This window comes from Streptomyces flavidovirens DSM 40150 (genome assembly GCF_000429085.1).
In the GTDB taxonomy this organism is placed as follows: Bacteria; Actinomycetota; Actinomycetes; order Streptomycetales; family Streptomycetaceae; genus Streptomyces; species Streptomyces flavidovirens.
In genome coordinates, this window is sequence record NZ_AUBE01000003.1 from 285,480 (window position 1) to 343,150 (window position 57,671).

The window sequence follows — 57,671 nt, forward strand, 5'->3', positions numbered from 1 at the left end:
GCCGATCGCGACGAGCAGCAGCTCGGCCTCGAACTCCTTGCCGTTGGCCAGGGTGACCTTGACGCCGTCGGCGGTGTACTCGGCCTTCTCGAAGAAGGCGCCGAGCGAGAAGTTGATGCCGCGCTTGCGGAACGCGCGCTCCAGCAGCTTCGAGCTGTTCTCGTCCTCGACCGGCACGAGGTGCTTCAGGCCCTCGACGATGGTGACGTCGGTGCCGAAGGACTTCCACGCGGACGCGAACTCGACGCCGATGACGCCGCCGCCCAGCACGATCGCGGACTTCGGGACACGGTCCAGCGTCAGCGCGTGGTCCGAGGAGATGATGCGGTCGCCGTCGATCTCCAGGCCCGGCAGCGACTTCGGCACGGAGCCGGTCGCCAGCAGGACGTGGCGGCCCTGGACGCGCTGGCCGTTGACGTCGACGGAGGTGGGGGAGGAGAGCTTGCCCTCGCCCTCGATGTACGTCACCTTGCGCGAGGCGACCAGGCCCTGCAACCCCTTGTACAGGCCGGCGATGACGTCGTCCTTGTACTTGTGGACGCCTGCCATGTCGACGCCGTCGAAGGTGGCCTTGATGCCGAACTGCTCGGATTCGCGTGCCTGGTCGGCGATCTCGCCGGCATGCAGCAGGGCCTTCGTCGGAATGCAGCCGTTGTGCAGGCAGGTGCCGCCGAGCTTGTTCTTCTCGATCAGGGCGACGTCCAGGCCCAGCTGCGCTCCGCGCAGTGCCGCGGCGTAACCGCCGCTACCACCGCCGAGGATCACTAGGTCGAAAACGGTGCTGGCGTCGTTCGCCACGTCACGTCCTCCATGCATGTGCGCCGGTCGCCGGTCTTCGACCGGGCGGCGGCTGGTGTTCGGCCGCTTTTATTCGGCCCTGTGGTGGGGGCCCTGTCCTGCCGAGAACCCATCTTCGCACTTGTTGACGGACGGCGGGACGCGGGGCCGGGGAACGAGACGGTCGGGGGAGCGCTCGTCTCGGTTTACTGGGGCGTACGGATGTACGGATTTCGTTGAAGGCGGAATCGAGCGTACGTATTCCTGCGGCCGTACGCGCGTGCGTACGGCCCCGGACGCGTGCCCGGGACCGTACGACCGTACCTACGACGAAATCGCGCGGATCAGCCGAGGTCGCCCGCGGCGGTGCGCTCGGCGAGCGCCACCAGGGTGCGGACCGCCGAGCCGGTGCCGCCCTTGGGGGTGTAGCCGAACGGGCCGCCGTCGTTGAAGGCGGGACCCGCGATGTCCAGGTGCGCCCAGGCGATGTCCTCGCCGACGAACTCCTGGAGGAACAGGCCGGCGACCAGGCCGCCGCCCATCCGCTCACCCATGTTGGCGATGTCGGCGGTGGGGGAGTCCATGCCCTTGCGCAGCTCGGCCGGCAGCGGCATCGGCCAGGACTGCTCGCCGGCCTCCTCCGCGATCTCGTGGATGGCGGTACGGAACGACTCGTCGTTGCCCATGATGCCGAAGGTACGGTTGCCCAGCGCCAGCACCATCGCGCCGGTCAGCGTCGCCACGTCGACGATCGCGTCCGGGCGCTCCTCGGAGGCGCGGGTCAGGGCGTCGGCCAGGACGAGGCGGCCCTCGGCGTCGGTGTTGAGCACCTCGACGGTCTTGCCGCTGTACATGCGCAGCACGTCACCGGGACGGACGGCGCCGCCGGACGGCATGTTCTCGGCGAGCGCCAGCCAGCCGGTGACGTTGACCCGCAGGCCGAGGCGGGCGGCGGTGATGACGGCGGCGAACACGGCGGCGGCGCCGGCCATGTCGCACTTCATCGTCTCGTTGTGGCCGGCCGGCTTCAGCGAGATGCCGCCCGAGTCGTACGTGATGCCCTTGCCGACGAAGGCCAGGGTCTTCTCCGCCTTGGGGTGCGTGTAGGCGAGCTTCACCAGGCGCGGACCGTGCTCCGAGCCCTGCCCGACGCCGAGGATGCCGCCGTAACCGCCCTTGGTGAGCGACTTCTCGTCGAGCACCTGCACCTTGAGGCCGTGCTCCTTGCCCGCGGCGGCGACCACGGCGGCGAAGGACTCGGGGTACAGGTCGTTCGGCGGCGTGTTGACCAGGTCGCGGGCGCGGTTGATCTCCTCGGTCAGCGCGAGGGCGCGCTCCGCGGCGGCCTTGAACGCCTTGTCGCGCGGCTTGCCGCCGAGCACGGCGATCTCGGCGAGCGGCTCCTTGACGCCGCTGCCGGACTTCTCGCCCTTCCCGTCCTTCTCGCCCCCCTGGTAAGCGGTGAAGGCGTACGCACCGAGCAGCGCACCCTCGGCGATGGCGGCGGCGTCCTCGACGGCCTCGACGGGCAGCGCGAAGCCGGCCTTCTTGAAGCCGTGCAGCGCGCGGGCGGCGGCACCGGCGGCGCGGCGCAGCGACTCGGCGCTGTACGCGTCGTCCTTGTCCAGGGCCGTGCCGAGACCGACAGCCAGTACGACAGGGGACTTGAGGCCCGACGGCGCGGGCAGCTTCGTCACCTCGCCCTCGCCGCCGGTGGCGCCGAGGGTCTCCAGGACGGAGGCGAGCTTTCCGTCGAACGCCTTGTCCACGGCCTCTGCGCCGGGTGCGACAACCGGGCCTTTGGCGCTCTTCGCCACGCCGACGACGATGGCGTCGGCGCGCAGCGCCGCCGCGCCGGAAGTGCTGAGAGTGAGAGCAGTCACGGTGGTGAAATCTCGCTTCCGTTGAGTTCTTCGGCCGATTGGGTGGGGCCGGCCGTGCCCGGCGCGCCCGTACCCGGTGGCCCGGCGGCCCGGCCGGATGCGCCGGGAATGAGCCTACGCGCGGTTGCCCCCTTCGCTCACGGCAGCGACCAGTTCACTCATCAGAGGTGTCCTTTTCGTGTTTACGGTGCGCGTGGTGAGGCCTGCGTCACACTCGTGGCAATAAGGCAAGTGACGGTCGCCTTGCTTTGCATGATTTCCACGGATCGCCCGCGCATTCTCCGCGGCTGGATCGTTCGAGGGGGAGGGTGCGCCATGGCGTACAGGACGCGTATGGGCAGAACCGGGGCCGCTCTCCTGGTGGCCGGTCTGCTCGTGGTGGCGGCGCCGCCCACGGGCGCGGGGGCGGCGACCGTGCCGCGCATCGACCTGAGGGTGCTCGTCGTCGACGACGGCGGCGACGCCGTGGACGCGGTCGAGTCGGAGCTGCGCGGCACCGGTGTCCCGTACACCGTGGTGCGGCTCGGCCGGCCGGACCGGCCGGTGATCGACGCGGCCTTCCTCGCCGACACGGTCGACGGGCGGCCGCGCGCCAAGTACCAGGGGGTCGTCCTGCCGAACGCGGACCCGTTCGGCGCGGGATCCGCCGAGGCGGACGCCCTCGCCGCGTACGAGAAGACCTTCGGCGTCCGCCAGGTCGACGCGTACACCTGGGCGCATCCCGGCGTCGGGCTCGACGACACGAGCGACGGCGGGTACGCCGGGCCGCTCGACGGCGTCGACGCGGCGGTGACCCCGGCCGGGAAGGCCGGTCCCTTCGGCTACCTGGACGGCCCCGTCGAGTTCGAGGACAACTCGCCGTCCGTCGGTGAGAGCTACGGGTACGCGGGCCGGCCCCGCGAGGGCTATACCAGCTACCTGGACATGCCGGTCGGCGCGGACGGCGGCCGGGCCAGCCTCATCGGCGAGTACGCCCACGACGGGCGCCGCGAACTGGTCGTCACCTTCGCCTACAACCGGCACCAGCGGCAGTTCCGGCTGCTCGCCCGCGGCATCGTCGAATGGCTCACCCAGGGCGTCCACCTCGGGCAGAGCCGCAACTACTTCTCCGTGCACGTCGACGACGTCTTCGCGCCCGACAGCCGCTGGGACACCCAACTCAACTGCACACCCGGCGACTTCGACTGCGGGGACGGCGAGGGCGCGGGCACCACGCCGATCCGGATGACGGCGCAGGACGCGCTGTACGCCGCCCAGTGGCAGCAGAGCGCCGGTTTCACCCTCGACATGGTCTACAACGGGGGCGCCGGCGAGGCGTGGAAGGCGCAGAACGGCGGCAGCGACCCGCTCACCACGCAGCTGCTGGCCGACCGGGCGGAGTACCGCTGGGTGAACCACACGTACACGCACCCCTTCCTCGGCTGTGTCCAGGACACCTCGACCGTGCCGTGGCAGTGCGCGAAGGACGCGGCGGGCAGCACGGTGTGGATGAGCCGCGCCGAGATCTCCGCCCAGATCAGGGACAACCACGACTGGGCGGTGGGCCGGGGCCTCACCGTCGACAGGGCCGAGCTGGTCACCGGCGAGCACTCCGGGCTGAAGACCCTGCCGCAGCAGCCGGCGGACAACCCCAACCTGGCCGGCGCGCTCGCCGACAACGGGGTGAAGTGGGTCGCGAGCGACAACTCCCGCGAACCGGAGCAGCGGGCCCTCGGCAGCGCGCTCACCGTGCCGCGCCACCCGATGAACGTGTACTACAACGTGGGCACCGCCGCCGAGATGACCGACGAGTACAACTGGATCTACACCAGCAGGGCCGACGGCGGCAGCGGCGTCTGCGAGACCAACCCCGGCTCGACCTGCCTCGACGAACCGCTGGACGCGGCCACCGGCTACGCGGCGTACATCGCACCGCAGGAGGCACGCACGGCTCTGGGTCACGTCATCGCCAACGACCCGCGCCCGCACTACGTCCACCAGTCCAACCTGGCCGAGGAGCGGCTCCTCTACCCCGTCCTGGACAAGGTGCTGGGCGACTACCGCTCCCTCTTCGCCGACAACACCCCGGTCGTCAACCCGCGTCACCGGGACGTCGGTTCGGAGCTCGCCCGCCGCGCCGCCTGGGACAAGGCCCTCGCGGACGGCAAGGTCACGGCGTACCGCGTCGGCACGACCGCCACCGTCGAGGCGCCGTCCGGGGTCGTGGCGCCCGTCACCGCGCCGGAGGGTACGCGCAAGCAACTCGTCCTGGGCACCAGCGAGTTCGGCACGCCCTACGCGGGTCGGCGCTCGGCCTGGACATCGCCTGAAGCGCTCCAGCAGGCGATCACACTCAGGCTTCCCGCCTGACCGGCGCGACCTGTCCGCCCTGTCCGCCTTTCCGCCCTTTCCGTTCTCCGGGCTGCCCGACCAGCAGCACCCGGTACCGCACTCGTCACTCGCCCTGGGGGGACACGCACATGAGCCGCGGGCTCCACGTCAGCATGCTCACCGAAGGTACCTATCCGCACGTACAGGGGGGCGTCAGCACCTGGTGCGACCAGCTCGTCCGCGGAATGCCGGACGTCGACTTCCACGTCGTCTCGCTCACCGGCAGCGGCCGCGAGCCCGTCACCTGGGAACTGCCGGCCAACGTCTACCGGCACACGACGGTCCCGCTGTGGGGAACGGACACGGACTTACGCGGCCCGCGACGTGGCCCGCGCCTCCTCGCCGGCCGGGACCGCCGCCGCTTTCTCGCGGCGTACGAACGCTTCCTGCTCGCCGTCCTCGACCCGGAGGCCGCCTGCGACTTCGGCCACGAGCTGTACGAACTCGCCGCACTCTCGCGTCAGGGGCGGCTGACCCCCGCCCTGCGCTCGGAGGCCGCCCTGCGGACCCTCACCGGCGTCTGGACCATGCGGCACCTGCCGACGGCCCGCGCCGAACCGACCCTCCACGACGCGCTCACCGCCACCGACCTGCTGGAACACCTGCTGCGGCCGCTGGCCGCCCGCGTGCCCGCCGACAGCGTCGCGCACGCCGTCAGCAGCGGCCTCGCCACCCTCCCCGCGCTCACCGCCAAGCACTTCGACGGTGCGCCCTTCCTGCTCACCGAGCACGGCATCTACCTGCGCGAGCGCTACCTCGGTTACCGCACGGCCGCCCAGCGCTGGCCGGTCAAGGCACTGCTGCTCGGCTTCTACCGCGAACTCAACTCGCTCGGCTACCGGGAGGCCGACCTGATCACGCCCTGCAACCAGTACAACCGCCGCTGGGAGGAGCGGGGCGGCGCACCGCCCGAGCGCATCCGCACCGTCTACAACGGCGTCGACCCGCACCTCTTCCCGTACGCCGGTCCCGAACCGGACGTCCCCACGCTCAGCTGGGCCGGCCGCATCGACCCGATCAAGGACCTGGAGACGCTCGTACGGGCCTACGCGCTCGCCCGCGCCCGGCTCCCGGAGCTCCGGCTGCGGCTCTTCGGCGGGGTGCCGGACGGCGGCGAGGAGTACCGCACGAAGCTGGAGAAGCTCGCGGCCGAGCTCGGCGTGAGTGACGGCATCACCTTCGAGGGACGCATCTCGGATGTGGCGCGCGCCTATGGGGCGGGGCACGTCGTGATGCTCTCCAGCATCAGCGAGGGCTTCCCCTTCAGCATCCTCGAAGCGATGTCCTGCGGGCGGACGACGGTGTCGACCGATGTGGGCGGCGTACGGGAAGCCGTCGGCGACACGGGCGTCGTCGTGCCGCCGCGCGAACCCGGGGCGATGGCACGGGCGGTACTCGACCTGATGGGCGACGACGCCCGGCGGGCCGAACTGGGGCGGCTCGCGCGGCAGCGGGTGATCGACCTGTTCACGCTGCGGCGCTCGGTGGAGGGCTTCCGCCGGATCTACCGCGAACTGGACGGCGTACCGGAGGCAGAGGGCCTGCACGCGGTCACCCTCCCCGCCGACTGGACGACCGAACTCAGGGACCCCTGGTGGAGTGACCTGTCGACACACGGGGCGGCGTGATGAGCGGCTCCCTGTGGATGGACGCGGGCACGGGCGCACGGCGGGACACGCTGCCCGGCGTACCGAGACAGCGGCCGGGCTGGGCGGCGGACCCCATCAACGAACTCAGCGACCGGCTCAGCGGGTTGACAGCCGCCGCCGTACACCCCGACGAGATCGCCGCGATTCTCGAATCCGACGGCATGACGGACGATCACATCCGGCTCACGTACGGTCGCGAAAACTCCTTCGCCCTCGCCGAGGACCTCTTCGCGCGCGTACCCAGGGCGTATCCGGAACCGGAACCGGAGGCGCCGTCGGGGTCCGGCGGCCGCTGGAGCATCGGGCTCGCCGCATGTCTGCTGCGCGGCCTGGTGTTCGCGCTGCCGGGACTCGCGTACGTCCTGGCGGCGCCGTTCCTGGCGGGCGCGGCGGAGGACGGGCGCGGCCTGCCCGCGGGGACCGGGGTCCTGCTCGCGGGCACGCTCACCGGCTGGGCGTGGAACCAGGCGCTGGCCCACCGCGCGTACACCTGGCTCGGCCGGGGCGACCGCCGGGCCGCGGCCCGCGCCCTGCTCACCGGCGCTCCGGCGGGCGCCCTGCTGGGCACGGCGGTCGCCGTAGCCGCCGCGGGGCCGCAGGAGGGCGGTGCGGCGTCGTTCGCCACGGCCCAGGCGCTGTACCAGGGCGCGGCGACGGCGCTGCTGGTGCTCGGCCGCGAGCGCCTGCTGCTGTACGCCCTGACCCCGATGACGGCGGGCGCCGTGCTGACCCTGCTGCATGACGTGCCGGGCGCGGGGCGGGTGGCGCTGCTGGCGGCCTCGGGAGTGGCGGTGCTGACGCTGGCGGCCCGCGAGGTGCTGCGGGCGGGGGGCTTCGTGTTCCCCTCCCGAAGTGGCAGTGCGCGCCTCCGTAACCGTCCGGCCACTTCAGCCCCTCCGCCGCTTGAGGAGCGGCCCGCGCCCGGCGCGGGCCCCCGGCCCTCCGCCCAGGGGGGCGCCGACGCGCCCGGCGCGCCGGCCGGGACCGCGAGGCGGCCGGGGACGCGGCCCGGTGCCGTCGCCGGGCCGTCGCTTCTGCGGTCCCTGCCGTACGGCGTCTTCGGGTTCGCGACCGGCGTGCTCGTCCTGCACGCCGTGCTCCACAACGCGCTCGCCGGAGGCGTCTCCGGGGTCGTCGCGGCCCCCGGCGCCGTCGCGCTCACCCTCAGCATGGGGCCCGCCGAGTGGCTCCTGTACCGGTTCCGGCGCGCGTGCGACGCCGCTCTGCGGGGGAACACCACACACCGCTCGTTCCGGCGCGCGGCCACCGTCAGCCTCGCCCAGTGCCTCAGCGGCTACCTCGCCGTACTGCTCGCCCTCCTCGCCGCGACGACCCTGCTGTGGCTCGGCGCACCCCTGCCCGACGCGAACCGCGCGACCGGACTGCTGCTCACCGGCGTCATGCTGTGGACAGGACTGCTGCTCCAGGCGTTCGGCGCGGTGGCCGTCGCGGCGGCCGTCTGCGGCGTCGCCGCGGCCCTCCAGACGGCGGCCCTGTTCACCGGCCCGGCCGTCGCCGGCGCGGCGGAGCTCGCGATCCCCGGCGTCGCGTCCGCCGTGCTGGCCGCCCTGGTCTGCGTACTGCTCGGTCGCGCGACAGCCCACCGTCATTGAGGATGCCCACGTGAAGAACCTGCTCGTGCCCTTCTACGAGCACCCCACCGAGCGCCCGGACGCCTGGGAGGCCGTCATCCGGGCGGCCCCCCGCCTGTTCGGTGTCGTACTCAACCCGGACAGCGGCTCCGGCGCCGCGCCCGACCCCGCCTTCGCCGCCGTGTCGTCGCGCCTGCGCGCGGCGGGCGTACGCGTCCTCGGGTACGCCGACACGGACTACGCGCGCCGCCCGCACGCCGCCGTGGTCCAGGACCTGCTCCGCCACCGCGACTGGTACGGCGCGGACGGCGCGTTCCTGGACCAGGTGACGGCGGGACCGGATGCGCTGCCCCACTACCGGCGTCTCGCCGTTGCCGCGCGCGCGGCGGGCGCGGCCACCCTGGTGCTCAACCACGGCGTCCACCCCCACCCCGGTTTCCTCGAACTCGCCGACGTCCTCGTCACGTTCGAGGGCACCTGGGACACCTACCGCCGTACCGTGGAGACCCCGCCCTGGACAGCGGCGTACGCGCCCGCCCGCTTCTGCCACCTCGTGTACGCCGCACCACCAGCGGCCGCGTTCACCGCCGGTATCGGCTGTGCCGTACCGGGCCAGGGGCCGCACCCGTGGGGGACCTTGCCGCACGCCCTGGAGGCGGCCCGGTGAGGCGCGGACGCGTACGGCTCCTCCTCCTGCTGCTTCCGCTGCTGCTGCTCGCGGGCTGTACGGGCGGCGGCGATCCCGTACCGGACGACCGGGAGCCGGAATCCTCGCGCTGGCAGCCGGAACCCGGTCTCGCCTGGCAGTGGCAGCTCAGCGGCAAGCTGGACCCGTCCGTCGACGTACCGGTGTACGACATCGACGGCTTCGATCACCCCGCCTCCGCCGTCGCCGACCTGCACCGCCGCGGCCGCAAGGTCATCTGCTACCTCTCGACCGGCGCGTGGGAGGAGTTCAGGCCGGACGCCGGTGAGTTCCCCGCGTCGGTACTGGGCCGGAGCAACGGCTGGAAGGGCGAGCGCTGGCTCGACATCCGCCGTACCGACGTCCTGGAGCCCCTGATGGGCCGCCGCATGGACCTGTGCCGCGACAAGGGCTTCGACGCGGTCGAGCCCGACAACATGGACGGCTACCGCAACCCCACCGGCTTCCCCCTGACCGCCGCCCACCAGCTCCGCTACAACCGCCTGATCGCCCGCCTCGCCCACGACCGCGGCCTGGCCGTCGGCCTCAAGAACGACCTCGGCCAAATCCCGGAACTGGTGAGCGACTTCGACTTCGCGGTCAATGAGCAGTGCGCCCAGTACGACGAGTGCGCGAAGCTCACGCCGTTCGTCCGGGCGGGCAAGGCGGTCTTCCACGTGGAGTACGACCTGCCGACGCACCGGTTCTGCGCCGAGTCGCGGCGGCTGAGGCTCAGCTCGATGCTGAAGAAGTACGACCTGGGCGTGTGGCGCGAGCCCTGCGCGTAACCGCCCGCGTCACCCCAGCACCAGAACCACCAGCGCGGCCGTCGCCGCGGTCTCCGCCACGCCGCCGAAGACGTCACCCGTGACCCCTCCGAAGCGACGCACGCAGTGGCGCAGCAGCACCTGCGCGGCGCCGAGCGCGGCCAGTACGGCGGCGGCGTGCCGCAGGGCGTCGTACGGGCCGAGGAGTGCGCCCGCGCCGCCCGCGCCGACGGCGGCCACCAGGCCCGCGACGGCGAACGCCGCCCCTGCCGGTACCGTCCCGGCGACCGCCGCGCCGAGCCCGTCGGGGCGCGCCGGCGGAACGCCCGTGCGCGAAGCGAGGGTCAGGGCGAGGCGGGCGGCGACGGCCGACACGGCGGCGCCGGCCGCGCCGTGCGCCCAGCCGGCGGCGTACAGCTCGCGGAGGGCGGCGACCTGGGCGAGCAGCACGAACAGCAGGGTGATGACACCGAACGGGCCGATGTCCGACTGCTTCATGATGCGCAGCGCCTCTTCAGCCGGTTTGCCGCTGCCCAGCCCGTCGGCGGTGTCGGCGAGACCGTCGAGGTGCAGGCCGCGCGTGAGGGCGGCGGGTACGGCGGCGCTCGCCACGGCGGCGAGCAGCGGCCCCGACCCCAGCAGCAGGAGTACGCCGCCGGCGGCCGCCGCGCACAGGCCCACCGCGAGCCCGGCGAGGGGAGCGCACAGCATCCCGGCGCGGGCCGCCTCGCGGTCCCACCGCGTCACGCGCACGGGAAACACGGTGAGGGTGCCGAAGGCGAAACGTATGCCGTCGCTGAGGAGAGAGGTCACGGCGCGCACGCTAGTCGCCCAAGACGGCCGGTAAGTTGCGCATAGCGCGCAAAAGTACACGGAGGGGACCGAGTGGCATGGGTCACTGGTGGTATCGCAACATCGTCGAGCCGGGAAAGCTCCCGCTGTTGCTGGCGCTGCTCTCCTTCGTTCTCTCGTTCCTGGTCACCCGCACCATCACCCGGCTGATCCGCGCTGGCCGCGGCCCCTTCAGGAACGTCTCGCCCGGCGGTCTGCACATCCACCACGTGGTCCCCGGCGTGATCCTCATGACGATCGGCGGCTTCGGGGCGGTGGCCAGCGGTGGGCACGGGGTCAGCTCCGCGATCTGCGCGGTGATCTTCGGGATCGGTGCGGGTCTTGTCCTCGACGAGTTCGCGCTGATCCTCCATCTCGACGACGTCTACTGGAGCGAACAGGGCCGGCAGAGCGTGGAGATCGTGGTCGTGACCGCGGCCCTGGCCGGACTGGTCCTCAGCGGGTCCGCCCCCTTCGGGGTCGACGAACTGACGCCCGAGGAAGCACAGAGCCGCGGACTGCTCATCCTCAATGTCTCCTTCAACTTCTTCCTGGCGCTGGTCGCGCTCAGCAAGGGCAAGGTCCTCACCGCACTCTTCGGCACGGTCGTGCCCCTGGTCGCGCTCGTCGGCGCGATCCGGCTCGCCAGGCCGGGCTCGCCCTGGGCCAAGCACTTCTACCGCCGGCGCCCGAGGGCCCGCGCCCGGGCGGCGCTGCGCCGCCGGCGCCACGACCGCCGCTGGTCGGGGCTCAGCCGCAGGTTTCAGGACCTGATCGGCGGGGCCCCCGACCGGACGCCGACGCGCGACGAGAAGTGAGCGAGTGCGCACAGCACCAGCACCGCGGCGATCGCCGCCAGGTGCTCCTTGCCCGCGAGGTTGGTCTTGACGCACACCTCGGCCACCATCGCCACGATCACCACAACCGCCGTCCAGTACGCGCCGTACCGCCGGCACACATAGACGGCGAGGCCGACGACCGCCGCCGAGGGGCCCGTGTCGACGACCTGCGCGTCGGACGCGGGCAGCCCGAGCGGGCTGTCGGGGCCCAGCGCGATGCCGACGCGCGCGTACAGCGTCCCGGCGAGCGTCGCGACGTACGCGATCGCCAGCGTGCGCAGCCGCCCGACGCAGATCTCGGCGATGCCGAACACCAGCAGGACCTGCGCGAGCGCGCCCCACACCGGCAGGTCGAGCGCGGGCACGAACAGCGACAGCGGGGTCCGCAGCAGCGCGGACCACAGCGGGTCCTCGGCGCGCACGAAGCCGATGTCCTGGACCGGGCCGTAACCCCAGGGCTGGTTCTGTACGGCGTGCAGGAGCGCCGTGAGGCAGACCGCCACGAGCGTCAGCGGAAGCGCCCGCCACCGCTGGGTGACGAGCGCGGTCCGTACGTCGGCGTACAGCCGGCCCCACTCGCGGCGCGCGAACGTGCGCACCGCCGCCGACGCCGTCCGCGTCGTCACCGCCACCGGCACCGTCACCGTCTCGTCTCCAGGTGCTGGCGGTGCATCCACCCGGGCAGACCGGGCGCTTCGAGGAAACCCTCGGCGCGGGCCGACGCGAGGCCGATGCGCAGCAGGTCGGAACTCTTTTCGAAGAGCATGAATCGGGGCTCCCAGATCGGCCGGTACTTGGCGTTGGCGCGGTACAGCGACTCGATCTGCCACCAGCGCGAGAAGAAGCTGAGCAGTGAACGCCACATCCTCAGTACCGGCCCCGCGCCGAGCTTCGAGCCACGTTCGAAGACCGACCTGAACATCGCGAAGTTCAGTGAGACCTGCGTGATCCCGATCTCTTCGGCGGACTGGAGCAGTTCGATGACCATGAACTCCATCAGGCCGTTCTCGCAGTCGCGGTCGCGCCGCATCAGGTCGAGGGAGAGCCCGTGCGGCCCCCACGGCACGAAGCTCAGTACGGCCCTCAGCTCCCCTTCCCCGTCGGTGCATTCGAGCATCACGCACTGCCCGTCCGCCGGGTCACCGAGCCGCCCGAGCGCCATCGAGAAGCCGCGCTCGGTCTCCCCGTCGCGCCAGTCGTCGGCCTTGCGCAGCAGCTCGGCCATCTCGTCGTCGGGGATGTCCTCGTGGCGGCGGATACGGACCGTGTAGCCGGCCCGCTTCACCCGGTTGTAGGCCTGGCGCACGGTGCGCATCGCGCGCCCCTCCAGCGTGAACTCGTCGATCTCGACGATCGCCTCGTCACCCAGCTCCAGCGCGTCCAGGCCGTGCCGGGCGTAGACCGTGCCGCCCTCCTCGCTCGCGCCCATCACGGCGGGGATCCAGCCGTGCTCGCGCGCCTCGGCCAGCCACGGCTCGATCGCGCCGGGCCAGGCCTCCGGGTCACCGATCGGATCACCGGACGCGAGCGATACGCCGCCGACGACCCGGTAGGTGACGGCGGCCTTGCCGGTGGGCGACCAGACGGCGCTCTTGTCGCGGCGCAGCGCGAAGTAGCCGAGGGAGTCGCGCTCGCCGAACTTGCCGAGGAGGGCCCGCAGTCCGGCCTCGTCCTCCTCGGTGATCGGGTCGACGGTCCGGCGCGAGCGGAAGGCGGCGTACAGCACGGCGAGGAGCAGCAGCGTGCTCATGACGTTGATGGTGACGTTGACCCAGCCCGGTGCGGCGATGCCCTGGAAGCGGGCGTCGTCGGGCGCCAGCGACACCAGCCGCATCACGCCGTAGTGCCAGCGGTCCAGGAACGAGGCCCGGTTGTCGTCGGGCGCGGTGTTGCTGACCGTGACGAGGAGGGCGGCGATCAGCGAGGTGACCAGCAGCCCGCCGACGGCCACGACAGCGGCCAGGGCGGGATTGGAGCGGTCACCCTTGGCGTAGAACTCGCACCGGCCGAGCAGCAGGGACAGGACGAAGGCGGCGGTCAGGGCCAGGGAGACCCAGTTCTGCCAGTACTGCCGTACCTCGGGGAAGAGCATCGCGAGGGCGAAGAGGAGGAGGAAGAGCCCGCCGAGTACGAAGTTGAGGATCCAGGCGGCGCGCTTGCGGCGGCGCATGGTGATCGCCAGGAAGAGCGTGAAGACTCCGGAGGCGAAGCCCGCCGTCAGCAGGTAGGGGGTGAAGAAGTCGTCGGTGTTGTGGCGCCGCAGATCCTGGCCGAGCGAAACCCACACGGCGCTCAGGAAGTTGATGAACGTGACGATGCGCAGATACCAGACCGCGAATGCCGCGCTGCGGCGCGAGCGGGGGGTGCTGCGGCGGTTGGTCGGGCTCGTCAGGCTCGTTCGGTTCGTTCCTTCGGTGGCCAAGCGGACTTCTCCCATGAAACGCGATGATATGGGGCATCGCGGTGCGGGAGGTGCGCGTGTGCGGCCGGTGGTCGCCGGCCGCCCACGCGGTCAGTCCGTCGCGTTTCCGGTCTCGACGACCGCCTTCTCGTCGTCGCCCCCGTCCGCGTCCGTCTTCCCGCCCTCGCCCTCGTTCTCGTCCGACGCCCGTTCGGGCAGCTCCGCCGCGAGGGCGGCGGCAGCCTGTACGAGGGGGAGTGCGAGCAGTGCCCCAGTTCCTTCCCCCACAGTGACGCCCTGATCGAGCAGAGGGTTGAGCGCCATCCGGTCCAGCGCCTTCGCCTGGCCCGGCTCACCGCTCACCTGGCCCGCGAGCCACCAGTCCGGCGCCCGGAAAGCGGCGCGCTGGCCCACCAGGGCGCACGCGGCGGACACGACACCGTCGAGGATCACCGGCGTATGCCGCACAGCGCACTGGAGGAGGAAACCGGTCGCGGCCGCGAGGTCGGCGCCGCCGACGGTCGCCAGCAGGTCAAGCTGGTCACCGAGTACGGGCCGCGCCCGGCGCAGCGCGTCGCGGATGGCGGCGCACTTGCGCATCCACGCCAGGTCGTCGATGCGGGCGCCGCCGCGGCCGGTGACCACGGAGGCGTCCGTGCCGCACAGGGCGGCGATCAGGGTGGCGGCGGCGGTGGTGCCGCCGACGCTCAGATCGCCGAGTACGACCACATCGGTCCCCGAGTCGGCCTCTTCGTCCGCGACCGCCATCCCAAGCCGGACGGCCTGCTCGGCCTCTTCCCGCGTGAGGGCGTCCTCGATGTCGATACGTCCGGAACCGCGGCGCACGCGATGACGCACGACGTCCTCGGGAAGCAGCTCCGGATCGCAGTCCAGCCCCGCGTCGACAATCCGTACGGACGCGCCCATGCGGCGGGCCAGCACGGCGACGGGGCTCTCGCCGTCCAGCACGGAGCGCACGAGCCGGTGGGCGCCACCGGCGGGCCGGGCGGAGACGCCCAGCTCGGCCACGCCGTGATCACCGGCGAAGAGAACGACACGGGGCCGCTCGATGGGCTTGACCCGTACGGACGCCTGCGCCGCCGACAGCCACTCACCCAGCTCGTCGAGCCGGCCGAGTGCGCCGGGCGGCACGATCAGCCGCTCCCGGCGCTCTTCGGCATCGCGCCGGACGCCGCCGTCGGGGCGTTCGATCAGGTCGGAGAAGTCGTCGAGGTTAAGCGAGCTCATTCGCCGAACAGTACCGGCACGCGAGCTGACGCCTCGTCAGGGGTGCGGGGGCCTCGCGGGGTCCCTGCGGGGTCCCTGCGGGGCTTCCCCCCACCCCGCCCCTTCCCGTTGTGACACGGTGGGACTTCGCCGCGTGAGGGGCGCTGCCCCATCCCCCGCTCCTCAAGCGCCGGAGAGGCTGGGTGGTGCCGGGGGTTGGCGACCGTCCGGCGTCCGCCACGGCTCCGCTCCCCAGGCGCCGAGGGGCTGGATGGTGCCCGCCGGGGCGACCGTCTGGGGTCGGGTCTGCCTCCCACGCGGCGGAGCCGCAACGTGTCGCAGCGGGAAGGGGCGGGCCGGGGAAAACAACCCACTCACCCACTCACCCGCGCAGCACCACCGCCTGCCCCGCCACCACCAGCAGCACCTGCTCGCACTCCCCGGCGAACGCCGCGTTCAGGCGCCCCAGCTCATCCCGGAAGCGGCGCCCGCTCGCCGTGGCCGGCACGACTCCCGAGCCGACCTCGTTGCTCACCGCCACCACCGTCCGCCGCGTCCCCCGCACCGCCGCCACCAGCTCCGCCACCCGTGCCTCCAGCGCCCGCCGCCCGCCCGCCGCCCACTTCGCGTCGTCCCACGCCCCGACCCGGTCCATCGCGTCGGTCAGCCACAGCGCCAGGCAGTCGATCAGCAGCGGCGGCCCTTCCGCCGCCAGCAGCGGAGCCAGCTCGCACGTCTCCTCGGTGCGCCACGCACCCGGCCTGCGCTCCCGGTGCAGACCCACCCGCTCGGCCCACTCGCTGTCGTCGTCACGGGTGCCGCTCGTCGCGACGTACACGACCTCGGGAAAGGTCTCCAGACGCCGCTCGGCCTCCACCGACTTGCCCGACCTCGCCCCGCCCAGCACCAGCGTCCGCCGCGGCACATCCGGTACCGCGTGGTACTCGCCGACGATCACGGTCGTCCCGTCCGGAACCGCCCGCGCGCCCGCCGCCGCGAGCCGCCGCTCCAGCTCGGGGCCCGGCGGCACGTCGTGATCGAGGTGTACGGCGATGACGTCCGTGGCCGCCCCGATGGCTCCCGCCGCCCGCAGCCGCGCCAGCGCGTCCGGCCGACCTGTGACGTCGGCGACCACCATCTCGTACGTACGGCCGCCCGTCGTCCCCCCGGCCGGTGCACCGCCCGGCGGCAGATACAGCAGCAGCTCGCCGTCCGGAGAGGTCACCTCGTACCCCGTACCGGGCGAGTCCATCGGGACGGCCCGCACCCGGTGCCCGCTGATCAGCGTCAGCTCCCGGCCGTCCGGCACCCGCCCCGCCGCCGGCAGCCCGGCCGGCAGCTCCATCGGCGGCCCGTCGTGCGGATGCGTCAGCAGCACCTGTCGTACGCCGGTGAGCGAGTGTCCCGCGCGGGCGGCGGCCAGCGCGGCCCCCGGCGTCAGATCGAGCAGCAGCGCGTCGTCCACGAGCAGCGCGGTCGCCGCCCGGGCGAGCCCGCCGCGGGCGGTGGCGCACGAGGCGCAGGGGCAGTCGGGGCGGGGCAGGCATGCCGGGGCCCCGGTGCCGAGGAGAGTCAGTTCCACGAGGAGATCCTCCCGCGTCCCCGCCGGTGCCGCGCGCCCGGCTACTCTGCGGGGCAGGCTGTGCTGAACGAAGGCACGGGTGGGACCCGGGAGGCGAACATGGCGTGGACGTGGCGGTTCGAGAAGGCCGACGGTACGGAGGTCCCGCCGGCGGTGGTGCCGGAGGAGTTCACCACGCAGGGCGACGCGGAGTCGTGGATCGGCGAGGTCTGGAAGGACCTGGTCGAGGGCGGCGCCGACCAGGTGCTGCTCTTCGACGACGGCACGAAGATCTACGGCCCGATGAGCCTGCACGCAGAAGAGGTCTGAGGGCCTGACGGCCTGAACGGCCTGAAGGCCCAAGCACGTACCCTCGGCCGCCGGACGAAAGCCGAAACGAGCCCGTCCAGCGGCCGAGGTCCGGGTCGGCCCGTCCGGCGGCCGAGGTCCGGGTCAGCCCGTCGCGCGGTCCGGGGTGCGGGGCAGCCTGTCCGGTGCTCCGCCCAGCTCCAGGGGCAGTCCGTCCAGCGGTCCATGCTCGGCTCAGCCTGCCCGGCATCCTGCCCAGCTCCGGGTCAGCGCGTCCGCCCAGCTCCGGGTCAGCCCGTCCGGCGGCCCGAGTCCGGATCGACCTGACCCGGCGCTCCGCCCCGCCCCAGGTCGATCCGCCCCACCGCCGCCCCCCCGCCGCCCAGCCCCTAGATCTCGCCCAGCGTGACCTCCGACGAGCGGGTCTCGTTGCCGCGTACGTAGGTCACCCGCACCCTGTCGCCCGGCCTGTGGGAGGCCAGTGCCTCCGCCAGCGAGGTGATCGTGGTGATCTCGGTGTCGTCGAGCGCGGTGATGATGTCCCCGGCCCGCAGCCCCGCCCGCGCCGCCGCGCCGTCCGGCTCGGCCGACACGACGGCGACACCCGACGGTTCGAAGTCGTCGCCCACGACCGTACGGCCCGTGATGTCCAGCGCCGCCCGCCCCGAGTCGGTGACCCTGCCGTCCCTGATGATCTGGTCGGCGATCGTCTTCACCGTCGAGGACGGGATCGCGAACCCGATCCCCGGCGCCGGGCCGCCGCCCATGTGGGGGTCGGTGGCCGCCAGCGTCGGGATGCCGATGACCTCGCTGTCGAGGTTGACCAGCGCCCCGCCGCTGTTGCCCGGATTGATCGCGGCCGAGGTCTGCACCATGTTCGCGATGGTCACGCCCGCACCGCCGCCCGAGCGCCCCCCGCTCACGGTCCTGCCGACCGCCGAGACGATGCCCTGCGTGACGCTGCTGGAGAGCCCCAGCGGGCTGCCCATCGCCAGGACGATCTGCCCCACCTCCACCCGTGAGGAGTCCGCGAACCTCGCCGGCCTCAGTCCGTCGCCGGGGACGCTGTCCAGCCTGATGACGGCGAGGTCCTGCTCCGGGTAGGCGGCGACGAGCCGCCCGCCGAGCGTCGCACCGCCCGTGGCCGCCGTGACCTTGAAGTCCCGCTCGCGGCCCACCACATGGGCGTTGGTGACCACGTGGCCCTGGTCGTCGTAGACGACACCCGAGCCCAGGCTCTCGGATGCGTCGATCTGGACGACCGACGGCAGTACGTCCTTGATCACCTGCTGGTAGTCGTTCTCCAGGTCCTGCCGCGCCACGGGCGCCCCCGCCTCCGCGGTGGCCCTCGGCGACGCGGACCCCGCCCCGGAGCCGGAACACCCGCTCGGGCAGGCCAGTACGACCGCACAGGCCGCGGCGGCCAGGGGCAGCCGGAGCCGACGCGGCACACGGCCGTGGTTACGTGATCCATCCATGCCAGGAGTGTCCCTTTTGGGGGAATCCGGTGCCCGTGGAGAAGGTCCATCGGGGGATGGCGTTCAGCAGTGGGACGGGGGGCGGTGGGACGTACTCAGCCCCGCGTGCCGCACAGATGCAGCAGCGCCGCGACCCGCCGGTAGGGGTCGGTCCGCCCCGCACGGTCCTCCAGGGCCAGAATCCGCTCCAGCTCCTCCGCGGGAAGCCGCGACGTCTCGTTGGCGGCGCCCTCGATGTTGTCGGTGAAGACCCGCACGCCGTACCAGGCGCGCAGCGGAGCGGCGATCCCGGCGAGGGTGGACGTCAGGGCGTCGAGACGGTCGGCGCGCACCCGCAGGCCGAGCCGGCTGGTGTACGCGGCCGAGTCGAAGGCGGCGAGCGCCCCGGCCCAGTCCCCAGCGAGTCCGGGCCGCATGGCCAGCGCGTCGGCGTTCCGCACCAGGAGGGACAGCAGGCCGCCGGGCGCCAGCATGCGGGCCAGGCCCGCCACCATCGCGTCGGGCTCCTCGACGTACATCAGCACTCCGTGGCACAGCACCACGTCGAAGCTGCCGGGCAGGAAGTGCACCCCGGTCTCCAGGCCGTCGCCCTCGACGAGGCGCACCCGCTCGCGGATTCCCTCGGGCTCCCCGGCGAGCGCCTCGCGCGCCGCGACCAGCATGTCGGGGTCCGACTCCAGGCCGGTCACCTTGTGACCGGCCCGCGCCAGGCGCAGGGCCTGCGTGCCCTGGCCCATGCCCACGTCGAGTACGGCGAGCCGCCGGCCCACCGGGAAGCGGGCCGATATCTGCTCGTCGAGCTGGCGGGCGACCAGTTCCTGGCGGACGGTGTCGCGCAGGGTGCCGACGCCCTTCAGCCAGTCGGCCGCCGCGCCCTCGAACCGGGCGATCCCCGTGATGTCGTCCGCGCTCAGGGTCGTTCCCCGCGCTTGACCTGGGGCTTCGGCAGGCGCAGGCGGCGCATCTGGAGCGTACGCATCAGACCGTAGGCAACGGCGCCGCGCTTCGGCTCGTTCGGGAAGCGCTCGTTCAGCTGCTTCTTGAGCCGGATGGTCAGGCCGATCGAGTCGACGACGATCATCACGATCACACCGAGCCACAGCAGCAGCGCGATGTTCTGGATGTTGCTGATGCGGATCATGCTCAGGACGAGGATCACCACCGCGAGCGGCAGGAAGAACTCGGCCACGCAGAAGCGGGAGTCGACGAAGTCGCGCACGAAGCGGCGGACAGGGCCCTTGTCGCGGGCGGGCAGGTAGCGCTCGTCTCCGCTCGCCAGTGCCTCCCGCTGCCTTGCCAGGTCCGCACGGCGGGCTTCGCGCTGACGCTTCATCGCCTCCTTGCGGTTCGACGGAGCCGCCGCCCCGTTGCGGCGCTGCGACTGGGCGACAGCGCGCTTCGGGGTGGGGCGGCCCTTCGGGGCCTGCGGGTCACGGGACGCTTTGGAGAGGTCCACCTGCACCTTGTCGGTGGGGGCCTTCTCTTCCTTGGAGGAACGGCTACGGAACACAAAGCCCAAGGGTACGGGGTACGGCGCATGGACCCCAGCCCGGAGGGGAACGATCCCGCAACGGTCGGTTTCTCCCGTTCTCCGGCCTTCACCTACTCCCTGGGCCGGAGCCCGGCGGACGGCAGTCGTCCTGGAGGAGGAGCGCATCAGCCCGCGAACAGTGCGGTAATGGATGCAGGGCCCGTAGTGTGGGTTCAAGTGCTGGAGCTGGTTCCGTAGTCCGTCAGAAGGGGGCGCGCGAAGCCCATGAGCGGTGTCATGAAGCGTATGGGGATGATCTTCCGCGCGAAGGCAAACAAGGCCCTTGACCGGGCCGAGGATCCGCGCGAGACCCTCGATTACTCGTACCAGAAACAGCTGGAGCTGCTTCAGAAGGTACGCCGCGGTGTCGCCGACGTGGCGACGTCGCGCAAGCGCCTGGAACTGCAGCTCAACCAGTTGCAGGGTCAGTCCTCCAAGCTGGAGGACCAGGGCCGCAAGGCGCTCGCGCTCGGCCGGGAGGACCTCGCCCGCGAGGCGCTGTCCCGCCGTGCCGCGTTGCAGCAGCAGGTCACCGACCTGGAGACGCAGCACCAGACGCTCCAGGGTGAGGAGGAGAAGCTGACGCTCGCCGCGCAGCGCCTCCAGGCCAAGGTCGACGCCTTCCGTACGAAGAAGGAGACCATCAAGGCCACCTACACGGCCGCGCAGGCGCAGACCCGGATCGGCGAGGCCTTCTCGGGCATCTCCGAGGAGATGGGCGACGTCGGCCTGGCGATCCAGCGGGCCGAGGACAAGACCGCGCAGCTACAGGCGCGGGCCGGCGCGATCGACGAGCTGCTGGCCTCCGGCGCCCTGGACGACCCGTCCGGGATGGCGAAGGACGACATCGCCGCCGAGCTGGACCGCATCTCCGGTGGTACAGATGTAGAGCTGGAGCTGCAGCGCATGAAGGCCGAGCTGGCGGGCGGCACGTCGGACCGGCAGCAGGCGCTCGAAGGCGGTGCGTCGCAGGACGGCACGCAGGCGCCGCAGGGTCAGCACAAGTTCGACAAGCAGTAGTCGCCAGACAGCAGGCCGCCGCACTCCGCGAAGGAGCACGTCGTGATCGTACGGATCATGGGGGAGGGCCAGGTGAAGGTGGCCGACAGCCACTTCACCGAACTCAACAAGCTCGACGACGAACTGCTCGCCGAAATGGAGAGCGGGGACGAGCCGGGCTTCCGGCGCACGCTCGGTGCGCTCCTCGAAGCGGTACGCCGCCTCGGGGAGCCGCTGGCCGACGCGTCCCTCGAACCCTCCGAGCTGATCCTCCCGGCCGAGGACGCGACGCTCGACGAGGTCCGGGAGATGCTCTCCGACGACGGCCTGATCCCGGCCGACCCCAGCGCCATCAGCCCCCCGGACTGACCTTCGGCGACTTTCGGCCCGTACGGCGTGTGAGGACCGGGGTCAGGGACGGGCGGGCCCCGGTGTCCGGCCCGGCGCCCCCACCGCACCGCACGCCGTACCGTTACGGCTTATGACTGCCCTCGGTACGGGATTCACCCGCTCCCGGTGCTGGCTCCACGCACACCCGCTCGCCATGGACGCCGCCCTGGCATGCGCCGTCCTGGTGACGATGGTGACCGGCTCCTTCGCCGACCCGCACGGCGGCACGGGCGGCCCGACCTTCGGCACCCGGACGCCGGGTGTGCTCAGCCTCGTCCTGATGACGCTCGCCTCCGGCGCCCTGGTCCTGCGCCGCCGCAGGCCCATGGCCGTCCTCGCCTTCACCGGCGTGGTGACGCTCGTCGAGCTCGTCGCCGGCGACCCGCCGAGCCCCGTCGCCATGAGCGCCGTCATCGCGCTCTACACCGTCGCGTCCCGCACCGACCGCCCCACCACCTGGCGCGTCGGGCTGCTGACGATGACCGGCCTGACCGCCGCCGCGATGTGCTTCGGCAGCGGCCCCTGGTACTCCCAGGAGAACCTCGGGATCTTCGCCTGGACCGGCATCGGGGCGACCGCCGGCGACGCGGTACGCAGCCGCCGCGCCTTCGTCGACGCCATCCGCGAACGCGCCGAACGCGCCGAGCGCACCCGTGAGGAAGAGGCCCGCCGCCGGGTCGCGGAAGAGCGGCTGCGCATCGCCCGCGACCTCCACGACGTCGTCGCCCACCACATCGCGCTCGTCAACGTCCAGGCGGGCGTCGCGGCCCACGTCATGGACAAGCGCCCCGACCAGGCCAAGGAAGCCCTCGCGCATGTACGGGAGGCCAGCCGCTCCGCGCTGAACGAACTGCGCGCCACCGTCGGCCTGCTCCGCCAGTCCGGCGACCCCGAGGCCCCCACCGAACCCGCCCCCGGCCTCGCCGTGCTCGACCAGCTCCTGGACACCTTCCGGCACGCGGGCCTCCCGGTGGAGGTGGCCAGGCCCGACAAGGGAGTGAGCGCGCCGCTGCCCGCCGCCGTCGACCTCGCGGCGTACCGGATCATCCAGGAAGCCCTGACCAACGTGCAAAAGCACGCGGGCCCCCACGCCAGGGCCGAGGTCAGCGTGGTCCGCGTCGGCTCGTCCGCCGAGGTCACCGTGATCGACAACGGCGGAGGGACGGCGAGCGCGGGGGACGGCCGCGAAGCCGGTGGCGGCGGCCACGGCCTCACCGGCATGCGGGAGCGTGTCACCGCCCTCGGCGGAACGCTGACCACCGGGCCCCGCTACGGCGGCGGTTTCCGCGTCCATGCGATCCTGCCATTCACGGAGCGTACGGGGGAGCGAACGGTGGAGAACGCATGACGACGGCCACGACCCGCATCAGGGTCCTGCTCGCCGACGACCAGGCACTGCTGCGCAGCGCGTTCCGGGTCCTCGTCGACTCCGAACCGGACATGGAGGTCGTCGGCGAGGCGGCGGACGGCGCCGAGGCCGTCGAACTCGCCCGCGCGCTGCGCGCCGACGTCGTCCTGATGGACATCCGCATGCCGGGTACGGACGGCCTCGCCGCCACCCGCATGATCAGCGAGGACCCGGAACTGTCCGCCGTACGCGTCGTGATGCTGACGACGTTCGAGGTCGACGAGTACGTCGTCCAGTCGCTGCGCGCCGGGGCCTCCGGCTTCCTCGGCAAGGGCGCGGAGCCGGACGAGCTGCTCAGCGCCATCCGCATCGCCGCGGCCGGCGAGGCGCTGCTCTCACCTGTGGCGACCAAGGGCCTGATCGCCAACTTCCTGGCGCAGGGCGGCACTTCGCAGGACGACGAGGCCGCGGCGGCCCGTACCGAGCGGCTTTCGGCGCTGACCGTGCGGGAGCGCGAGGTCCTCGTCCAGGTCGCGGGCGGCCACTCCAACGACGAGATCGCCGAGCAGCTCGTCGTCAGCCCGCTCACCGTCAAGACCCATGTGAACAGGGCGATGGCGAAGCTCGGCGCCCGCGACCGCGCGCAATTGGTGGTAATCGCCTACGAATCCGGCCTCGTACGGCCGAGGGTGGAGTGAGGGTGTAGCGGCGCCTACTCCAGCCGCGGTATGCGCCGCGTAAGAAAGGGACCTGGGACCGAGAGTTCGCCCTCTTCGCATGGCTGATCGTATAAGCGGGCCACCGTGCCCGCCTGCCTCGCACGCCACGGAAGAGAGACCACCCATGTCCTGGCTGTCCAGATTCAGCCTCGCTCAGCGGGCGCTGACCGGTCTGATGTCGATCATCGCGATCGTCTTCGGCGCCATCGCGATACCGCAGCTCAAGCAGCAACTGCTGCCGACCATCGAGTTCCCGATGGTGTCCGTGCTGGCGCCCTACCAGGGCGCGTCCCCCGACGTGGTCGAGAAGCAGGTCGTCGAACCGCTCGAAGGCACCATCAAGGCGGTCGACGGCATCACCGGCGTCACCTCCACGGCGAGCGAGGGCAACGCCGTGATCATGGCCCAGTTCGACTACGGCAACGACACGAAGCAGCTCGTCGCCGATGTCCAGCAGGCCGTGAACCGCTCCCGCGCCCAGCTCCCCGACGCCGTCGACCCGCAGGTCGTGGCCGGGTCGACCGACGACATACCCACCGTCCTGCTCGCCGTCACCTCGGGCCAGGACCAGCAGGCGCTCGCCGACCGGCTGGAGAACTCCGTCGTCCCCGTCCTGGAGGACGTCGACGGCGTCGGCCAGGTCACCATCGACGGTGTGCGCGACCTCCAGGTCGCCGTCACCCCCGGCGACAAGAAGCTCGCGGCGGCCTGAACGCCGCCGCGCTCGGCCAGGCCCTCCAGGCGGGCGGCGCCACCGTCCCGGCCGGTTCCTTCGCCGAGGACGGCAAGAGCCGCACGGTCCAGGTCGGCGGCGGCTACACGTCGCTGCGGCAGATCGAGGACCTGCGCGTCACCGCCACGCCCACCGGCCAGGGCAAGCCGCCGAAGCCCGTACGCCTCGGTGACGTCGCCACCGTCGAGGAGCAGCCCGCCACCGCGGTCTCCCTCACCCGCACCAACGGCAAGCCCAGCCTGTCCCTGGCCATCACCATGGACCAGGACGGCAGCGCCGTCGCCATCTCCGACGCGGTCAAGGACAAGCTCCCCGAGCTGCGCGACACCCTCGGCTCCGGCAGCGAGATCGCGGTCGTCTTCGACCAGGGCCCGGCCGTCTGACCACCGAGGGCGCCCTCGGCCTGGTCTTCGCCGTCATCGTCATCCTGGTCTTCCTCGCGTCGGTCCGCTCGACGCTCGTCACCGCCGTCTCCATCCCGCTGTCCGTCGTCCTCGCGCTGATCGTGCTGTGGACCCGCGACCTTTCCCTGAACGTCCTCACGCTCGGCGCGCTCACCATCGCGATCGGCCGCGTCGTCGACGACTCGATCGTGGTCCTGGAGAACATCAAGCGTCACCTGGCGTACGGCGAGGAGCGCCACTCGGCGATCGTCACCGCCGTCAAGGAGGTGGCCGGAGCGGTCACCGCCTCGACCCTGACGACCGTCGCCGTCTTCCTGCCGATCGGCCTGGTCGGCGGCATGGTGGGCCAGCTTTTCGGCTCGTTCTCCCTCACCGTCACCGCCGCCCTGCTCGCCTCGCTGCTGGTGTCCCTCACCGTGGTGCCGGTCTTCTCGTACTGGTTCCTGCGCGCGCCCAAGGGCTCCGAGGGCGTCGACCCGTCCGAGCTGCGCCGCAAGGCGGAGGAGAAGGAGGCGCGCAGCGCCCTCCAGCGCATGTACGTCCCGGTCCTGCGCTTCGCGACCCGCCGCCGCCTCATGAGCCTGGCCATCGCGGCCGTCGTCCTCATCGGTACGTTCGCCATGGCGCCGCTGCTGAAGACCAACTTCCTGGACGAGGGCGAGCAGGACACCCTGTCCGTCACCCAGGAGCTGAAGCCGGGCACCAGCCTGGAGGCCGCGAACCAGGCCGCCCTGAAGGTCGAGAAGGCGCTCGACTCCATCGACACGATCAAGGACTACCAGGTCACGGTCGGCTCCTCGGGCTTCGCCGCCGCGTTCGGCGGCGGTACGGGCGCCAACCAGGCGACGTACCAGCTCACCCTCAAGGACGCCTCCGAGTCCAAGGCCACCCAGGACCGGATCGACGAGGAGCTGGGCAAGCTCGACGGCATCGGTGACACCACGATCGGCGCGGGCGGCGGCTTCGGCAGCCAGGACCTGAGCGTGGTGGTCAAGGCCGGCGACGGCGACGTGCTGAAGAAGGCCTCCGAGCAGGTACGGGCCGCGGTCGCGAAGCTGGACGACGTCACCGACGTACAGAGCGACCTCGCCCAGAGCGTGCCGCGGATCTCCGTCACGGCCAACGACAAGGCGGCGGCCGCGGGCTTCAACCAGCAGACCCTCGGCGCCGCTGTCACCCAGGCGGTGCGCGGCACGACCTCCGGCAAGGCGATCCTCGACGACACCGAGCGCGACGTGGTTGTGAAGTCGGCCAGGCCGGCGACCACGCTGGACGAGCTGAAGAAGCTGAACCTCGGGCCGGTGAAGCTCGGCGACATCGCCGAGGTGAAGCTGGTCGCGGGTCCCGTCTCCAAGACCCGCATCGACGGCGCCCGCGCCGCGACGATCACGGCCAAGCCGTCCGCCGACAACACGGGCGCGGTGACCGCCGCGCTCCAGACGAAGATCACCGAGCTGAAGAAGGAGCTGCCGGCGGGCGCGAGCGTCGAGATCGGCGGCGTCTCCTCCGACCAGAACGAGGCGTTCGCCCAGCTCGGCCTGGCCATGCTGGCGGCCATCGCGATCGTCTTCATGCTGCTTGTGGCGACGTTCCGCTCGCTCGTCCAGCCGCTGATCCTGCTGGTCTCCATCCCGTTCGCGGCGACCGGCGCGATCGGCCTGCTGCTCGTCACCGGTACGCCCATGGGTGTCCCGGCGATGATCGGCATGCTGATGCTCATCGGCATCGTCGTCACCAACGCGATCGTGCTGATCGACCTGATCAACCAGTACCGCGCCCAGGGCCTGGGTGTCGTCGAGGCGGTCCTGGAGGGCGGGCGTCACCGGCTGCGGCCGATCCTGATGACGGCACTCGCGACGATCTTCGCGCTGCTGCCGATGGCGCTGGGCATCACGGGCGAGGGCGGCTTCATCTCGAAGCCGCTGGCGATCGTGGTGATCGGCGGTCTGATCACGTCGACGCTGCTGACGCTGCTGCTCGTACCGACGCTGTACGCGATGGTGGAGCTCCGCAAGGAGCGCCGCGCCAGGAAGAAGGCGGCCAGGCGTGCGGCGAAGGCGGGCGCCCGGGACCGGTCCGGCTCCGCGTCGGACGAGCCGGAGCCGGTGAAGGTCTGACCGGCGTACGACATCCCACGACAGCGAGCCCCGGCCCCTCCAGGGACCGGGGCTCGCCCCGTCTCACGCTTCGGGTACCTCGGGCGGCCCCTCCGGGATGGCGTGCACCTCGACCGGATCGTTACCGGGCTTGCCACCGGGGCCGGGACAGGCCGACGCCCGCGCGGCGATCTCCAGGGCCCGGTCCTCGTTCTTGACGTCGACCACCCAGTAGCCGGCCAGGATGCGCCCCGGCTCCGTGGGCCCGTCGGTCACCTTCGCCCGGCCGTCGTCGGTCGCCCGTACCGTCTTGACCATCGCGGGCCCGCCGAGACCACGGGCCTCCACCAGCTCGCCCGCCGCGCCGATCTCCTGGTTGAGCGCGTCCATGTGCGCGAACATCGCCAGCATGTCGTCCTTGGAGAACGACGACATCATCCCGTCCCACTCGTCGGCGGCCACGTTCATCTGGATCATGTACTGCATAGCTCTCACCCTTCCTCGCTTCCACCGTGGCAGGTGGGTGGAACGACCGCACCCCCTGACGCCGGGGCGTGAGGGGGTGCGGTGAGACGAGCGTGACCTGACCTACGGCAGAGCGAGCATCCGCTCCAGCGCGAGCTTCGCGAACTGCTCGGTCTCCCGCTCGACCTCGATGCGGTTGACCAGGTTGCCCTCGGCCAGCGACTCCAGCGCCCACACCAGGTGGGGCAGGTCGATGCGGTTCATGGTCGAGCAGAAGCAGACCGTCTTGTCGAGGAAGACGACCTCCTTGTCCTGCGCCGCGAACCGGTTGGCGAGCCGCTGCACCAGGTTCAGCTCGGTGCCGATGGCCCACTTGGAGCCGGCCGGGGCCGCCTCCAGCGTGTTGATGATGTACTCCGTCGAGCCGACGTAGTCCGCGGCCGCCACGACCTCGTGCTTGCACTCGGGGTGCACGAGGACGTTGACGCCCGGAATGCGCTCACGCACGTCGTTGACGGAATCGACCGAGAAGCGCCCGTGCACCGAGCAGTGCCCGCGCCACAGGATCATCTTCGCGTTCCGCAGTTCCTCGACGGTCAGGCCGCCGTTCGGCTTGTGCGGGTTGTACAGGACGCAGTCGTCCAGCGACATGCCCATGTCCCGCACGGCGGTGTTGCGCCCCAGGTGCTGATCGGGCAGAAAAAGAACCTTCTCGCCCTGCTCGAAGGCCCAGTCCAGCGCCCGCTTGGCGTTCGACGACGTACAGATCGTGCCGCCGTGCTTGCCGGTGAACGCCTTGATGTCGGCGGAGGAGTTCATGTACGAGACGGGCACGACCTGCTCGGCGATCCCGGCCTCGGTCAGCACGTCCCAGCACTCGGCGACCTGCTCGGCGGTGGCCATGTCGGCCATCGAGCAGCCCGCCGCCAGGTCGGGAAGTACCACCTTCTGGTCGTCCGACGTCAGAATGTCCGCGGACTCGGCCATGAAGTGCACGCCACAGAAGACGATGTACTCGGCCTCCGGCTTGGCGGCCGCGTCCTTGGCCAGCTTGAACGAGTCCCCGGTGACGTCGGCGAACTGGATGACCTCGTCACGCTGGTAGTGGTGACCGAGGATGAAGACCTTGTCCCCGAGCTTTTCCTTGGCAGCGCGGGCGCGCTCCACCAGGTCCGGGTCGGAGGGCGAGGGCAGGTCGCCGGGGCAGTCCACACCCCGCTCGCTCTTGGCGTCGGCCTCGCGGCCGAGCAGCAGCAGAGCGAGCGGCGAAGGCTGGACGTCCAGTGGCTGGGCGGTGGTCACGACACGCACCCTTTCTTGTCTGCGAACACGCTTTTCGTCGATTTGACGTTATCTATCATAACCGGTTCATGTCACTTTGACGATGCCGATGTCGTCGATGTGACGAATTGGGGTGCCACCACCGGCCCCGTGCCCGTACCGGACGGTGTGTGCGAGCATGAATGGGAAGACAAGCGCTCAGGCCCGGAATGAATCCGCGGCCGCGCCGGTTGCACACGTCGGCAAGCAGTCCGTACAACCCGGGAGAGATGTAGATGTCCGTTCAGGACGACAAGACCACCGTGAGCGACGGCATTCTCCTGTCCGACGCCGCCGCGGCCAAGGTCAAGGCCCTGCTGGACCAGGAAGGCCGGGAGGACCTGGCGCTGCGCGTCGCCGTTCAGCCCGGCGGCTGCTCCGGCCTGCGGTACCAGCTCTTCTTCGACGAGCGCTCGCTCGACGGCGACGTCGTCAAGGACTTCGACGGCGTCAAGGTCGTCACCGACCGCATGAGCGCCCCGTACCTGGGCGGTGCCTCCATCGACTTCGTCGACACCATCGAGAAGCAGGGCTTCACGATCGACAACCCGAACGCGACGGGTTCCTGCGCCTGCGGCGACTCGTTCAGCTAAGCCTGAAGCGCGTACGGAGAAGGCGGCGGCCCCGGAGCGGGGCCGCCGCCTTCTCCCGTTCTCCCGTGCTTCCCGGCCTATGTATGCGGCACGGTCTCGCCGCTGCGCGCGTCGACGACCTTCCGGCCGTCCAGCGGCTTGTCGAGCGTCACCGTCTCCTTCAGCTCCTTGGCGATCATGATGCAGGCCCGGTCGGGGTCCGGGTTGGTCTCGGTGATGCTCACCTTCACCGTCCCGTTCTCCTCGCTCGCCTTCGCGGCGTACTCGCTGCACACGCCGCCCCAGAAGTGCAGGGTGAGCTTCCGCCCGTCGGCGCTGTACGACTCGACCTGCCGCGGCTCTGCCGGGGTCTCGCCGCTCTCGGTCGGAGCCGGCGAGGCAGGGGGCTTGGCCAGGTAGTCGGGATCGACCGCCGGGTGCGTGATGGTGAACGGCTGCGCGCCGCCGCCCGGCTTCACCTCGAAGAGCCACGACGGTACGAGCGCCTGCCGCCCGTCGACGTACTGCGCGGCCAGCCCGAAGACGGCCCCGCCCACGGTCACAGGCTCCGGCGCGGCCGGCGGCTGCCCGCCGTTCGGCTCGCAGGGTGCTTCGGCCCTGCCGGCGTCGTCGCCCTTGTCGCCGTGCGGCACGGGGGTGGCGCAGCCGCCGATGCCGGTCTTGCCGGCGCCCTGCCCCGCCCTGTTCAGCTGCTTCAGCGCGTCCTGCGCGCTGATCACCGGATACTCGGCGCCCTTCGTCAGGCTCTTCAACTGCCCGCTGCCACCGACCGGTTCCCCGTCGGAACCGATCTGGATGCCGGTCGCCCAGCCGTACGTCGGCAGCCCGCCGACCTCCGGATCGGCGTTCACCACCCGTACCGCGCCCATCAGCTGGCGGGCGTCCAGCTTGGCGTCGTCCATGCCCAGCGCCTTCAGCACCGGCGCCGCGGCCTCCTTCGCGGCCTTCTCACTCACCGCGGAGCCTTCACCACCCGGCCGGTGGGAGGCGCCGGCGCACTTCTCACCCTTGGCGCAGTTGTCGCTGCCACCGGGGCCGTACTTCGCGAACGTCCAGGTGCCCGGCGCCTGCTTGTTGACCTGGAGCACAGGCCCCGAGCCGTCCTTGGTGCCGCCGGCCTTCCAGACCGTGCCCTCGGCGCGCGGTTCGCCCGGTACGCCGAGCGCCTCGGCCAGCCGCGCCACCTCGGCCTCGGTGACCGTCCCCGAGGCCCGGTACACGTGGGCGGAGCGGGGCCCCTGCGGCAGCTTTCCCTCCGCGCGGTAGATCACCCCGCCGTGCGGGTCCGGCTCGCCGGGCGCGATCCCCGGCGCGTCCCCACTCGTATGGCCGTCGAGGTTCAGCGGCGGCGGAGTGCCGCCACCCGCCGCGCCGCTCCCCGTACCGCTGCCGCCACCGCCCGAGGCGGTCGACGCCCAGTACGCGGCGCCGCCCCCGGCCAGCAGCACCGCTGCGGCCACTGAGGCGGCGACCAGCGGGGAACGCCGCCTGTGGACGCCGACCGCGTCCTCTTCCGGTCGCTCGGTGCTCACCGCATCGCTCCTTCGGCTGCTCTGCCGTCCTGTGCCGTATGTCGTATCCCCTTTACGGGGGACACCGGTGGGACGGGGCGGGGGAGCGCGCGGTTCCCCCCGAGCTTCCCCCGAATGCCTCAGGAGCCGGTCTCAGCCCCCGTATTCGGACATCCCGCCCACCAGCCGTGCCGAGGCGGGCGGCACGGTGACGCCGTGGATCAGCGAGGCCGGCACGGGAGCGGGCGCGGCCTCGGCGGGCACGGCCCAGTGCGGGACCATCCGGGCGCAGTCCCCGCGCAGCTCCTCCAGACCGCCGTCCTGCTCGGCACGGGCGGGCGACGTAACGCTGTGCTTCTGCATGCGAGCTGCTCCCGTAGCTCTGGGGGCCGCCACACCGCGGACCCGGGTGCTGGCACCGTAGGCAGCCCGGACGCCCGGAAAAAAGCCCTACTATCGGGTAGTTTTGCCGCTTAGTGCGAGAGGGCTACGACCGGGTAGCGTGGACTGTCCTCACCCACCGCCCGCAGGAGCGTCCTCGCCGTGCGTATCGCAGTCACCGGCTCCATCGCCACCGACCACCTCATGACCTTCCCCGGCCGCTTCGCCGACCAGCTGGTCGCGGACCAGCTGCACACGGTCTCCCTCTCCTTCCTGGTCGACAACCTCGACGTACGCCGGGGCGGTGTCGGTGCCAACATCTGCTTCGGCATGGGCCAGCTCGGCACGGCCCCGATCCTGGTCGGCGCCGCCGGCTCGGACTTCGACGAGTACCGCGCCTGGCTCGACCGGCACGGAGTGGACACCGGCTCGGTGCGCATCTCCGAGGTCCTGCACACCGCCCGCTTCGTGTGCACCACGGACGCCGACCACAACCAGATCGGCTCCTTCTACACGGGCGCGATGAGCGAGGCCCGCCAGATCGAACTCCAGGCGGTCGCCGAGCGGGTCGGCGGCCTCGACCTGGTGCTGATCGGCGCGGACGACCCCGAGGCGATGCTGCGCCACACGGAAGAGTGCAAGACCCGCTCCATCCCGTTCGCAGCGGACTTCTCGCAGCAGATCGCCCGGATGACGGGGGAGGACATCCGCACGCTGCTCGAAGGTGCGACGTACCTCTTCTCCAACGAGTACGAGAAGGGGCTCATCGAGTCCAAGACCGGCTGGACCGACGAGGAGATCCTCGGCAAGGTCGGGCACCGCGTCACGACCCTCGGCTCGCGCGGTGTGCGCATCGAGCGGGTCGGGGAGGAGCCGGTGGTCGTCGCCTGCCCGGAGGAGGACGGCAAGGTCGACCCGACCGGCGTCGGCGACGCGTTCCGTGCCGGGTTCCTGTCCGGGCTCGCCTGGGGCGTCGGCCTTGAGCGCGCCGCGCAGGTCGGGTGCATGCTGGCGACGCTCGTGATCGAGACGCTGGGCACCCAGGAGTACACCCTGCGCCGCGCCCACTTCATGGACCGCTTCACGAAGGCGTACGGCCACGAGGCAGCCGAAGAGGTCCGCGCGCACCTGGCGTGACCGGTGGGGGCGGGTGCGGCACGACTCCGCACCCGCCGCCGTATCAGCTCAGCCGCCGCACCACGTACGCCACGCCCCGCTCCGCCGGACGCTCGCCCACGTACTCCTGCCCCCGCATCCCGCACCACGCCGGAATGTCCAGCCGCGCGGCCTCGTCGTCCGACAGCACCGTCACCGTCCCGCCGACCGGCACATCGCCGATCACCTTGGCCAGCTCGATCACCGGGATCGGACACCGCTTGCCCAGCGAGTCCACGACGAGCGACGGCGTCTCCGACGGCTCGGCGGGGGAAGGCGCAGCCGGAGCGCCCAGCCGCTCCCGCACCGCCGCCACGGTCCCCGGCAGCACCTCCAGGAAGCGGTCCACGTCCTGCGCCGCCGTCCCCGGCGGGAGCGAGACCCGGACGTTGCCCTCCGTCAGCACCCCCATCGCCCGCAGCACATGGCTGGGCGTAAGCGTGCTGCTCGTGCAGGACGAACCGGACGATACGGAGAAACCCACCCGGTCCAGCTCGTGCAACAGCGTCTCCCCGTCGACGTACAGGCACGAGAAGGTGACCACGTGCGGCAGTCGCCGCACCGGATCGCCGACCACCTCCACATCCGGTACGGCCTCGGCCACCCCGGACCTGATCCGGTCCACCAGCGCCCGCAGCCGCCCCGCCTCGCCCGCCGCCTCCGCCCGTACGGCCCGCAGTGAGGCGGCCGCCGCCACGATCGCGGGCAGGTTCTCGAAACCGGCTGCCCGCCCGGACTCCCGCTCGTCGGCGGGCCCTTGCGCGGCGAACCGCACGCCCTTGCGGACCACCAGCAGCCCGACCCCCGCCGGTCCGCCCCATTTGTGCGCACTCGCGGTGAGCAGCGACCAGTCCCCTTCCACCGGCCCCCAGCCCAGCGACTGCGCCGCGTCCACCAGCAGGGGCACACCCACCGCCCGGCACTCCTGTGCGATTTCCGCCACCGGCTGCTCGGTGCCGACCTCGTGGTTGGCGGACTGCAGGCAGGCCAGGGCGGTGTCCTCGCGCAGTGCCCGCGCGTACGCTCCGGGGTCCACCCGGCCCGCCCGGTCCACCGCGACCTGCGTCGTCGTACCGCCCGCGGCCTCGTGCTCGGCGGCCGAGTGGAGCACCGAGGAGTGCTCGACGGCGGAGACGACCAGATGGCGTCCGACGCGCCGGCGCGCGGCGAGCGCGCCGGAGATACCGGTGTGGACCGCGCGGGTGCCGGAAGAGGTGAATACCAGCTCGTCGGGGCGGCAGCCCACGGCCTCCGCCGCCGCCTCCCGCGCCGCGTCGAGCAGCAGCCGGGCGCGCCGCCCCTCGCGGTAGAGGCGGGACGGGTCGGCCCACCCCTCGTCGAGCGAGGCGAGCAGGGCCTGCCGGGCGACGGGGTGCAGCGGGGCGGAGGAGGCGGCGTCGAAGTAGGGCACACCGCCACGCTAATCCCCGTCCCCGCCCGCCCGCGCCCCGCCACCAGGGAAGGGGCGACGGCAGCCGGGCGGACACCGGGCCGGATGGCCGGTCAGACGGTGGGCGGAGGCCGGGATTCCACCGGGAAGCCACCCCTTCGGGGAGGGGTGCGGCGCGTTGGGCACCCTCCCCGCGCGACCTCAAATAGCGTCCAGTAGGGTTTGGTCCGCATAAACATCCAAACCCCTGCCCGCGTCAGGGCCGGCGACCGACCAGCGAGACGGCCGCGACCCACCGCGCGGGCGAGACTCTCGGGAAGGCGCTACGTGAGTCCCAACGGCTCCGACCGCTCGTCGCGGCGCCCGATGCGGCGGAAGCTGCTCCAGGTGCTGACCGCGGGCGTGGTCCTGGCGACCGCCTCTGGTTGCTCGTACACATGGGAAGACTTCCCCCGCCTCGGGATGCCTACCCCGGTCACCGAAGAGGCTCCCATTATTCTGTCCCTCTGGCAGGGCTCGTGGGCGGCAGCGCTCGTCACGGGCGTCCTGGTGTGGGGACTGATCCTGTGGAGCGTCTTCTTCCACCGGCGTAGCCGCACCAAGGTCGAAGTACCTCCGCAGACCCGGTACAACATGCCCATCGAGGCGCTGTACACCGTGGTTCCGCTCATCATCGTCTCGGTCCTCTTCTACTTCACCGCGCGCGACGAGTCGAAGCTCCTCGCGCTCGAGGACAAGCCGGCCCACACCGTCAACGTGGTCGGCTTCCAGTGGAGCTGGGGCTTCAACTACGTGGAGAACGTGGACGGTGACGCCGCCACGGGCGTGAAGCTCCCCAAGGAGCTCGACGCCATCCCGGACATGTACACCAAGCAGTTCCCCGCAGGCGCCGAAGGCGTCTACGCGGTCGGCACTCCGGGTGAGCGGAACCCGCAGAACGGCAACCCGGGTCCGACCCTGTGGCTGCCGAAGGGCGAGAAGGTCCGCTTCGTCCTGACTTCGCGCGACGTCATCCACTCCTTCTGGGTGGTGCCGTTCCTGATGAAGCTGGACGTCATTCCGGGCCACACCAACGTCTTCGAGGTGACCCCCACGCGTGAGGGCACGTTCCGGGGCAAGTGTGCCGAGCTCTGCGGTGTCGACCACTCCCGGATGCTCTTCAACGTGAAGGTCGTCTCCCCGGAGCGGTACCAGCAGCACCTCAAGGAGCTGGCGGAGAAGGGCCAGACCGGCTACATCCCGTCCGGTATCGAGCAGACCGACCCGGCCAGGAATGCGGAGACGAACAAACTGTGAGCATCCTCAACGAACCCAAGGGTGCCGCGGCGGCAGACGGCTCGTACTACGAGAACCAACTGCCGGTACGGCGCAAGCAGCCGGGAAACGTCGTCATCAAGTGGCTGACCACCACTGACCACAAGACGATCGGCTCGCTCTACCTGATCACGTCGTTCGTGTTCTTCTGCGTCGGCGGCCTGATGGCGCTCTTCATGCGCGCCGAACTCGCCCGTCCCGGCACGCAGATCATGTCGAACGAGCAGTTCAACCAGGCGTTCACGATGCACGGCACGATCATGCTGCTGATGTTCGCGACGCCGCTGTTCGCCGGATTCGCCAACTGGATCATGCCGCTGCAGATCGGCGCGCCCGACGTGGCGTTCCCGCGGCTGAACATGTTCGCGTACTGGCTGTACCTCTTCGGCTCGATCATCGCGGTGGCCGGCTTCCTCACCCCCCAGGGTGCGGCGGACTTCGGCTGGTTCGCCTACGCCCCGCTGTCGGACGCCGTCCGCTCACCGGGTGTCGGCGCCGACATGTGGATCATGGGTCTGGCCTTCTCCGGCTTCGGCACGATCCTCGGCTCGGTCAACTTCATCACCACGATCATCTGCATGCGCGCACCCGGCATGACGATGTTCCGCATGCCGATCTTCACCTGGAACGTGCTGCTGACCGGTGTTCTGGTCCTGCTCGCCTTCCCGGTGCTCGCGGCGGCTCTCTTCGCGCTGGAGGCGGACCGTAAATTCGGTGCGCACATCTTCGACGCGGCCAACGGCGGATCGCTGCTGTGGCAGCACCTCTTCTGGTTCTTCGGACACCCAGAGGTGTACATCATCGCGCTGCCGTTCTTCGGAATCATTTCCGAGGTAATCCCGGTCTTCAGCCGCAAGCCGATGTTCGGTTACATCGGTCTTATCGGCGCGACGATCGCGATCGCCGGCCTTTCGGTCACCGTCTGGGCGCACCACATGTACGTCACGGGCGGCGTGCTGTTGCCGTTCTTCTCGTTCATGACCTTCCTGATCGCGGTACCGACCGGTGTGAAGTTCTTCAACTGGATCGGCACCATGTGGAAGGGCTCACTGTCCTTCGAGACCCCGATGCTCTGGGCCGTCGGCTTCCTGATCACCTTCACCTTCGGTGGTCTGACCGGCGTCATCCTGGCCTCGCCCCCGATGGACTTCCACGTCTCCGACTCGTACTTCGTCGTCGCGCACTTCCACTACGTCATCTTCGGCACCGTGGTCTTCGCGATGTTCTCCGGATTCCACTTCTGGTGGCCGAAGTTCACCGGCAAGATGCTGGACGAGCGCCTGGGCAAGATCACCTTCTGGACGCTGTTCGTGGGCTTCCACGGCACGTTCCTGGTGCAGCACTGGCTCGGCGCCGAGGGCATGCCGCGCCGGTACGCGGACTACCTCGCCGCCGACGGCTTCACCCTGCTGAACACGATCTCCACGATCGCCTCGTTCCTGCTGGGCCTGTCGATGCTTCCGTTCTTCTACAACGTCTGGAAGACCGCGAAGTACGGCAAGAAGATCGAGGTCGACGACCCGTGGGGTTACGGCCGTTCGCTGGAGTGGGCGACTTCCTGCCCGCCCCCGCGGCACAACTTCCTCACCCTGCCGCGGATCCGTTCCGAATCCCCGGCGTTCGACCTGCACCACCCTGAAATCGCCGCTCTCGAACAGCTCGAGAACCACGGACAGAAGGACACCGCGCTGTTCGGCGGCAAGGAGGTCGGCAAGTGAAGATCCAGGGCAGGATGTTCATCTGGTTGAGCATCTTCATCCTCGCCATGGCAATCGTCTATGGCGTGTGGTCGAAGGAGCCGGCCGGAACCACGGCGCTCTTCCTGGCCTTCGGCCTGAGCATCATGATCGGCTACTACCTGGCCTTCACGGCCAAGCGTGTCGACGCCATGGCTCAGGACAACAAAGAGGCCGATGTGGCGGACGAGGCCGGCGACGTCGGCTTCTTCTCGCCGCACAGCTGGCAGCCGCTCTCGCTCGCCCTCGGTGGCGCCTTCGCCTTCCTGGGCATCGCCATGGGCTGGTGGCTGGTGTTCTTCTCGGTGCCGTTGCTCCTGATCGGCCTCTTCGGCTGGGTCTTCGAGTACTACCGGGGCGAGAACCAGAACCAGTAGCGGCATTCGCGACACGCCCGAGGGGCCCGTTCACCTGCACATCAGGTGGGCGGGCCCCTCGTTTGGCATCTCCCGGCGCGCCGTACACGCGAAATGTTCCTAATGTGTGATCATGACCCATTCACCACGACTGCGGACGGTTCTGAGCTGCTCCCTGCTGATCGCGTCCATCGCGGCGGCCGGGACGGCGTGCGGCGGGTCCGGTGACGGCCATCCGCTCTCCGCGGCGCCGTACGACGCGGCGGACCAGGTCTCCTTCAACGCGGACACGGGCACGTCCAAGGTGGACCCCGAGAAGCCGCTGGAGATCACCGCCAGGAACAGGGACGGCCGGATCACCGACGTGACGGCCTCCGACGCCGCAGGGCGCTACCTGGCGGGCGAGCTCTCCGCCGACGGCTCACGCTGGCACAGCACCGCCCCACTGGCGGCAGGGGCGCGCTACACGGTCAAGGTCGCCACCGAGGACGAGGACGGCGCGCCCGGTGCGCGCACCCTCACCTTCGAGACGTCCGTCCCCCCGCGAAAGCGCCTGATGGTCACCTTCGGCCCCAAGGCGGGCAAGTACGGCGTCGGCCAGCCCGTCACCGCCGAACTCAGCGTCCCCGTCAAGGGCGCGGCGGCCAGAGCCGTCGTCGAGCGCGCCCTGAAGGTACGCTCCGAGCCCGCGGTGCAGGGGGCCTGGCACTGGGTGGACGACAAGAAGCTGCACTTCCGCCCGAAGGAGTACTGGCCCGCCAACGCCAGGATCACGGTGCGCAGCACCCTCGACGGCATCAAGGTGGCCGACCGGCTCTACGGCGGCCCCACGAAGCCGTTGCGGCTCACCACCGGAGACCGGCTGGAGGCCATCACGGACGCCGGCTCGCACCAGATGACGGTGCTGCGCAACGGCAAGGTGATCAACACCATTCCGGTGACCACGGGCAAACCGGGCTTCTCCACCCGCAACGGCGTCAAGGTCGTACTGGGCAAGGAGTACTTCGTACGGATGCGCGGTACGACCGTCGGTATCGCGGAGGGCTCGGCGGAGTCGTACGACCTGCCCGTCTACTACGCGACGCGGGTCACCTGGAGCGGCGAGTACGTCCATGCCGCGCCCTGGTCGGTCGGCTCGCAGGGCTCCGCCAACGTCAGCCACGGCTGCACCGGCATGAGCACGTCGAACGCCGAGTGGTTCTTCAAAACCGTCCGTGAGGGCGACATCGTCAAGGTCGTCAACAGCGCCGGCAACATGATGGACCCGTTCGGCAACGGCTTCGGAGACTGGAACGTCCCGTGGGACAAGTGGCGCAAGGGCAGCGCCCTGCTCACCGGCACCCGTGACGGCGGAAGCCCCGTGGACGCGGCCAGGCTGCGGCCGGAGGTCTGACGGGGCCCCGAGCCGGTGTCACGCCTCGACGGCGAGCCTGCGACGCAGCAGCGCCGCCAGGGCGTCCGCGAACTCCACCGGGTCCACCGGAAGGGTCACAGCGCTCTCGGCGCGGCTCCAGGTGGCCAGCCAGGAGTCCTGCGGGCGCCCGATCAGCAGCAGCACGGGCGGGCAGTTGAAGACCTCGTCCTTGATCTGCCGGCACACCCCCATGCCGCCCGCGGGCGCGGCCTCGCCGTCAAGCACACAGACATCGACACCGCCCTCGTTCAGCGCGGTGAGGACGGCCGGCAGCGTGGCGCACTCCAGGAACTCGACCGGCGGCACGTCCGCCGCAGGCCTGCGACCCGCCGCCAGCCGCACCTGTTCACGGGTGTGCGCGTTGTCGCTGTAGACCAGGACCGTGGCGGCCATTGTTCCTCCATGCATCGAGGAGCCCTCGAAGGCTCGGTGTTGGATCAGGAACCGATGCGCGGATGCTACTCCGTCCGACAGCCAGTCAGCAGGGGTTCGTATCTGCCTTCGAAGGTACTCCCGATGGGCCGTTCGGCTCAGGTCACAGGGCCTTCTCAGAGCATGGACACACCGAATGGCACCCCCGGGAGTGAGGGCGGGATAAGCGACCGACATAATGTCGGTCGTGGCGACAGCAACGACAGTAGACAAAGGGCTCGCGCACCCGTCGGTCAATCGACCGAACCTCACCAGCGTCGGAACCATCATCTGGTTGAGTTCCGAGCTGATGTTCTTCGCGGCCCTCTTCGCGATGTACTTCACCCTGCGATCGGTGACGGGTCCCGACTTCTGGAAGCAGCAGGCCGAACACCTGAACTTCCCGTTCTCGGCGACGAACACCACGATCCTGGTGCTCTCCTCCCTCACCTGCCAGCTCGGCGTCTTCGCCGCCGAGCGCGGGGACGTGAAGAAGCTCCGGGCGTGGTTCATCATCACGTTCGTGATGGGTGCGATCTTCATCGGAGGCCAGGTCCTCGAGTACACCGAGCTGGTGAAGGACGCGGGCCTCTCGCTCTCGTCCGACCCGTACGGCTCGGTGTTCTACCTGACGACCGGCTTCCACGGACTGCATGTGACGGGCGGACTCATCGCCTTCCTGCTGGTCCTCGGCCGCACCTACGCGGCCAAGAGATTCACCCACGAGCAGGCAACCGCCGCCATCGTCGTGTCCTACTACTGGCACTTCGTCGATGTCGTCTGGATCGGCCTCTTCGCCACGATCTACATGATCAAGTAGGTCGGGTCCGAAACCCGGCCCACATCCAGCACCATCGACGCAGAAGATCCTGACACCGGGGTAATCCGTGAAAAAGCTCTCCGCACGACGACGCCATCCGCTGGCGGCGGTCGTCGTCCTACTCCTCGCGCTGGCGGCCACCGGGGGGCTGTACGCCGCGTTCGCACCCGCGGGCAAGGCCCAGGCCGATGAAACCGCCCAGTCCCTCGCCATCGAGGAGGGCAAGAAGCTGTACGCCGTCGGCTGCTCAAGCTGCCACGGCACCGGCGGTCAGGGCGGCAGCGACGGCCCGTCCCTGGTGGGCGTCGGCTCTGCCGCAGTGGACTTCCAGGTCGGCACCGGACGTATGCCGGCCCAGCAGCCCGGCGCCCAGGTGCCGGAGAAGAAGAAGGTCTACTCGCAGGCCGAGATCGACCAGCTCGCCGCGTACGTCGCTTCCCTCGGAGCCGGCCCGATCACGCCGACCGAGGAGCAGTACAACCCTGAGGGTGCGGACATCGCCCGCGGTGGCGACCTGTTCCGTACCAACTGCGCCCAGTGCCACAACTTCACGGGTGAGGGCGGTGCCCTGACGAACGGCAAGTACGCCCCGAGCCTCGAAGACGTGAGCCCGAAGCACCTCTACGAGGCCATGCAGACCGGCCCGCAGAACATGCCGTCCTTCCCCGACACCACGCTGCCGGAGCAGCAGAAGAAGGACATCATCGCGTACGTCAAGACCGTGAACGGCGAGGAGACGGAGACTCCCGGCGGCTTCGCGCTGGGTGGCCTCGGCCCCGTCAGCGAGGGTCTGTTCGGCTGGATCTTCGGTCTGGGCTCGCTGATCGCTGTCGCCGTCTGGGTCGCGGCCCACACCGCTAAGGCCAAGAAGTCATGAGTAGCCAAGAGATTCCAGAGAAGAACCTGCCCAGTGAGCAGGACACCGCGCACGGCGCGGTAGCCGTGGCGGAAGACCCGTTCGCGGACCCGGGGCTGCCGCCCCACAAGCCGCGTATCCAGGACATCGACGAGCGGGCCGCCAAGCGCTCCGAGCGCACGGTCGCCCTCCTGTTCACGCTGTCCATGCTGTCCACGATCGGCTTCATCGCCTCCTTCGTGGCGTTCCCGGTCGACAAGATCGTGTACGTCTGGCCGATCGGGCACGTGAGCGCGCTGAACCTCTCGCTCGGTGTGACGCTCGGTCTCGCCCTCTTCTGCATCGGCGCGGGCGCGGTCCACTGGGCCCGCACCCTGATGTCCGACGTGGAGGTCGCCGACGAGCGGCACCCGATCGAGGCCGACCCGGTCGTCAAGGCCAAGGTCATGTCCGACTTCGCGGCCGGCGCCGAGGAGTCCGCGATCGGCCGCCGCAAGCTGATCCGCACCACGATGTTCGGCGCGCTGGCCATGGTGCCGCTCTCCGGTGTGGTGCTGCTGCGCGACCTGGGCCCGCTGCCCGAGAAGAAGCTGTTCCACACGGCGTGGGGCAGGGGCAAGCAGCTCATCAACATGAACACGAACGAGCCGCTGCGTCCCGAGGACGTCGCGGTGGGTTCGCTGACCTTCGCCAAGCCGGAAGGCCTGGAAGAGGACAACCACGAGTTCAACAACGAGATCGCCAAGGCCGCCCTGATGATCGTCCGGCTTCAGCCGCAGGACATCAAGGACAAGCGCGAACTCGACTGGTCCCACCAGGGCATCGTGGCGTTCTCGAAGATCTGCACCCACGTCGGCTGCCCGATCAGCCTGTACGAGCAGCAGACGCATCACGTGCTCTGCCCGTGCCACCAGTCCACTTTCGACCTCTCCGACGGTGCGCGCGTCATCTTCGGCCCGGCCGGCCACGCCCTCCCGCAGCTGCGGATCGGCGTGAATGACGAAGGATTCCTCGAAGCGCTCGGCGACTTCGAAGAGCCCGTCGGTCCTAGTTTCTGGGAGCGCGGATGAGCACCGTGACTGACGAAAAGCGCAAGGCGCCCGCGGGTGAGCGGGTAGCCGACTGGGCGGACGGCCGGCTGGGCATCTACAGCCTGGCCAAGGCCAACATGCGCAAGATCTTCCCGGACCACTGGTCCTTCATGCTGGGTGAGATCGCGCTCTACAGCTTCATCATCATCATCCTCACGGGTGTGTACCTGACGCTGTTCTTCCACCCGAGCATGAACGAGATCGTGTACCACGGCTCGTACGTGCCGATGCAGGGCATCCGGATGACGGAGGCCTACGCGTCGACCCTGGAGATCAGCTTCGACGTCCGTGGCGGTCTGCTCATCCGGCAGATCCACCACTGGGCCGCGCTGATCTTCCTCGCGGCGATGTTCGTGCACATGATGCGCGTGTTCTTCACGGGCGCGTTCCGCAAGCCGCGTGAGATCAACTGGCTGTTCGGCTTCCTGCTGTTCGTCCTGGGCATGTTCACCGGATTCACCGGCTACTCGCTCCCGGACGACCTGCTCTCCGGCACCGGTGTCCGCTTCACGCAGGGCGCGATCCTGGCGACGCCCGTCGTCGGCACGTACATCTCGTTCTTCCTGTTCGGCGGGGAGTTCCCCGGCCACGACATGGTGGCCCGGTTCTACTCGATCCACATCCTGCTGCTGCCGGGCATCATGCTCGGCCTCGTGGTGGCCCACCTGATCCTGGTCTTCTACCACAAGCACACGCAGTTCGCGGGTCCCGGCCGTACGAACAACAACGTCGTCGGCATGCCGCTGCTGCCGGTCTACATGGCCAAGGCCGGAGGCTTCTTCTTCCTGGTCTTCGGTGTCATCGCGGCCATCTCGGGTCTGTTCACGATCAACCCGGTCTGGGCGCTCGGCCCGTACCGTCCGGACCAGGTGTCCACCGGTGCCCAGCCCGACTGGTACATGGGCTTCGCCGAGGGACTGGTCCGTGTGATGCCGGGCTGGGAGATCACCTTCTGGGGCCACACGCTCGCCCTGGGTGTGTTCATCCCGCTGGTGGTCTTCGGTCTGGTGCTCGTGGCGCTGGCGGTCTACCCGTTCATCGAGGCGTGGGTCACCGGCGACAAGCGCGAGCACCACATCCTGGACCGGCCGCGCAACGCGCCGACCAGGACCGCGCTGGGCGTCGCCTGGGTCACCGGCTACGTGATCATGCTGCTCGGTGGCGGCAACGACATCTTCGCCACCCACTTCCACCTGTCGATCAACTCGATCACCTGGTTCGTCCGGATCTCCTACTTCGTGGGACCGGTCCTGGCGTTCATCATCACCAGGCGGATCTGCCTGGGCCTTCAGCGCCGCGACAAGGACAAGGTGCTGCACGGACGCGAGTCCGGCATCATCAAGCGCCTGCCGCACGGTGAGTTCGTCGAGGTCCACGAGCCGCTCAGCCAGCAGCAGCTGCACAGCCTCACGGCACACGAGCAGTACGCGCCGGCCGAGATCGGCCCGTCGGTCGACGAGAACGGTGTCGAGCGCAAGGTGACGCGCGGCCAGAAGCTCAGGGCCAAGCTGAGCAAGGGCTACTACGGCGAGGGGAGCCAGATCCCCAAGCCGACCGCCGACGAGTACAAGGAGATCACCAGCGGCCACGGCCACCACTGATCTCCGACCCACAAGGTCGCCACAGCAGGAGCCCCGTCCTTCCCCAAGCTCTCGACTTCGCTCGAGCAGGGGAGACCCCATTGTCGGGACGGGGCTCTTCGCTGTCCGCGCGGCTGGATAGGGTAGGAGCCATCCTTTACTGGCTGTGGACCCTGGAGCGGACCATGAACGTTGTGACCCCGGTCGGCGGCGACAGCGTGGCGGCCGGCTCCTGGCCGGGTGTCCTGACCGCCCTGCTGCGAGGCAAGGACCTCTCCGCCGACGACACGGCCTGGGCCATGGACCGCATCATGAGCGGCGAGGCGACCGACGCCCAGATCGCCGGCTTCGCGGTCGCGCTGCGCGCCAAGGGCGAGACGGTCGACGAGGTCACAGGTCTGGTGCGCTCGATGTACGCGCACGCCAACACCATCGAGGTGCCGGGCCGTACCGTCGACATCGTCGGTACGGGCGGCGACCTGGCCAAGACCGTCAACATCTCCACGATGTCGGCGATCGTCGTCGCGGGCACCGGCGCCAAGGTCGTCAAGCACGGCAACCGGGCCGCCTCGTCTGCGAGCGGCGCCTCCGACGTTCTGGAAAAGCTCGGCGTCAACCTGGAGTTGACACCGCGGCGTGTCGCCGAGGTGGCGGAGGAAGCGGGCATCACCTTCTGCTTCGCCGTGAAGTTCCACCCCGCCCTGCGGTACGCCGCGAAGGCACGCAAGGAGCTGGGCGCGCAGACGACGTTCAACATCCTCGGCCCGCTGACGAACCCGGCGCGGGTGAAGGCGCAAGCCGTCGGTGTCGCCGACGCCCGGATGGCCCCCATCGTGGCGGGTGTGCTCGCCGAACGGGGGAACTCGGCCCTGGTCTTCCGCGGCGACGACGGCCTCGACGAGCTGACGACGACGGCCACCTCGCGGGTGTGGACCGTACGGGACGGAGCGGTCACGGAGCAGGCCTTCGACCCGCGCGACGTGGGCCTGGAGATCGTGCCCGTCGAGGCGCTGCGCGGCGCGGACGCGTCGTACAACGCGGATGTCGCCCGGCGGCTCCTGGCCGGTGAGACCGGTCCCGTGCGGGACGCGGTGCTGCTCAACACGGCGGCGGCACTGGTCGCCCTCGATCCGACCGATGCGTCCCTGAACGAGCAGCTCGCGGCGGGGATCACGAAGGCCGCCGAGTCGATCGACTCGGGGGCGGCGCGGGCGGCGCTGGAGCGCTGGGTGGCGGCCAGCAACGGCTGAGCGCCGTGTGGTGTGACGCGAGGTGCAGTCCAGCCCCTTTGATCTCAAAGACTGGACTACGCCTTGCGTCGTCTTGATCGTGTGGCAAGATGCTTGGCAGGTCATGAGTGACAGCGTTTTGGCCCCGGCTTGCTGTCCGGCAACCCTCCGTCCGTGGCGGGGTGCCCCGGGTGAAGACCAGGTCGTGGACAGAAAAGTCCACGGCAAGCGCGGACCCCTCGAAGCCTTGGGGTCCTGGTTCTCAGGGAGCCTCTTGTGAGCAAGCGAATGCGATAGGGCCTTACGCCCCTTCTTCGCACACCCCTTTTTCTTTTCTCCTCCAGCGCTGCCGCGTATCCGCCTGTCCGCCTGTCTGCGTATGCGCGTATCCGTCGGCGCGGGGAATTCGCCTGCCTGTTTCGGGAGTTCGCCATGTCTGTTTCCACCGCTGCCGCCGACCAGACCGTTTGTAGTGACATTTCGGGGGCTCTGCCCGTTCTGGGCAGTGATGTCCTCGTGCCACTCGTGACCGGTGGCGAGGTCACCTACGCCGCCCTCGACTACGCGGCCAGCGCCCCGGCCCTCCAGCGTGTGTGGGACGACGTGGCGGCGTACGCCCCGTACTACGGCAGCGTGCACCGCGGCGCCGGTTACCTCTCGCAGCTCTCGACGGACCTCTTCGAGAACAGCCGCGCCACGGTCGCCGAGTTCCTCGGCTGCCGCGAGAGCGACCAGGTCGTCTTCACCCGGTCCACCACCGACTCGCTCAACCTGCTGGCCGCGGCCCTGCCCGCCGACTGCCAGGTGTTCGTCTTCGAGACCGAGCACCACGCCTCGCTGCTGCCCTGGCGCGACGCGAAGGTCAACTTCCTGAACGCGCCCAGGACTCCGGCGCAGGCCGTCGAGACCCTGGAGCGCGCCCTGGCCGACCGCGACCCCTACGGCCCGGCGCTCGTGTGCGTCACCGGCGCGTCGAACGTCACCGGTGAGCTGTGGCCGGTGAAGGAACTCGCCGCCGCCGCCCACGCCCACGGCGCGCGGATCGTGCTCGACGCGGCCCAGCTCGCGCCCCACCACCCGCTGGACGTCGCCGAACTGGACGTCGACTGGGTCGCCTTCTCCGGGCACAAGCTGTACGCCCCGTTCGGCTCCGGCGTGCTCGCGGGCCGCGCCGACTGGCTGCGGAGCGCCGAGCCGTACCTCGCGGGTGGCGGCGCCTCGCGCAAGGTCGCCCGCCGCGCCGACGGCGGCGTGGACGTCGAGTGGCACACCACGGCCGCCCGCCACGAGGCCGGTTCGCCCAACGTCATCGGCGTGTACGCGATCGCCTCCGCCTGCAAGGCGCTCACCGAGGCCGGCTTCGACACCCTGGTCGAGCGCGAGCAGCAGCTCGTGACGAAGGTCCTGGAGGGCCTGTCCGAGGTCGACGCGGTCCGCGTCCTCTCACTCTTCGGTGACGACGCGCCGCGGGTCGGCGTCATCTCCTTCGTCGTCGACGGCTGGAACAGCTCCCACTTCGCGGCCGCGCTCTCCGCCGAGTACGGAATCGGCGTACGGGACGGCCTGTTCTGCGCCCACCCGCTGGTCCGCACGCTGCTCGGCAGCGACCCGCAGGACCCGGGCGAGTGCGGTGCGCCGGAGACCGAGCCGGGTGAGCGTTCGCTGAACGCGATCCGCGTGAGCTTCGGCGCCGGTACACCCGACGAGCACGTGGACCGCTTCATCGGAGCCGTCAAGGAGCTCGTCAAGGACGGCGCGAAGTGGAACTACCGTACCGAGGAAGGCCGCTGCGTCCCGGCGGTCTGACCCGCTTGAGCCCCCAGCAGCACCATCCGCGGTGCCCGCTCGGTCGCGTCGGTGAGGAACACGCCGCCGCGGCCGAGCGCTTCGGCGAGCACCGGCCGGCCGGCGTTACGCGTCCAGGCCGATCGCGAAGGCCGCTTCCAGGTCGTGCTGGGAGTACGTACGGAACGCGACATGCGTGTCGGTGCCCTCGACGCCCGGGATCTTGCTGATCCGGCCGGGGATGATGTCCGCCAGGTCGTCGTGCCTGGCCACGCGGACCATGGCGATCAGGTCGTACGTCCCGGTGACCGAGAAGACCTCGCTGACGCTGTCCAGCGCGGCGATCGACTCGGCGATCTCGGGGATCCGGTCCACGCTGGTCTTGATGAGCACGATCGCGGTGATCACGGTTGGCTTTCTCCCTCGGTGGCCGGCGCTGCTGCTCTCACTCTAGCCGTACGCCGACTACGCCCCCAGGCGTAGAGGAAGCCCGCGCAGAACCCCGCCACGTGCGCGAGGTACGCCACCCCCGGGCCCGATCCCGCGCGCTGCGCCGCCACCCACTGCAGGGCGAACCAGAAGATCAGCACGATCCAGGCGGGGAAGCGCAGCGGCAGGAAGAAGAGGAAGGGGAACAGGCTCGTCACGCGCGCCCTGGGGAAGAGATAGAGGAAGGCCCCGAGCACCGCCGAGATCGCTCCCGACGCCCCCACCAGCGTCTGGTCCGAGTCGGCATGCACGACGGCGTACGTGACCAGAGCCAGGTAGCCGCAGCCCATATAGAACAGGGCGAACTGGACTCGGCCCATCCGTTCCTCCGCCATCGCCCCGAAGACGAACAGGAAGAGCATGTTGCCCAGCAGGTGGAGCCAGCTGCCGTGCACGAAGAGGGCGGTGAGCGGCGTGACGAGCGCGGACGGGGCGCCGCTCAGCAGCTCGCTCGGGATCACCCCCCAGCGCTCGAAATACGCGCTCTGCACGGCGAGGAGGATGTCGCCCGTGCCGTGGACCGGATTGAGCCCCGAGAGAGGACCGATGGCGAAGATCAGGCAGCAGAGCCCGATCGCGCCGTACGTCACCACGGGTCCCCGGACCGCTTCCCGCCAATTGATCATGACCAGATCATTCCGTAACGGGACCGGCCAGGACAGAGTGCCTCGCCGGACCCCGTCCCGCGCCGTGGACCGCCCGCCGCAGGGGGTACCCGTGAGGCCGTAGGGTTACGGGCAGTAGGCACGACGAAAGAGGACGCACGATGACGACGGTTCCCCTGCCGACTGCCGAGACCCGGTGGCGCTGCGCCCTGTGCGGCAATCTCACGCGTTTCGATGTGACCCGCTCGTCGAAGGTGATCGAGTACGTCCATCTCGACCTGGCCGGAGAGTCGAAGGTCGAGGAACGCGAGGTGGTCAGTGAGACCATCGAGTCCGTGCGCTGCCGCTGGTGCAACGCGGTGGACCAGATCGAACTGGTGGACAGGCCGGGCGCCGGCTCCTGAGAGGACCGGCCCGAAAAGGGTAGTGGGGTGACGGATTGTGGAGCATGCAAGCGGCGCTGAACCGGCCGGGCCGGCCGGGGACGCCGCCGAGGTGCTCGACCGCCCCCTGCCCGAAGGCGTACGGTACAAGGTCGTCGCGCTGGTCTCGGACGCCTTCGGCGGGCTCACCGTCGCGGAACTTCCCTCCCAGCTGAGGCAGTACGCCCGCTTCACGCCGACCCGGCGCGCCAAGTTCGCGGGCAACGCGATGGCCGCGGCGCTGGAGGGTGACGCGCTGTTCCGCCAGCGCATCGGCGAGCGGCTGCGCGAGGCGCAGCCGGAGCTCGCCCGCGCCCTGGAGTCGGGATCGCCGCCGGCCGCCGCCGATCCCGTCGACGTGGCGGCGGCGGCGTACGTCCTGCGTCCCGCCGGCTGGGTCAAGCTGGTGGCCGCCGCGGGCGAGGAGGCCCTGCGGGCGGACGCCGAGCGCGCCGACGAGGCCGCCCAGCGCGAGCTGGAACGGTTGCGCGCGGAGCTGGCGCAGGCGCGCGAGCAGACGAAGAGCGAGACCGAACGGCTGCGCACCGAGCTGGAGGCCGCCCGCAAGGAGGCCGACGTACTCAGCCGCAAACTGCGCAGCGCGCTGAGCGACGTCAAGCGCGGCGAGGCGGCCCTGCGGCGTACGAACGCCGAGACCGAGACGCTCAAGTCCGATGCCGCCGCCCGGGTCACCGCCGCCGAGAGCGAGGCACGGCGGCTGCGGGCCCGGCTCGGTGAGGCGGAGGCGTCCGCCGAGGCGAGCCGCCGGGCGGTGCGCGAGGGCCGCAGCATAGAGGACATGCGCGTGCGGCTGCTGCTCGACACGGTGCTGGACGCCGCCCAGGGGCTGCGCCGGGAACTGGCTCTGCCGCCCGCTTCCGTGCATCCCGCCGACACGGTCGACGCCGTCGAGCCGGGACGTATGACACCCAAGGACATCGCCGCCAGGGCGCTCTCCGAGACCGACCCGGCGCTGCTCGACCAGCTCCTTGAACTGCCGCAGTGCCATCTGGTCGTGGACGGCTACAACGTCACCAAGACCGGCTATCCGCAGATGCCGCTCGACAAGCAGCGGCTGCGGCTCCTCGGCGGCCTCTCGATGCTCGCGGCGCAGACGGGCGCCGAGGTGACGTGCGTCTTCGACGGGGCGGAACTGGTGGCGCCGGTGCTCCTCGCGCCGCCGCGCGGCGTGCGGGTCCTGTTCAGCAAGCCGGGAGTGACGGCGGACGAGCTCATCAGGCAGCTCGTACGGGCGGAACCGCCGGGGCGGCCCGTGGTGGTGGCCTCCACCGACCGCGAAGTGGCCGACGGGGTCGCGAAATCGGGCGCCAGGCCGGTCGCGTCCGCCTTGTTGCTGAAGCGGCTTTCGCGCGTCTAATAACTTCTCGGCGTAATGCCCGAATTGGGGAAACGTACGGTCAAGTGGCCGTTACTACCTGTGTGATGTAAGTAAAGATTGTGACCACAGGGAGAGTTTTTACACCTGAGGATTTGAACTGATCACAAGAAGGTCACTAAGGTCTGCCCTCGAACCTTCGAACGGTTGATTGCCCATCCGGGGTGTCAGCGAAGGTACCGCCGAGTCCATGCAATTCGGTCCATTTCCGCGGGGGAGCCGAAGCGTGGAGCCGGGGATCACGTCCCCGACCCCGGTAGGCGGCTCGAGGAAGAAGGAGCTCGCCTTCGTGGCGTCCCACCGTCGTCCCAAGCAGCCGAGCCGCACTCGTGTGACCGTGCTCACCGCGACCGCAGCCGCAGCCGTCGCGCTCACGTCCCAGACCGCTCAGGCCGACCCCAAGCCGACCAAGAGCGAGGTCAAGGCCAAGGTCGACAAGCTCTACCACGAGGCCGAAGCCGCGACGGAGAAGTACAACCAGTCCAAGGAGCGGCAGGACAAGCTCAAGGAAGAGGTCGACAACCTCCAGGACAAGGTCGCCCGCGGCCAGGAGGACCTCAACGACCTGCGTGGCGAGCTCGGTTCGGTGGCCAGCGCGCAGTACCGCTCCGGCGGCATCGACCCCTCCGTGCAGCTCTTCCTGTCCGCCGACCCGGACGACTACCTCGACAAGGCCGGCGCGATCGACCAGTTGAGCGCCAAGCAGGCCGAGTCGCTCCAGAAGATCCAGGCGAAGCAGCGCACCCTCGCCCAGCAGCGTGCCGAGGCGACGGACAAGCTCGCCGACCTCGAGGACGTACGCCAGGAACTCGGCGACAAGAAGAAGAAGTTCCAGGGCAAGCTCGCCGAGGCCCAGCGGCTCCTGAACACGCTGACCGCCGCCGAGCGTGAAGAGCTGCGGGAGAAGGAGCAGCGCGCCAGCCGCGCCTCCAGCGAGCGCGTGGAACTCGGCAAGGAGGCCCCGGCCTCCCAGCGTGGCGCCGCCGCGCTGAGCGCCGCGGCCACCCAGATCGGCAAGCCGTACATCTCCGGTGCGACCGGGCCCAACGCGTACGACTGCTCCGGGCTGACCCAGTGGGCGTACGGCCAGGCCGGCGTCTCCATCACCCGGACCACCTTCACGCAGCACAACGACGGCACGAAGCTCTACAGCAAGAGCCAGCTCAAGCCGGGCGACCTGGTGTTCTTCAACAACCTGGCGCACGTCGGGCTTTACGCCGGCAACAACCAGATCCTGCACGCCCCGAAGCCCGGTACGAACGTGCGCTACGAGTCCATGGACTACATGGGCACCTTCCAGTTCGGTGTGCGTATCTGACGAACGCCAATCCCAACGGCCGTTGCCGACACCGCCCATTCGGGCGAATTCTGGCGACTCCCGCTGACTGTCCGCCCCGCCGGTGACCTGGTCTCCGGCGGGGCGTCACTGTCTGTGCCCCCGTGTCCGCCCGGACGAGGTCTTTGGCCGCTGTGTGATCGCACCGCTACTGTCTGCTCGCGCAGCTCCCGGTCCATCGGTCCGCCCGCCCGGGCGGCAGGGGGCTGCACGCAGTGGAAGGAGTGCGGCTTCCTGTGGCGACCCACCGGCGTTCCTCACAGTCCGGCCTCACGCAGAGCGCCCGGGTCACGGTTCTGTCCGCTGCCGCGGCGACGGCGGCGGCAGCGCTCGTCGCGTCCCCGGCGAGCGCCGACCCCCACGACACGTCGTCCGCGGCCTCCGCCTCGGCCGCTTCACCGGCCACCGTCACGACCACCCGGGCGCGGGTCGACCGGCTCTTCGAGCAGGCCGAGCAGGCGACGGAGAGGTTCAACAAGGCCGACGAGCTCGCGGACCGGCTGCGCGAAGAGGTCGGCCAGGCCCAGGACATGGCCGCGCGCGGCCAGGAGCGCATCAACCACATGCGCGGTGCGCTCGGTGCGGTGGCGGGCGCCCAGTACCGGTCGGGCGGCCTGGACCCCGCCCTCGCCCTGCTGCTGTCCTCGAACCCCGACAGCTATCTCGCCAAGGCCGCGGCGCTCGACCGCATCGGCGCCCGTCAGGCGAGCGCCCTGCACGAACTGCGGGCCGCGCAGCGCAAGCTGGACCAGCAGCGCGCGGAGGCTTCCGTCAAGCTCGGCGAGCTGGAGCGCAGCCGGGCCGCCGTCGCCCGCCACAAGCGCACCGTCGAGCGCAAGCTCGCGGAGGCGCGGGAGCTGCTGAACTCGCTGCCGAAGGAGGAGCGTGAGGAGTTCGCCGGCCGGTCCTCGCGTTCCGGCGGGCGCGGTGAGACGCCGCCGCCCGCGCTGGGCGGGGCACCGGCCTCCTCGCGCGCGTCGGCGGCCGTGCTGGCGGCGCAGCGGGCGGTGGGGAAGCCGTACATCTGGGGCGCCAACGGCCCTTCGGGTTTCGACTGTTCGGGCCTCACCCAGTGGTCGTACGCACAGGCGGGCGTCTCCCTCCCGCGTACGTCGCAGGAGCAGCGGTACGCCGGACGGCAGGTCTCCCTGGAGCAGGCGCAGCCGGGGGACCTCGTGACGTACCGCGACGACGCCAGCCACGTCGGGATGTACGTGGGCAACGGCCAGGTGGTGCACGCGCCCTACCCGGGGGCCCCGGTGCGCTACGACCCGGTCGGCATGATGCCGGTCGCGTCGGTGACCCGGGTCTGACCAGCGTCTGACCTGGGCCTGACCCGGGTCAGACCCGGTGCGCCGCCTTGCCCGTACGATCGGCAGGATGGCAGGCAGGCGGCGCGGGGCTGGGTGGAAGCGGTGGACGGGGCCCGTCCTCGCCCTGCTTCTCTTGTCCGCGTGCACGACGCCGCGGGAACCCGCGGACACCGCTGCCCGCGACATCCGGCGGATGCTGGACAGCAGGGCGGCGGCCGTCGTCTCCGGCGACGAGGCGGCGTACCTGGCGTCGCTCGACCCGTCGGCGACGCGACTGCGGGCGGCGGAGCGCAGGGAGTTCGCGAACCTCGCCGACGTGCCGCTGCGCTCCTGGGAGTACCGGCTGACCGGCCTCGACCGTACGGGCGCGGGGCGCGCCACCGCGTCGGTCGAGCTGCGGTACCGGATCGCGGGTTACGACGAGGCGCCCATGAAGGTGAGGACGGCCGAGCGGCTGGACCTGACGCGCCGGGACGGGCGCTGGTACGTCGCCGCCGAGCGGGCGGAGCGCGGCGGCGAGGGCCGGCTCTGGGACCAGGGCAAGGTCACGGCCGTACGCGGCGCACGCAGCCTGGTCCTCGGCGTCGGCCAGGACGCGAAGCGGCTGCGCGGCATGGCGGACGCCGCCGACCGTGCGGTGCCGGCTGCCGGGCGGGCCTGGCCCGGACCATGGCCTCGCCGGCTGCTGATCCTGGTGCCGTCCTCGCTCGACGGCATGGGGGCGCTGCTGGGAGCTCCCGCGGACGGTTACCGGGGCATCGCGGCGGTCACGACGGCGAAAACGGGCGGTTCGGGCGCGGCGCCGGCGGACCGGGTGATCATCAACCCCGAGGCGTACGCGCTGCTCGGCGACTTCGGGCAGCAGTTCGTGCTCACCCACGAGTCCACGCATGTCGCCACCCGCGCCCACACCTCTGCCGCCACCCCGATGTGGCTCTCGGAGGGCTTCGCGGACTGGGCGGCGTACCGGGGGACGGGCCGCACGGCGGACCGGACGGCCCCTGAGCTCCAGCGATCCGTACGGGCGGGTGACCTGCCCGCGGCCCTCCCGGCCGACAAGGACTTCGGCTTCGCGGGGGACGCGGCGGCGCTGGCGCGCGCGTACGAGGGCGGATGGCTGGCGTGCGCGCTGATCGCGGAGGAGTGGGGCGAGGAGAAGCTGCGGGCCTTCTACCGTGCGGTGGGCGGGCAGGGGCGGCGGGCGGGCGCGGTGGAGAAGGCGATGCGGGACGTGCTGGACACGACGCCGGAGGACTTCACGGTGAGGTGGCGGGAGTACGCGCGCCAGCGACTGGCGTGACGCGCATCTCGCGGCTCCGCCGCGGGTCGGCCCCAGACCCCGGCCCTCAAGCACCGGGCGGGGCTGATCTTTCGGGGGTGGACGGCGTGCGGGGATGGGGCCGGGGCCTCGGTTTTCGAGCGCCGGACGGGGTGGATTTGTGGTGTGCGGCGAGCTCTGAGCTCAGCTGCGATATCCAGTTCGTCCGGGGGTCTGGGGGCTGCCCCCCCCCGCACGCGGCGGAGCCGCAAGTGTCACAGCGGGAAGGGGCGGCGTGGCGGAAGGCTCCGCAGGAAACGGCAGGCGGTGCGCCACGACGGCAGCGGCTTCGGCTCCTGGCTCGCCCCCGCCACTGCGCCGGGGCGACGCGGCGGGGCAGGGGAGAAGCTCCGTAGGGCACAGCGGGGGGCGCGTGCCTACGGCGCCAGGGCACAGCGGGGGCGCGTGCCCTACGGCGCCAGTTGCTTCGGCTTCTCGGCAGCGCCCGCCCGCTGCGCCGGCAGCGCGCCCGCGTCGTCGCCGCGCGGGCCGGCCACCGTGTCCTGCCACAGCCGGCGGCAGGCGGTCAGCGTCGCCGCCACCAGCAGCCCGTTGCGCACCACCAGCAGCAGCACGCCGAGCCCGTCGCTCCGCACGACGTGCGAGAACCACACCGGGAACTCCAGGAACGTGACCCCGGTCGCGGCCAGCACCAGCAGCGCGGGCCGCACCATCCGGCTGCTCCGGAAGACCAGGCAGACGGCGCCCAGGCCGACCAGCCACACCAGGTACTGCGGGCTGATCACCCGGCTCGTCGTGGTGAACAGCAGGACCGCGGCGAAGGCCGCGTCACACGGCGTTGACGCCCGGAACCCGCCTGCCCGCACCCGCCACACCAGCAGCCACCCGAAGGCGAGCGCCGTCAGCCCCATCGCCGCCGTGCTGACCAGCGGCACGTACGGGCCGACGAACTCCACCGAGCCGTAGTTCAGCAGCACCTCGCCCCGCCAGCCGAAGTGCCGGGCCACATGGAACACAAGAGCGCCGAGCGACTCGACCTCGGTGCCCCGGTCGCGCTGGAAGGTGAGGAACGCGAGCGCCCCCGGCATCGTGGCGCAGAACACCACCACCAGCCCACCCCCGGCCACGGCCGCCGCCGTCCACGCGGCGCGGGTCCGGCGCCCGCGCATCGTGCCGACGAGCAGCAGCACCGGCCACACCTTCAGGAGCGCTCCGAAGCCGGCGAGCGCCCCCAGGACACGCGGACGGCGCGCCCCCGCCAGCAGGGCCGCGACAGCGACCCCGGTGACCATCACGTCGTAGCGCGCGTACGCCGTCGGGCCCAGCAGCGGCACACCCGCCACCCACACCCACGCGCCCGCGAGCCGCTTGCCGGGGCGCTGTCCGGCGTACAGCAGCAGGCCGGTGACCAGCGCGTCCGCCAGGCACGCCAGGACGAAGAAGGCCGTCGCGTAGCCCAGGAACGGCAGCAGAGCGGGGGAGAGGACCGCGAGGGCGGCCGCGGGCGGGTACTGCCAGGTGATGTCGTCCAGCGGGAAGGTGCCGGTCCGCAGGATCTCGTACCAGCCCTGGTAGATCACCGAGACGTCGCTCGTGACGTCGGGGCCGGGCACGGACAGCACCTTGAAGACGCACAGCAGCAGCACGGTCCTGGTGAGCACCCACACCGCGATGGGCTTTGTGCTGGCTGCGCCCGTCATGACCGCCTCGTCCGTTTCCTGCAGGGCTGAGGGAGACATGATGCAGGGCCCCGGCCGCGCGAGCCAAGGAGCTGGGCCGTTCGGTACTGTCGGCGGCGATGCACAAGACCTTGATCGTGACCAATGACTTTCCGCCCCGCCCCGGCGGCATCCAGGCGTTCCTGCACAACATGGCGCTGCGCCTGGACCCCGAGCAGCTCGTCGTCTACGCCTCCACCTGGAAGCGCGGCAGCGAGGGCGCGGAGGCGACCGCCGCCTTCGACGCCGAGCAGCCGTTCACCGTCGTACGCGACCGGACGACGATGCTGCTGCCGACGCCGCGCGTCACCCGGCAGGCGGCCGGGCTGCTGCGCGAACACGGCTGTACGTCCGTGTGGTTCGGGGCGGCCGCGCCGCTCGCGCTGATGGCTCCCGCACTGCGCAAGGCGGGCGCGAATCGGATCGTCGCCACCACGCACGGCCACGAGGCGGGCTGGGCCCAGCTTCCCGCCTCCCGGCAACTGCTGCGCAGGATCGGCGAGGGTACGGACACGATCACCTATCTCGGTGAGTACACGCGCTCCCGGATCGCGGCCGCCCTCACGCCGCAGGCCGCCGCGCGCATGGTCCAGCTGCCGCCGGGCGTCGACGAGAAGACCTTCCACCCGGCCTCCGGCGGCGACGCCGTGCGCGAGCGGCTGGGGCTCACCGACCGGCCTGTGGTGGTGTGCGTGTCCCGCCTGGTGCCCCGCAAGGGCCAGGACACGCTGATCCTCGCGATGCCCCGCATCCTGCGCGAGGTGCCCGACGCGGTGCTGCTCGTCGTCGGGGGCGGACCGTACGCCGGGGAGCTGAAGAAGCTGGCCGCCGAGACCGGCGTCACGGACTCGGTGCGCTTCACCGGGCCCGTGCCGTGGGAGGAGCTGCCGGCGCACTTCGGCGCGGGTGACGTCTTCGCGATGCCGTGCCGTACGCGCCGGGGCGGGCTCGATGTCGAAGGGCTCGGCATCGTCTACCTGGAGGCGTCGGCGACCGGACTGCCCGTGGTCGCGGGCGACTCGGGCGGGGCGCCCGACGCCGTACTCGACGGGGAGACCGGCTGGGTGGTGCGCGGTGGGCCCGCGGCGGTCGCCGCCGACGAGTCGGCAGACCGGATCGTCACGCTGCTGCGTGACCCGGAGCTGCGGCGGCGAATGGGGGAGCGGGGCCGGGAGTGGGTCGAGGAGAGGTGGCGCTGGGACTTGCTGGCGGAGAAACTCAAAACGCTGCTGTGACGTCGGCGGGGCGGCGCCCAGCTGGCGCTACCGCCGGCGTGGCCACTGACGACGGGGCCTGAGGGGACCGCATCGCCGCCGTCAAGGCCCTGCGGCACCCTGACGGCCGGCATCGGCGCGGGCGCTCACGTCGCCTCCCTCGGCCGACAGGGCAGAGCGGCACTGCGGCCCTGGGGCAGTGGGGCAGTGGGGCACTGGGGTGCCGTGAGGCCGGCGCGCCGCTCCGCCCGACTCACCAGCCGTCCGAACCGCCGTCATCGCGCATCCGCCCGCGGTGGCAGCAGCCTCGCCGTAGTGGCGGGCCTCCTCGCGGCGTTCGCCGTCGAGTGCGCCGCCGCGTGACGCGGCCGCGCCGCCACCGCGCGCGGTGCGCGATGACGGCGGCTTTGCGGGCTCCGGTCCGGCTGGCCGCCGCCGCGTGCGGTGCGTGATGACGGCGGCTTGCGGGGCTCCGGCCTGGCTGGCCGCCACCGCGCGCGGTGCGCGATGACGGCGGGGCCGAGCACCGGTCCGGCTGGCCCCGCCGCGCGGTGGGCGATGACGGCGGCTTTGCGGGCTCCGGTGCGGCTGGCTCCCGCCGCGCGCGGTGCGCGATGACCGCGGCCCTGCGGGCTCCGGTCCGGCCGGCGGACCACCGCACGCCATGACCGTCCGTCAGCCCCGGTAAATCGCCTCGATCTCGTCGGCGAAGTCCTTCGCCACCACATTGCGCTTCAGCTTGAGCGAGGGCGTGATGTGACCCGCCTCCTCGGTGAACTGCGTCGGCAGCACCCGGAACTTCCGCACCGATTCCGCCTTCGACACCGCGGCGTTCCCGTCGTTCACCGCCTGCTGGACGACCGCGAGCAGCTCCGCGTCCTCGCGCAGCGAGGCCGCGGTCGAACCGGCCGGCTTGCCGTTCTCGGCGGACCAGCGGCCGAGGAAATCCTCGTCCAGAGTGACGAGCGCGCCGACGAACGGCCGCCCGTCGCCCACCACCATGCACTCCGCGATCAGCGCATGCGCGCGGATGCGGTCCTCGATGACGGCCGGGGCCACGTTCTTGCCGCCCGCCGTGACGATGATCTCCTTCTTGCGGCCGGTGATCGCGAGGTAGCCGTCCTCGTCGAGCGTGCCGATGTCACCGGTGTGGAACCAGCCGTCGGTCAGCGCGTCGGCGGTGGCCGTCTCGTTCTTCCAGTACCCCGAGAAGAGATGCTCGCCGTGCAGCAGCACCTCACCGTCGTCCGCGATCCGCACGACCGACCCCGGCAGCGGCTGGCCGACCGTACCGATCTTCTGCCGGTCCCACGGGTTGAACGCGGTGGCCGCGCACGACTCCGTCAGGCCGTACCCCTCAAGCACCGTGAAGCCGATGCCGCGGAAGAAGTGGCCGAGGCGCTCGCCCAGCGGGGCGCCGCCGGAGATCGCGTGCTCGCCGCGGCCGCCGAGCACCGCGCGCAGCTTGCTGTAGACCAGCTTGTCGAAGAGCTTGTGCTTCAGCCTCAGGCCGAAGGACGGGCCCTGCGGGGTGCCCATCGCGCGGCTGTAGGCGATGGCGGTGTCCGCGGCCTTGTCGAAGATCTTGCCCTTGCCGTCCGCCTGCGCCTTGGCGCGCGCCGAGTTGTACACCTTCTCGAAGACACGCGGCACGCCGAGGATCAGCGTCGGCCGGAAGGCGGCGAGCTCGTCGGTGAGGTTCTTGATGTCCGGTACGCAGCCGAGCTTGATCGGCGCCATGACCGACGCCACCTCGACCAGCCGGCCGAAGACGTGTGCGGCCGGCAGGAAGAGCAGCACCGAGCACTCGCCGGTACGGAACAGCGGCTTCAGGCGCTCGACGACATTGCCGCACTCCGCGAAGAAGCTGCGGTGCGTCAGCACACAGCCCTTGGGGCGGCCG

The 57,671-nt window shown here is 71.0% G+C and carries 49 protein-coding genes, 1 pseudogene and 1 riboswitch (2 of these 51 cut by a window edge); of the genes and pseudogenes, 30 read left to right on the plus strand and 20 right to left on the minus strand.

All coding sequences use genetic code 11. The annotated features are described in order from the left end of the window. Positions 1–798: the 5' portion of a dihydrolipoyl dehydrogenase gene (gene lpdA / locus G412_RS0106535; protein ID WP_028811365.1), read on the minus strand. The gene continues 591 nt to the left of window position 1, outside the view; 798 of the gene's 1,389 nt are visible here — the first part of the coding sequence; the start codon lies at positions 796–798; its stop codon lies beyond the left edge, outside the window. A gap of 323 nt (positions 799–1,121) precedes the next feature. Beyond that, positions 1,122–2,660 (minus strand): leucyl aminopeptidase, encoded by a 1,539-nt coding sequence (locus tag G412_RS0106540; protein WP_028811366.1) that lies wholly within the window; start codon positions 2,658–2,660, stop codon positions 1,122–1,124. A gap of 315 nt (positions 2,661–2,975) precedes the next feature. Here G412_RS0106540 and G412_RS0106545 point away from each other — a divergent pair, with 315 nt between their 5' ends. The 5 genes from G412_RS0106545 to G412_RS0106565 all read left to right on the plus strand — a co-directional run bounded on the left by G412_RS0106545 (position 2,976) and on the right by G412_RS0106565 (position 9,744). Then, positions 2,976–5,009: a hypothetical protein gene (locus G412_RS0106545; RefSeq protein ID WP_051338177.1), complete on the plus strand. Its 2,034-nt coding sequence runs from the start codon at positions 2,976–2,978 to the stop codon at positions 5,007–5,009. Positions 5,010–5,119: 110 nt separating this feature from the next. Next, positions 5,120–6,658, plus strand: a complete 1,539-nt coding sequence (pelF, locus tag G412_RS0106550) for a GT4 family glycosyltransferase PelF (RefSeq protein ID WP_028811368.1) — start codon at positions 5,120–5,122, stop codon at positions 6,656–6,658. Then, complete coding sequence (locus G412_RS0106555; protein ID WP_028811369.1) at positions 6,658–8,292, plus strand: hypothetical protein; 1,635 nt, start codon at positions 6,658–6,660, stop codon at positions 8,290–8,292. Before pelF ends, G412_RS0106555 begins: the two co-directional genes overlap by 1 nt. 10 nt (positions 8,293–8,302) lie before the next feature. Beyond that, positions 8,303–8,938 carry a spherulation-specific family 4 protein gene (locus G412_RS0106560; RefSeq protein ID WP_037647896.1) on the plus strand — a complete coding sequence of 212 codons (636 nt, stop codon included), beginning with the start codon at positions 8,303–8,305 and terminating at the stop codon, positions 8,936–8,938. Next, complete coding sequence (locus G412_RS0106565; RefSeq protein ID WP_028811370.1) at positions 8,935–9,744, plus strand: endo alpha-1,4 polygalactosaminidase; 810 nt, start codon at positions 8,935–8,937, stop codon at positions 9,742–9,744. Before G412_RS0106560 ends, G412_RS0106565 begins: the two co-directional genes overlap by 4 nt. A gap of 9 nt (positions 9,745–9,753) precedes the next feature. Here the strand turns inward: G412_RS0106565 and G412_RS0106570 are convergent, their stop codons facing one another. Further along, positions 9,754–10,536 (minus strand): adenosylcobinamide-GDP ribazoletransferase, encoded by a 783-nt coding sequence (locus G412_RS0106570; protein ID WP_028811371.1) that lies wholly within the window; start codon positions 10,534–10,536, stop codon positions 9,754–9,756. Between the two features lie 77 nt (positions 10,537–10,613). Between G412_RS0106570 and G412_RS0106575 the strand changes: the two genes are divergently transcribed. Continuing rightward, complete coding sequence (locus G412_RS0106575) at positions 10,614–11,372, plus strand: hypothetical protein (protein ID WP_028811372.1); 759 nt, start codon at positions 10,614–10,616, stop codon at positions 11,370–11,372. Here the strand turns inward: G412_RS0106575 and G412_RS40440 are convergent. The 4 genes from G412_RS40440 to G412_RS0106595 all read right to left on the minus strand — a co-directional run bounded on the left by G412_RS40440 (position 11,318) and on the right by G412_RS0106595 (position 16,603). Further along, positions 11,318–12,037, minus strand: a complete 720-nt coding sequence (locus G412_RS40440; RefSeq protein ID WP_244282868.1) for a hypothetical protein — start codon at positions 12,035–12,037, stop codon at positions 11,318–11,320. The two genes, G412_RS0106575 and G412_RS40440, sit on opposite strands and share 55 nt — an antisense overlap. After that, the gene (locus G412_RS0106585; protein WP_078606828.1) at positions 12,034–13,830 is read right to left on the minus strand and encodes a phosphatidylglycerol lysyltransferase domain-containing protein; all 1,797 of its coding nucleotides are present in this window, start codon (positions 13,828–13,830) and stop codon (positions 12,034–12,036) included. The genes G412_RS40440 and G412_RS0106585 overlap by 4 nt, the downstream gene beginning before the upstream one ends. Before the next feature lie 75 nt (positions 13,831–13,905). Continuing rightward, entirely contained in the window at positions 13,906–15,042 is a 1,137-nt protein-coding gene (gene cobT / locus G412_RS0106590) for a nicotinate-nucleotide--dimethylbenzimidazole phosphoribosyltransferase (protein ID WP_028811375.1), read from the minus strand. A 361-nt stretch (positions 15,043–15,403) separates the two neighbouring features. Beyond that, positions 15,404–16,603, minus strand: coding sequence for a bifunctional adenosylcobinamide kinase/adenosylcobinamide-phosphate guanylyltransferase (locus G412_RS0106595; RefSeq protein WP_028811376.1), 1,200 nt, complete (start codon positions 16,601–16,603; stop codon positions 15,404–15,406). Between the two features lie 99 nt (positions 16,604–16,702). On the opposite strand from G412_RS0106595, the gene G412_RS0106600 reads away from it, so the two are divergent. Continuing rightward, complete coding sequence (locus tag G412_RS0106600) at positions 16,703–16,912, plus strand: hypothetical protein (protein WP_028811377.1); 210 nt, start codon at positions 16,703–16,705, stop codon at positions 16,910–16,912. Between the two features lie 368 nt (positions 16,913–17,280). Here the strand turns inward: G412_RS0106600 and G412_RS0106605 are convergent, their stop codons facing one another. From G412_RS0106605 to G412_RS0106615, 3 genes are all read right to left on the minus strand, one after another. Continuing rightward, positions 17,281–18,369: a S1C family serine protease gene (locus G412_RS0106605; protein WP_028811378.1), complete on the minus strand. Its 1,089-nt coding sequence runs from the start codon at positions 18,367–18,369 to the stop codon at positions 17,281–17,283. A 95-nt stretch (positions 18,370–18,464) separates the two neighbouring features. Next, positions 18,465–19,208, minus strand: coding sequence for a class I SAM-dependent methyltransferase (locus tag G412_RS0106610; protein WP_244282873.1), 744 nt, complete (start codon positions 19,206–19,208; stop codon positions 18,465–18,467). Between the two features lie 71 nt (positions 19,209–19,279). After that, positions 19,280–19,879: a DUF3043 domain-containing protein gene (locus G412_RS0106615; RefSeq protein ID WP_028811380.1), complete on the minus strand. Its 600-nt coding sequence runs from the start codon at positions 19,877–19,879 to the stop codon at positions 19,280–19,282. Positions 19,880–20,137: 258 nt separating this feature from the next. On the opposite strand from G412_RS0106615, the gene G412_RS0106620 reads away from it, so the two are divergent. The 5 genes and pseudogenes from G412_RS0106620 (at position 20,138) to G412_RS33540 (ending at position 26,610) form a co-directional block, all read left to right on the plus strand. Continuing rightward, positions 20,138–20,920 (plus strand): PspA/IM30 family protein, encoded by a 783-nt coding sequence (locus G412_RS0106620; RefSeq protein ID WP_028811381.1) that lies wholly within the window; start codon positions 20,138–20,140, stop codon positions 20,918–20,920. A 42-nt stretch (positions 20,921–20,962) separates the two neighbouring features. After that, entirely contained in the window at positions 20,963–21,268 is a 306-nt protein-coding gene (gene pspAA, locus G412_RS0106625) for a PspA-associated protein PspAA (protein WP_028811382.1), read from the plus strand. 112 nt (positions 21,269–21,380) lie between these two features. Next, positions 21,381–22,637 carry a sensor histidine kinase gene (locus G412_RS0106630; protein ID WP_028811383.1) on the plus strand — a complete coding sequence of 419 codons (1,257 nt, stop codon included), beginning with the start codon at positions 21,381–21,383 and terminating at the stop codon, positions 22,635–22,637. After that, positions 22,634–23,335 (plus strand): response regulator, encoded by a 702-nt coding sequence (locus tag G412_RS0106635; RefSeq protein WP_028811384.1) that lies wholly within the window; start codon positions 22,634–22,636, stop codon positions 23,333–23,335. Before G412_RS0106630 ends, G412_RS0106635 begins: the two co-directional genes overlap by 4 nt. A gap of 145 nt (positions 23,336–23,480) precedes the next feature. Further along, a pseudogene (locus tag G412_RS33540) lies at positions 23,481–26,610 on the plus strand (efflux RND transporter permease subunit). A 63-nt stretch (positions 26,611–26,673) separates the two neighbouring features. On the opposite strand, the gene G412_RS0106645 reads toward G412_RS33540, so the two are convergent. Both G412_RS0106645 and nadA read right to left on the minus strand, forming a co-directional pair. Then, complete coding sequence (locus tag G412_RS0106645; RefSeq protein ID WP_028811385.1) at positions 26,674–27,075, minus strand: YciI family protein; 402 nt, start codon at positions 27,073–27,075, stop codon at positions 26,674–26,676. 102 nt (positions 27,076–27,177) lie between these two features. Further along, complete coding sequence (gene nadA / locus G412_RS0106650; RefSeq protein WP_028811386.1) at positions 27,178–28,365, minus strand: quinolinate synthase NadA; 1,188 nt, start codon at positions 28,363–28,365, stop codon at positions 27,178–27,180. A gap of 245 nt (positions 28,366–28,610) precedes the next feature. Between nadA and G412_RS0106655 the strand changes: the two genes are divergently transcribed. After that, complete coding sequence (locus G412_RS0106655; RefSeq protein WP_028811387.1) at positions 28,611–28,967, plus strand: iron-sulfur cluster assembly accessory protein; 357 nt, start codon at positions 28,611–28,613, stop codon at positions 28,965–28,967. A 77-nt stretch (positions 28,968–29,044) separates the two neighbouring features. On the opposite strand, the gene G412_RS0106660 is transcribed toward G412_RS0106655, so the two are convergent. Together G412_RS0106660 and G412_RS0106665 are read right to left on the minus strand one after the other, a co-directional pair. Next, positions 29,045–30,499 carry a hypothetical protein gene (locus tag G412_RS0106660; protein WP_028811388.1) on the minus strand — a complete coding sequence of 485 codons (1,455 nt, stop codon included), beginning with the start codon at positions 30,497–30,499 and terminating at the stop codon, positions 29,045–29,047. A 132-nt stretch (positions 30,500–30,631) separates the two neighbouring features. Beyond that, positions 30,632–30,841, minus strand: coding sequence for a hypothetical protein (locus G412_RS0106665; protein ID WP_028811389.1), 210 nt, complete (start codon positions 30,839–30,841; stop codon positions 30,632–30,634). A 180-nt stretch (positions 30,842–31,021) separates the two neighbouring features. Between G412_RS0106665 and G412_RS0106670 the strand changes: the two genes are divergently transcribed. Then, complete coding sequence (locus G412_RS0106670) at positions 31,022–31,996, plus strand: carbohydrate kinase family protein (protein WP_028811390.1); 975 nt, start codon at positions 31,022–31,024, stop codon at positions 31,994–31,996. Positions 31,997–32,039: 43 nt separating this feature from the next. On the opposite strand, the gene G412_RS0106675 is transcribed toward G412_RS0106670, so the two are convergent. After that, positions 32,040–33,425, minus strand: a complete 1,386-nt coding sequence (locus G412_RS0106675; protein ID WP_028811391.1) for a cysteine desulfurase/sulfurtransferase TusA family protein — start codon at positions 33,423–33,425, stop codon at positions 32,040–32,042. A gap of 306 nt (positions 33,426–33,731) precedes the next feature. On the opposite strand from G412_RS0106675, the gene ctaC reads away from it, so the two are divergent. The 4 genes from ctaC to G412_RS0106695 all read left to right on the plus strand — a co-directional run bounded on the left by ctaC (position 33,732) and on the right by G412_RS0106695 (position 38,203). Further along, a complete protein-coding gene (ctaC, locus tag G412_RS0106680) occupies positions 33,732–34,700 on the plus strand; it encodes an aa3-type cytochrome oxidase subunit II (RefSeq protein ID WP_028811392.1) in 969 nt (322 codons plus the stop codon). Continuing rightward, positions 34,697–36,436, plus strand: a complete 1,740-nt coding sequence (gene ctaD, locus G412_RS0106685) for an aa3-type cytochrome oxidase subunit I (RefSeq protein WP_028811393.1) — start codon at positions 34,697–34,699, stop codon at positions 36,434–36,436. Before ctaC ends, ctaD begins: the two co-directional genes overlap by 4 nt. Then, positions 36,433–36,831, plus strand: coding sequence for a cytochrome c oxidase subunit 4 (locus tag G412_RS0106690; protein WP_028811394.1), 399 nt, complete (start codon positions 36,433–36,435; stop codon positions 36,829–36,831). Before ctaD ends, G412_RS0106690 begins: the two co-directional genes overlap by 4 nt. A 112-nt stretch (positions 36,832–36,943) precedes the next feature. Further along, positions 36,944–38,203, plus strand: coding sequence for a L,D-transpeptidase (locus G412_RS0106695; RefSeq protein WP_028811395.1), 1,260 nt, complete (start codon positions 36,944–36,946; stop codon positions 38,201–38,203). 18 nt (positions 38,204–38,221) lie between these two features. On the opposite strand, the gene G412_RS0106700 is transcribed toward G412_RS0106695, so the two are convergent. Then, positions 38,222–38,617: a hypothetical protein gene (locus G412_RS0106700; protein WP_037647900.1), complete on the minus strand. Its 396-nt coding sequence runs from the start codon at positions 38,615–38,617 to the stop codon at positions 38,222–38,224. A 217-nt stretch (positions 38,618–38,834) separates the two neighbouring features. On the opposite strand from G412_RS0106700, the gene ctaE reads away from it, so the two are divergent. The 6 genes from ctaE to G412_RS0106730 all read left to right on the plus strand — a co-directional run bounded on the left by ctaE (position 38,835) and on the right by G412_RS0106730 (position 46,017). Then, a complete protein-coding gene (gene ctaE / locus G412_RS0106705; protein WP_028811397.1) occupies positions 38,835–39,455 on the plus strand; it encodes an aa3-type cytochrome oxidase subunit III in 621 nt (206 codons plus the stop codon). A gap of 67 nt (positions 39,456–39,522) precedes the next feature. Beyond that, positions 39,523–40,332, plus strand: a complete 810-nt coding sequence (gene qcrC / locus G412_RS0106710; protein WP_028811398.1) for a cytochrome bc1 complex diheme cytochrome c subunit — start codon at positions 39,523–39,525, stop codon at positions 40,330–40,332. Then, positions 40,329–41,381, plus strand: coding sequence for a cytochrome bc1 complex Rieske iron-sulfur subunit (gene qcrA / locus G412_RS0106715; RefSeq protein WP_028811399.1), 1,053 nt, complete (start codon positions 40,329–40,331; stop codon positions 41,379–41,381). Before qcrC ends, qcrA begins: the two co-directional genes overlap by 4 nt. Next, positions 41,378–43,003: a cytochrome bc1 complex cytochrome b subunit gene (gene qcrB / locus G412_RS0106720; RefSeq protein ID WP_028811400.1), complete on the plus strand. Its 1,626-nt coding sequence runs from the start codon at positions 41,378–41,380 to the stop codon at positions 43,001–43,003. The genes qcrA and qcrB overlap by 4 nt, the downstream gene beginning before the upstream one ends. Before the next feature lie 164 nt (positions 43,004–43,167). Beyond that, positions 43,168–44,232 carry an anthranilate phosphoribosyltransferase gene (gene trpD / locus G412_RS0106725; protein WP_028811401.1) on the plus strand — a complete coding sequence of 355 codons (1,065 nt, stop codon included), beginning with the start codon at positions 43,168–43,170 and terminating at the stop codon, positions 44,230–44,232. 99 nt (positions 44,233–44,331) lie between these two features. After that, a riboswitch (SAM riboswitch) is annotated at positions 44,332–44,448 on the plus strand. Positions 44,449–44,643: 195 nt separating this feature from the next. Then, positions 44,644–46,017 carry an aminotransferase class V-fold PLP-dependent enzyme gene (locus G412_RS0106730; protein ID WP_028811402.1) on the plus strand — a complete coding sequence of 458 codons (1,374 nt, stop codon included), beginning with the start codon at positions 44,644–44,646 and terminating at the stop codon, positions 46,015–46,017. Positions 46,018–46,122: 105 nt separating this feature from the next. On the opposite strand, the gene G412_RS0106735 is transcribed toward G412_RS0106730, so the two are convergent. Both G412_RS0106735 and G412_RS0106740 read right to left on the minus strand, forming a co-directional pair. Then, the gene (locus G412_RS0106735) at positions 46,123–46,404 is read right to left on the minus strand and encodes an Lrp/AsnC family transcriptional regulator (protein ID WP_028811403.1); all 282 of its coding nucleotides are present in this window, start codon (positions 46,402–46,404) and stop codon (positions 46,123–46,125) included. Next, complete coding sequence (locus G412_RS0106740; protein ID WP_028811404.1) at positions 46,401–47,111, minus strand: rhomboid family intramembrane serine protease; 711 nt, start codon at positions 47,109–47,111, stop codon at positions 46,401–46,403. The genes G412_RS0106735 and G412_RS0106740 overlap by 4 nt, the downstream gene beginning before the upstream one ends. Before the next feature lie 140 nt (positions 47,112–47,251). On the opposite strand from G412_RS0106740, the gene G412_RS0106745 reads away from it, so the two are divergent. From G412_RS0106745 to G412_RS0106765, 5 genes are all read left to right on the plus strand, one after another. Further along, positions 47,252–47,494, plus strand: a complete 243-nt coding sequence (locus G412_RS0106745; RefSeq protein ID WP_028811405.1) for a hypothetical protein — start codon at positions 47,252–47,254, stop codon at positions 47,492–47,494. Positions 47,495–47,531: 37 nt separating this feature from the next. Further along, positions 47,532–48,890, plus strand: a complete 1,359-nt coding sequence (locus G412_RS0106750) for an NYN domain-containing protein (RefSeq protein WP_106964034.1) — start codon at positions 47,532–47,534, stop codon at positions 48,888–48,890. A 307-nt stretch (positions 48,891–49,197) separates the two neighbouring features. Continuing rightward, on the plus strand, positions 49,198–50,226 hold the full coding sequence (locus G412_RS0106755) for a C40 family peptidase (RefSeq protein WP_028811407.1): 1,029 nt from the start codon (positions 49,198–49,200) through the stop codon (positions 50,224–50,226). Positions 50,227–50,480: 254 nt separating this feature from the next. After that, positions 50,481–51,557 carry a C40 family peptidase gene (locus tag G412_RS0106760; protein ID WP_028811408.1) on the plus strand — a complete coding sequence of 359 codons (1,077 nt, stop codon included), beginning with the start codon at positions 50,481–50,483 and terminating at the stop codon, positions 51,555–51,557. Between the two features lie 67 nt (positions 51,558–51,624). Next, a complete protein-coding gene (locus G412_RS0106765; protein WP_028811409.1) occupies positions 51,625–52,857 on the plus strand; it encodes a hypothetical protein in 1,233 nt (410 codons plus the stop codon). A gap of 428 nt (positions 52,858–53,285) precedes the next feature. On the opposite strand, the gene G412_RS0106770 is transcribed toward G412_RS0106765, so the two are convergent. Then, entirely contained in the window at positions 53,286–54,536 is a 1,251-nt protein-coding gene (locus tag G412_RS0106770; RefSeq protein WP_028811410.1) for a glycosyltransferase family 87 protein, read from the minus strand. A gap of 98 nt (positions 54,537–54,634) precedes the next feature. Here G412_RS0106770 and G412_RS0106775 point away from each other — a divergent pair, with 98 nt between their 5' ends. After that, positions 54,635–55,789, plus strand: coding sequence for a glycosyltransferase family 4 protein (locus G412_RS0106775; protein ID WP_028811411.1), 1,155 nt, complete (start codon positions 54,635–54,637; stop codon positions 55,787–55,789). 654 nt (positions 55,790–56,443) lie between these two features. Here G412_RS0106775 and G412_RS0106780 read toward each other — a convergent pair. After that, positions 56,444–57,671: the 3' portion of an AMP-dependent synthetase/ligase gene (locus tag G412_RS0106780; RefSeq protein ID WP_028811412.1), read on the minus strand. The gene runs 569 nt beyond the window's last position; the window shows 1,228 of its 1,797 coding nt (coding positions 570–1,797); its start codon lies beyond the right edge, outside the window; its stop codon occupies positions 56,444–56,446.

Bases quoted from the DNA above. Each gene is read 5' to 3' on its own strand.
- G412_RS0106545 (WP_051338177.1), top strand. From the start codon at position 2,976: ATGGCGTACAGGACGCGTATGGGCAGAACCGGGGCCGCTCTCCTGGTG.
- pelF (WP_028811368.1), top strand. From the start codon at position 5,120: ATGAGCCGCGGGCTCCACGTCAGCATGCTCACCGAAGGTACCTATCCG.
- G412_RS0106555 (WP_028811369.1), top strand. From the start codon at position 6,658: ATGAGCGGCTCCCTGTGGATGGACGCGGGCACGGGCGCACGGCGGGAC.
- G412_RS0106575 (WP_028811372.1), top strand. From the start codon at position 10,614: ATGGGTCACTGGTGGTATCGCAACATCGTCGAGCCGGGAAAGCTCCCG.
- G412_RS0106585 (WP_078606828.1), bottom strand. From the start codon at position 13,830: ATGGGAGAAGTCCGCTTGGCCACCGAAGGAACGAACCGAACGAGCCTG.
- cobT (WP_028811375.1), bottom strand. From the start codon at position 15,042: ATGAGCTCGCTTAACCTCGACGACTTCTCCGACCTGATCGAACGCCCC.
- G412_RS0106600 (WP_028811377.1), top strand. From the start codon at position 16,703: ATGGCGTGGACGTGGCGGTTCGAGAAGGCCGACGGTACGGAGGTCCCG.
- G412_RS0106605 (WP_028811378.1), bottom strand. From the start codon at position 18,369: ATGGATGGATCACGTAACCACGGCCGTGTGCCGCGTCGGCTCCGGCTG.
- G412_RS0106620 (WP_028811381.1), top strand. From the start codon at position 20,138: ATGAAGCGTATGGGGATGATCTTCCGCGCGAAGGCAAACAAGGCCCTT.
- G412_RS0106630 (WP_028811383.1), top strand. From the start codon at position 21,381: ATGACTGCCCTCGGTACGGGATTCACCCGCTCCCGGTGCTGGCTCCAC.
- G412_RS0106635 (WP_028811384.1), top strand. From the start codon at position 22,634: ATGACGACGGCCACGACCCGCATCAGGGTCCTGCTCGCCGACGACCAG.
- G412_RS0106645 (WP_028811385.1), bottom strand. From the start codon at position 27,075: ATGCAGTACATGATCCAGATGAACGTGGCCGCCGACGAGTGGGACGGG.
- G412_RS0106655 (WP_028811387.1), top strand. From the start codon at position 28,611: ATGTCCGTTCAGGACGACAAGACCACCGTGAGCGACGGCATTCTCCTG.
- G412_RS0106665 (WP_028811389.1), bottom strand. From the start codon at position 30,841: ATGCAGAAGCACAGCGTTACGTCGCCCGCCCGTGCCGAGCAGGACGGC.
- G412_RS0106695 (WP_028811395.1), top strand. From the start codon at position 36,944: ATGACCCATTCACCACGACTGCGGACGGTTCTGAGCTGCTCCCTGCTG.
- G412_RS0106700 (WP_037647900.1), bottom strand. From the start codon at position 38,617: ATGGCCGCCACGGTCCTGGTCTACAGCGACAACGCGCACACCCGTGAA.
- ctaE (WP_028811397.1), top strand. From the start codon at position 38,835: ATGTCGGTCGTGGCGACAGCAACGACAGTAGACAAAGGGCTCGCGCAC.
- qcrA (WP_028811399.1), top strand. From the start codon at position 40,329: ATGAGTAGCCAAGAGATTCCAGAGAAGAACCTGCCCAGTGAGCAGGAC.
- qcrB (WP_028811400.1), top strand. From the start codon at position 41,378: ATGAGCACCGTGACTGACGAAAAGCGCAAGGCGCCCGCGGGTGAGCGG.
- trpD (WP_028811401.1), top strand. From the start codon at position 43,168: ATGAACGTTGTGACCCCGGTCGGCGGCGACAGCGTGGCGGCCGGCTCC.
- G412_RS0106730 (WP_028811402.1), top strand. From the start codon at position 44,644: ATGTCTGTTTCCACCGCTGCCGCCGACCAGACCGTTTGTAGTGACATT.
- G412_RS0106740 (WP_028811404.1), bottom strand. From the start codon at position 47,111: ATGATCAATTGGCGGGAAGCGGTCCGGGGACCCGTGGTGACGTACGGC.
- G412_RS0106745 (WP_028811405.1), top strand. From the start codon at position 47,252: ATGACGACGGTTCCCCTGCCGACTGCCGAGACCCGGTGGCGCTGCGCC.
- G412_RS0106765 (WP_028811409.1), top strand. From the start codon at position 51,625: ATGGCAGGCAGGCGGCGCGGGGCTGGGTGGAAGCGGTGGACGGGGCCC.
- G412_RS0106770 (WP_028811410.1), bottom strand. From the start codon at position 54,536: ATGACGGGCGCAGCCAGCACAAAGCCCATCGCGGTGTGGGTGCTCACC.
- G412_RS0106775 (WP_028811411.1), top strand. From the start codon at position 54,635: ATGCACAAGACCTTGATCGTGACCAATGACTTTCCGCCCCGCCCCGGC.